The organism is Spirillospora sp. NPDC000708, from assembly GCF_040299565.1.
Classification (GTDB): domain Bacteria; phylum Actinomycetota; class Actinomycetes; order Streptosporangiales; family Streptosporangiaceae; genus Spirillospora.
The window spans coordinates 1-42,289 of sequence record NZ_JBEPCJ010000095.1 but is presented as its reverse complement, the minus strand read 5'-3'; the positions used below and the strand labels follow the sequence as shown (position 1 = coordinate 42,289).

41 protein-coding genes, 3 tRNA genes and 1 riboswitch are annotated in these 42,289 nt (G+C 74.0%); of the genes, 31 read left to right on the top strand and 13 right to left on the bottom strand.

Annotation, left to right across the window (positions count from 1 at the left end; genetic code table 11):
• The 6 genes from ABT299_RS42870 to ABT299_RS42845 form a co-directional block, all read left to right on the top strand.
• On the top strand, positions 1-519 hold a 519-nt coding region (locus ABT299_RS42870), incomplete at its 5' end, for an ABC transporter ATP-binding protein (protein WP_500254272.1).
• Entirely contained in the window at positions 516-3,137 is a 2,622-nt protein-coding gene (locus tag ABT299_RS42865; protein ID WP_500254271.1) for an FtsX-like permease family protein, read from the top strand. The genes ABT299_RS42870 and ABT299_RS42865, both read left to right, overlap by 4 nt.
• Before the next feature lie 85 nt (positions 3,138-3,222).
• The gene (locus ABT299_RS42860; RefSeq protein WP_500254270.1) at positions 3,223-4,743 is read left to right on the top strand and encodes a DUF2079 domain-containing protein; all 1,521 of its coding nucleotides are present in this window, start codon (positions 3,223-3,225) and stop codon (positions 4,741-4,743) included.
• Between the two features lie 383 nt (positions 4,744-5,126).
• The gene (locus ABT299_RS42855; protein ID WP_387027213.1) at positions 5,127-5,765 is read left to right on the top strand and encodes a thymidylate synthase family protein; all 639 of its coding nucleotides are present in this window, start codon (positions 5,127-5,129) and stop codon (positions 5,763-5,765) included.
• 220 nt (positions 5,766-5,985) lie between these two features.
• Entirely contained in the window at positions 5,986-7,572 is a 1,587-nt protein-coding gene (gene serA, locus ABT299_RS42850; RefSeq protein ID WP_190865084.1) for a phosphoglycerate dehydrogenase, read from the top strand.
• Positions 7,573-8,068: 496 nt separating this feature from the next.
• The gene (locus ABT299_RS42845) at positions 8,069-8,800 is read left to right on the top strand and encodes a (2Fe-2S)-binding protein (protein WP_500254269.1); all 732 of its coding nucleotides are present in this window, start codon (positions 8,069-8,071) and stop codon (positions 8,798-8,800) included.
• A gap of 16 nt (positions 8,801-8,816) precedes the next feature.
• On the opposite strand, the gene ABT299_RS42840 is transcribed toward ABT299_RS42845, so the two are convergent.
• Together ABT299_RS42840 and ABT299_RS42835 are read right to left on the bottom strand one after the other, a co-directional pair.
• Positions 8,817-9,545, bottom strand: coding sequence for a CbtA family protein (locus ABT299_RS42840; protein ID WP_500254268.1), 729 nt, complete (start codon positions 9,543-9,545; stop codon positions 8,817-8,819).
• Between the two features lie 9 nt (positions 9,546-9,554).
• Entirely contained in the window at positions 9,555-9,788 is a 234-nt protein-coding gene (locus ABT299_RS42835) for a CbtB domain-containing protein (protein WP_387027219.1), read from the bottom strand.
• A 32-nt stretch (positions 9,789-9,820) separates the two neighbouring features.
• Positions 9,821-10,009: riboswitch (cobalamin riboswitch) on the bottom strand.
• Positions 10,010-10,173: 164 nt separating this feature from the next.
• Between ABT299_RS42835 and ABT299_RS42830 the strand changes: the two genes are divergently transcribed.
• The gene (locus tag ABT299_RS42830; RefSeq protein WP_433238992.1) at positions 10,174-11,229 is read left to right on the top strand and encodes a 3-isopropylmalate dehydrogenase; all 1,056 of its coding nucleotides are present in this window, start codon (positions 10,174-10,176) and stop codon (positions 11,227-11,229) included.
• Positions 11,230-11,405: 176 nt separating this feature from the next.
• Positions 11,406-12,509, top strand: a complete 1,104-nt coding sequence (locus tag ABT299_RS42825; RefSeq protein WP_500254267.1) for a branched-chain amino acid aminotransferase — start codon at positions 11,406-11,408, stop codon at positions 12,507-12,509.
• A gap of 70 nt (positions 12,510-12,579) precedes the next feature.
• Here ABT299_RS42825 and ABT299_RS42820 read toward each other — a convergent pair whose 3' ends face one another.
• Positions 12,580-13,143, bottom strand: a complete 564-nt coding sequence (locus ABT299_RS42820) for a hypothetical protein (RefSeq protein ID WP_500254266.1) — start codon at positions 13,141-13,143, stop codon at positions 12,580-12,582.
• 77 nt (positions 13,144-13,220) lie between these two features.
• Complete coding sequence (locus tag ABT299_RS42815; RefSeq protein WP_190865070.1) at positions 13,221-13,460, bottom strand: cold-shock protein; 240 nt, start codon at positions 13,458-13,460, stop codon at positions 13,221-13,223.
• Between the two features lie 374 nt (positions 13,461-13,834).
• Here ABT299_RS42815 and cimA point away from each other — a divergent pair, with 374 nt between their 5' ends.
• Both cimA and ABT299_RS42805 read left to right on the top strand, forming a co-directional pair.
• A complete protein-coding gene (cimA, locus tag ABT299_RS42810; RefSeq protein ID WP_190865068.1) occupies positions 13,835-15,412 on the top strand; it encodes a citramalate synthase in 1,578 nt (525 codons plus the stop codon).
• A 28-nt stretch (positions 15,413-15,440) separates the two neighbouring features.
• Positions 15,441-15,722 (top strand): GNAT family N-acetyltransferase, encoded by a 282-nt coding sequence (locus ABT299_RS42805; protein ID WP_387027228.1) that lies wholly within the window; start codon positions 15,441-15,443, stop codon positions 15,720-15,722.
• A gap of 54 nt (positions 15,723-15,776) precedes the next feature.
• On the opposite strand, the gene ABT299_RS42800 is transcribed toward ABT299_RS42805, so the two are convergent.
• Both ABT299_RS42800 and ABT299_RS42795 read right to left on the bottom strand, forming a co-directional pair.
• Complete coding sequence (locus ABT299_RS42800; RefSeq protein ID WP_500254265.1) at positions 15,777-16,136, bottom strand: antibiotic biosynthesis monooxygenase family protein; 360 nt, start codon at positions 16,134-16,136, stop codon at positions 15,777-15,779.
• Between the two features lie 37 nt (positions 16,137-16,173).
• Complete coding sequence (locus tag ABT299_RS42795) at positions 16,174-17,469, bottom strand: cyclic nucleotide-binding domain-containing protein (protein ID WP_500254264.1); 1,296 nt, start codon at positions 17,467-17,469, stop codon at positions 16,174-16,176.
• Positions 17,470-17,791: 322 nt separating this feature from the next.
• Between ABT299_RS42795 and ABT299_RS42790 the strand changes: the two genes are divergently transcribed.
• A complete protein-coding gene (locus tag ABT299_RS42790) occupies positions 17,792-18,064 on the top strand; it encodes a hypothetical protein (RefSeq protein WP_194737505.1) in 273 nt (90 codons plus the stop codon).
• A 56-nt stretch (positions 18,065-18,120) separates the two neighbouring features.
• On the opposite strand, the gene ABT299_RS42785 is transcribed toward ABT299_RS42790, so the two are convergent.
• Positions 18,121-18,798 carry a GNAT family N-acetyltransferase gene (locus ABT299_RS42785; protein ID WP_190865059.1) on the bottom strand — a complete coding sequence of 226 codons (678 nt, stop codon included), beginning with the start codon at positions 18,796-18,798 and terminating at the stop codon, positions 18,121-18,123.
• A 128-nt stretch (positions 18,799-18,926) separates the two neighbouring features.
• Positions 18,927-19,814, bottom strand: coding sequence for a GntR family transcriptional regulator (locus ABT299_RS42780; RefSeq protein WP_387027234.1), 888 nt, complete (start codon positions 19,812-19,814; stop codon positions 18,927-18,929).
• A gap of 279 nt (positions 19,815-20,093) precedes the next feature.
• On the opposite strand from ABT299_RS42780, the gene ABT299_RS42775 reads away from it, so the two are divergent.
• From ABT299_RS42775 to ABT299_RS42730, 10 genes are all read left to right on the top strand, one after another.
• Positions 20,094-20,309 (top strand): hypothetical protein, encoded by a 216-nt coding sequence (locus ABT299_RS42775; protein ID WP_190865056.1) that lies wholly within the window; start codon positions 20,094-20,096, stop codon positions 20,307-20,309.
• Between the two features lie 46 nt (positions 20,310-20,355).
• Positions 20,356-20,817 (top strand): hypothetical protein, encoded by a 462-nt coding sequence (locus ABT299_RS42770; RefSeq protein ID WP_500254263.1) that lies wholly within the window; start codon positions 20,356-20,358, stop codon positions 20,815-20,817.
• A 202-nt stretch (positions 20,818-21,019) separates the two neighbouring features.
• The gene (locus tag ABT299_RS42765) at positions 21,020-21,421 is read left to right on the top strand and encodes a DUF6292 family protein (RefSeq protein WP_500254262.1); all 402 of its coding nucleotides are present in this window, start codon (positions 21,020-21,022) and stop codon (positions 21,419-21,421) included.
• Positions 21,422-21,601: 180 nt separating this feature from the next.
• Positions 21,602-21,973, top strand: coding sequence for an SEL1-like repeat protein (locus ABT299_RS42760; RefSeq protein ID WP_190865051.1), 372 nt, complete (start codon positions 21,602-21,604; stop codon positions 21,971-21,973).
• An 86-nt stretch (positions 21,974-22,059) separates the two neighbouring features.
• Positions 22,060-22,818, top strand: coding sequence for a cellulose binding domain-containing protein (locus ABT299_RS42755; RefSeq protein ID WP_500254261.1), 759 nt, complete (start codon positions 22,060-22,062; stop codon positions 22,816-22,818).
• Positions 22,819-22,840: 22 nt separating this feature from the next.
• Positions 22,841-23,605: a fumarylacetoacetate hydrolase family protein gene (locus tag ABT299_RS42750; protein ID WP_190865047.1), complete on the top strand. Its 765-nt coding sequence runs from the start codon at positions 22,841-22,843 to the stop codon at positions 23,603-23,605.
• Between the two features lie 55 nt (positions 23,606-23,660).
• Positions 23,661-24,293 carry a DUF2461 domain-containing protein gene (locus ABT299_RS42745; RefSeq protein WP_500254260.1) on the top strand — a complete coding sequence of 211 codons (633 nt, stop codon included), beginning with the start codon at positions 23,661-23,663 and terminating at the stop codon, positions 24,291-24,293.
• 104 nt (positions 24,294-24,397) lie between these two features.
• Positions 24,398-24,469: transfer RNA gene (locus ABT299_RS42740), tRNA-Gln, on the top strand.
• Between the two features lie 22 nt (positions 24,470-24,491).
• Positions 24,492-24,564: transfer RNA gene (locus ABT299_RS42735), tRNA-Glu, on the top strand.
• 187 nt (positions 24,565-24,751) lie between these two features.
• A tRNA-Glu gene (locus ABT299_RS42730) sits at positions 24,752-24,824 on the top strand.
• Between the two features lie 63 nt (positions 24,825-24,887).
• On the opposite strand, the gene ABT299_RS42725 is transcribed toward ABT299_RS42730, so the two are convergent.
• From ABT299_RS42725 to ABT299_RS42710, 4 genes are read right to left on the bottom strand one after another with little or no spacing between them, the layout of a single operon-like run.
• Positions 24,888-26,981: a hypothetical protein gene (locus ABT299_RS42725; RefSeq protein ID WP_500254259.1), complete on the bottom strand. Its 2,094-nt coding sequence runs from the start codon at positions 26,979-26,981 to the stop codon at positions 24,888-24,890.
• Positions 26,962-27,615 (bottom strand): hypothetical protein, encoded by a 654-nt coding sequence (locus tag ABT299_RS42720; protein WP_500254258.1) that lies wholly within the window; start codon positions 27,613-27,615, stop codon positions 26,962-26,964. Before ABT299_RS42720 ends, ABT299_RS42725 begins: the two co-directional genes overlap by 20 nt.
• On the bottom strand, positions 27,612-29,168 hold the full coding sequence (locus tag ABT299_RS42715) for a PrsW family glutamic-type intramembrane protease (protein WP_500254257.1): 1,557 nt from the start codon (positions 29,166-29,168) through the stop codon (positions 27,612-27,614). The genes ABT299_RS42720 and ABT299_RS42715 overlap by 4 nt, the downstream gene beginning before the upstream one ends.
• The gene (locus tag ABT299_RS42710; RefSeq protein WP_500254256.1) at positions 29,165-29,491 is read right to left on the bottom strand and encodes a hypothetical protein; all 327 of its coding nucleotides are present in this window, start codon (positions 29,489-29,491) and stop codon (positions 29,165-29,167) included. The genes ABT299_RS42715 and ABT299_RS42710 overlap by 4 nt, the downstream gene beginning before the upstream one ends.
• A 418-nt stretch (positions 29,492-29,909) precedes the next feature.
• Between ABT299_RS42710 and ABT299_RS42705 the strand changes: the two genes are divergently transcribed.
• Complete coding sequence (locus ABT299_RS42705) at positions 29,910-30,362, top strand: helix-turn-helix domain-containing protein (protein WP_190865035.1); 453 nt, start codon at positions 29,910-29,912, stop codon at positions 30,360-30,362.
• 43 nt (positions 30,363-30,405) lie between these two features.
• Here ABT299_RS42705 and ABT299_RS42700 read toward each other — a convergent pair whose 3' ends face one another.
• A complete protein-coding gene (locus ABT299_RS42700; RefSeq protein WP_500254255.1) occupies positions 30,406-32,913 on the bottom strand; it encodes a hypothetical protein in 2,508 nt (835 codons plus the stop codon).
• Positions 32,914-33,119: 206 nt separating this feature from the next.
• Here ABT299_RS42700 and ABT299_RS42695 point away from each other — a divergent pair, with 206 nt between their 5' ends.
• The 9 genes from ABT299_RS42695 to ABT299_RS42655 form a co-directional block, all read left to right on the top strand.
• Positions 33,120-34,538, top strand: coding sequence for an MFS transporter (locus tag ABT299_RS42695; protein ID WP_500254254.1), 1,419 nt, complete (start codon positions 33,120-33,122; stop codon positions 34,536-34,538).
• A gap of 153 nt (positions 34,539-34,691) precedes the next feature.
• The gene (locus tag ABT299_RS42690; protein ID WP_190859630.1) at positions 34,692-35,036 is read left to right on the top strand and encodes an NADH-quinone oxidoreductase subunit A; all 345 of its coding nucleotides are present in this window, start codon (positions 34,692-34,694) and stop codon (positions 35,034-35,036) included.
• On the top strand, positions 35,027-35,974 hold the full coding sequence (locus tag ABT299_RS42685; protein WP_500254253.1) for a hypothetical protein: 948 nt from the start codon (positions 35,027-35,029) through the stop codon (positions 35,972-35,974). The genes ABT299_RS42690 and ABT299_RS42685 overlap by 10 nt, the downstream gene beginning before the upstream one ends.
• Positions 35,967-36,830 carry a complex I subunit 1 family protein gene (locus ABT299_RS42680; RefSeq protein WP_500254252.1) on the top strand — a complete coding sequence of 288 codons (864 nt, stop codon included), beginning with the start codon at positions 35,967-35,969 and terminating at the stop codon, positions 36,828-36,830. Before ABT299_RS42685 ends, ABT299_RS42680 begins: the two co-directional genes overlap by 8 nt.
• A 10-nt stretch (positions 36,831-36,840) precedes the next feature.
• Positions 36,841-37,350: an NADH-quinone oxidoreductase subunit J family protein gene (locus tag ABT299_RS42675; RefSeq protein ID WP_500193062.1), complete on the top strand. Its 510-nt coding sequence runs from the start codon at positions 36,841-36,843 to the stop codon at positions 37,348-37,350.
• Positions 37,347-37,652 (top strand): NADH-quinone oxidoreductase subunit NuoK, encoded by a 306-nt coding sequence (nuoK, locus tag ABT299_RS42670; protein WP_387027261.1) that lies wholly within the window; start codon positions 37,347-37,349, stop codon positions 37,650-37,652. Before ABT299_RS42675 ends, nuoK begins: the two co-directional genes overlap by 4 nt.
• A complete protein-coding gene (locus ABT299_RS42665; RefSeq protein WP_500254251.1) occupies positions 37,649-39,436 on the top strand; it encodes a proton-conducting transporter transmembrane domain-containing protein in 1,788 nt (595 codons plus the stop codon). Before nuoK ends, ABT299_RS42665 begins: the two co-directional genes overlap by 4 nt.
• Positions 39,430-40,926, top strand: coding sequence for a complex I subunit 4 family protein (locus tag ABT299_RS42660; RefSeq protein WP_500254250.1), 1,497 nt, complete (start codon positions 39,430-39,432; stop codon positions 40,924-40,926). The genes ABT299_RS42665 and ABT299_RS42660 overlap by 7 nt, the downstream gene beginning before the upstream one ends.
• Positions 40,923-42,289, top strand: a 1,367-nt coding sequence (locus ABT299_RS42655) for an NADH-quinone oxidoreductase subunit N (protein ID WP_500254249.1), incomplete at its 3' end; no start/stop codon positions are given. The genes ABT299_RS42660 and ABT299_RS42655, both read left to right, overlap by 4 nt.

Here is a 42,289-nt window from a genome sequence, read left to right as displayed (position 1 = left end):
GTCGCGGGCGCCGACCTCGGCGCGCTCGGGCCGGCCGCGCGGGCGGCGCTGCGGCGCCGCGCCATCGGCTACGTCTTCCAGGACCTCAACCTGATCCCCGCGCTCACCGCGGTGGAGAACGTGATGCTGCCGCGCGAGCTCGACGGCGCCCGCGCGCGCCGGGCCAGACGCGAGGCGTACCGGGCGCTCGCCGCGGTCGGCGTCGGCGACCTGGCCGAACGGTTCCCCGACGAGCTGTCGGGCGGCCAGCAGCAGCGCGTCGCGATCGCCCGCGCGCTCGTCGGCGACCGCCGGCTCCTGCTCGCCGACGAGCCGACCGGCGCCCTCGACAGCCACGCCGGCGAGGAGATCATGCGCGCGCTGCGGGCCCGCTGCGACGAGGGCGCCGCCTGCCTGATGGTCACGCACGAGTCGCGGCACGCCGCGTGGGCCGACCGGGTCGTGTTCCTGCGGGACGGCCGGATGGTCGACTCCACGCCGGGCCGCACCGGACCCGAGTCCCTCCTGGAGGCCGGGTGAGCGCCTACGGCGCCGCGCTGCGGCTCGCCCGCCGGGACGCGCTGCGCGCCAAGGGCCGCACCGCCCTCGTCATCTGCATGATCGGCCTGCCCGTGACGGCGATCGTCGCGCTGGCCGTGCTCTTCGAGACCAGCGCCTGGTCGGCGCGCGAGTCGCTGCCGTACGAGATCGGCGCCGCCGACGCCCGGCTCACCGGCGCGGCGCACGCGCCGGTCGGGCAGACGGCCGACGGCCAGGACATCATCAAACCGCGGGCGTCCGGGGGCGGCGACGCCGAGCGGCCCTGGACCACCCCGGAGATCACCCGGCGGGTCGCGGCGGCGTTCGGGCCGTCCGCGCGCGTCCGGCCGCTGGAGACCGGCGGCCGGATCGCGCTGCGGACCGCCCGCGGCTACCGCGGCGCCGACCACATCGGCCTCGACCTGCGCGACCCCATGACCCGCGGCATGCTCGAGATCACCGGTGGCCGGGCGCCCGCGCGGCCCGGCGAGGTGGCGCTCGCCCCCTCGCTCGGCTTCCGGCTCGGCTCGGACGTCCAGATCGACCGGTCGGGGACGACCGCGCGGGTGGTGGGGCACGTGCGGGACCCGCGCGAGCCCCGCCGGGCCCTCGCGCTCACCCTGCCCGGCGCGGTGCCGGGCCTGACGGCGCCCCGCCCGCAATGGCTGGTCGCCGGGGCCGGCCCGGTGACCTGGGACGAGGTGACCGCGCTCAACCGGAGCGGGATCACCGTGCTCTCCCGGGCGGTCGTGTCGGACCCGCCCGCGCGGGCTCGCGAGGAGTCCGTTCCGGCCGCCGGCCCGGACGGCACCGGTGTCGCCGTCGTCGCGATGGCCGTCGCCGTGGTCGTGCTGGAGGTCGTGCTGCTCGCCGGCCCCGCCTTCGCGGTGGGCGTGCGGCGGCAGCGGCACCGGCTGGCGCTGGTCGCCGCGTGCGGCGGCGACGCCCGGCACCTGCGCGCCGTCGTGCTGGCCGGCGGCCTGGTCCTCGGGGGCGCCGCCGCGGTGGCCGGAGCACTGCTCGGGCTGCTCGCGGCGGCCCTGGCCAAGCCGCTGTCCAAGGAGTTCCTCGGCGTCGTCCTCGGCCCGTACGAGGTGCCGTGGGCGCTGGTCGCCGTGACGATGCTGCTCGGCGCGGGCAGCGGCGTCCTGGCCGCCCTCGTGCCCGCCCTGCAGGCCGCCCGGATGGACGTCGTCGCCGCGCTCGCCGGGCGCCGGGAGGCCATCCGGGCGCGCCGCGGCTGGCCGGTCGCGGGCGCGGTCCTCGTGCTGCTCGGCGTCGCGGCCTCCCTGTTCGGCACCCGCGCGCTGCACGAGCTCGGGGCCGCGCTGGGCGCCGCCGCGATCGTCATCGGATGCGTCATGGCCACGCCGTGGCTGGTCGGCGCGGCGGGCCGGGGCGCCCGGTGGCTCCCGCTGCCGCTGCGCCTGGCCGTCCGGGACGGGGCGCGCAACCGGGGCCGCGCCGCCCCGGTCGTCGCGGCGATCATGGCGGCGGTCGCCGGGGTCACCGTGTTCGCGATCGGCGTCGCCAGCGACGCCCGGCAGGAGCGCGCCGAGTACGAGCCCCGGCTGCCGATGGGGTCGGCGATGGTCCGGCCGCCCCTGGGGAAGGCGGACGCCGTCACCGCCGCGATCGGGCGGGAACTGCCCCGGCTGCCGCTGGTCCCGCTGCGGACGCTGCCGGGGGAGGGGGCGGAGTGCGGTCAGGCCGACACCGCGAAGTGCCCGTCCGTCGGTTTCGCCTCCGGGCCGTCCCGGACCAGGACGGTCGTGCTCGACAACGTCGTCGGCGGTGCGCGCGAGGCGCGCCTGCTGCTCGGCCGCGACGATCCCGCCGTGACGGCCGCGCTCGCCGCCGGGAAGGTCGTCGTCTTCGGGTCCCCGCCGCTGCCCGGCGGCACCACGACCCTGACGGTCTCGTACTGGAAGGACGACCGACGGCACACGCTGCGGACGGTGCGCGGCGTCCCGGCGGTCGCCGTCCGCGAGGACCCGCACGTCCAGGCCCTCGTGCCGCCGTCGGTCGCGGCGCTCGCCCGGGTGCCCGTGCGGACCGAGGCGCTCGGCGTCGACCGGGCCGACCACCGGGTCACCGAGGCGGAGCAGGCCCGGCTGACCGAGGTCCTCGCCGCCTTCACCGACACCGACGACACCGTCTACGTGGAACGCGGGCACGTCGATTCGCCCTCGCCGATGCTGCTCGCGCTCGCGATCGCCGGGGCCGTCCTGGCCTTCGGCGGCACGATGATCGCGACGGGGCTGGCGGCCGCGGACGCCCGGCCCGACCTGGCGACGCTCGCGGCGATCGGCGCCCGGCCGGGCACCCGCCGGCTGCTGTCGATGGGCCAGGCCGGGTTCGTGGCCGTCCTCGGCTGCTGGCTCGGCATCGCGGCCGGATTCGTGCCCGGCGTCGCGGTCGCCCGCCCGCTCACCGAGGTCGCGGCGGTGCCGGCCGGCCCGGACGGGGCGCCCGCGGTCCCCGGGCACGGCCCGACCCTGGACGTCCCGTGGTCGCTCCTCCTGGCCGTCGGGGTGGCCGTCCCGCTGCTGGCGGTGGTGGCCGCCGCCGTGTTCACGCGCCGCGGCCTGCCCCTGACCCACCGTCCCGCCGACTGACGGGTCTCGCCGCGCCTCAACGGGCCCCGCCGGCGGGGTGAGGGGCATCGGTGGGGGCCGTGGAGGGGCTGGTAGCGTCCGGCGCGTGGCGGAGGTGGAGGCGGTCGCGGCGGAGGGGCCGGTCGGTGCGGGACGCCTCGGCACGCGGGCTCGGCGGCACATCTGGGCGATCGCGGCGCTCGTCACGGCGAGCGCCGCGCTCGACTCCGCGTTCGCGCTGCTGCGGCTGCGCGCGTTCCGGGCCAGCACCTACGACCTCGTGATCTTCGACCAGGCGGTCCGGTCCTACAGCCGGTTCGGCGCGCCGGTCGCGATCGTCAAGGGCGTCCACAACGGGTTCGGGCCCGGCTTCTCCGTGCTCGGCGACCACTTCTCGCCGCTCCTCGCGGTGCTGGCGCCGCTGTACTGGATCCACGACGGCCCGGGGACGCTGCTGGTCGCCCAGGGCGTGCTGTTCGCGCTGGCGATCGTGCCGATCTGGCGGTTCGCCGAGCGCCGGCTCGGCGCGGGCGCCGGGTACTGCGCGGCGGGCGCGTACGCGCTGTCGTGGCCGGTCGCCGAGGCGCTCGCGTTCGACTTCCACGAGGTCGCGTTCGTCCCGCTGCTGTCGGCGGTGATGATCGAGCGGTACAACGCGGGGCGGCGCGGCCGGGCGGCGCTCGCCGCGTTCCTCCTGCTGCTGGTCAAGGAGGACATGGGCCTGCTCCTCGCGGGGTTCGGGCTGTTCCTGCTGACCCGCCGGGGGGAGCGGCGCGCCGGACTGGCCTACCTGGCCGCGGGCGGCGCCGCGACGGCGGTGTGCTCGAAGATCGCCATCGCGGCCTTCGGCGGCGACAACGATTACTACTGGGCCTACACCTCGCTCGGCCGGGACCTCCCGCACGCCGCCGCGCACGTCCTGACGCACCCGTGGGACGCGGTCGCGCTGATCGGCACCCCGCCCGCCAAGCTCGCCATGATGGGGCTGCTCGTCCTGCCTCTGCTGCTGCTCCCGCCGGCGTCCCCGCTGACGCTGGTCGCCCTGCCGCCGCTGCTGGAGCGGATGCTCGCCGACCGCTTCGCCAACTGGTGGGCGCCGCACTACCACTACAACGCGTTCATCGTCGCGGTGCTCGTCCTGGCCGCTGTGGACGGCGCCGCGCGCCTGCGGGAGAACGCCTGGCTACGCTCCCGCGCCCGCCGGCTCGGGCGGTTCGGGAGGCGCCTGAGCCCCGGGTGGGTCCCGGCGGCCGGCCTGCTGGCCGCGGCGATCATCACCGTGCCGTTCTTCGCGTTCGGGGATCTCAGCGATCCCGCGCTCTACCGCCGCAACGAGCGCGCCTCGGCCGCCGCCGCGGCGGTCGCGAAGGTCCCGGACGGGGCGCTGGTGGAGGCCGCCAACGGTGTCGGGCCGGGCCTCAGCGGACGGACCCGCGTGCTCCTGTGGGACTGGCAGCCGCGCAACGCCCCGTGGGTCGTCGCGGACGTGCGGCGGCACACGTTCCCGTTCCCGTCGGTGGCCGAGCAGCAGCGGCGGGTCGCCCTGCTGAGGGCGTCCGGCTACCGGGAGGTGTTCGGCCGGGACGGCTACGTCGTGCTGCACCGGGACGGCCCGGACCCCTGGTGAGCGCGCCGTCCGCCGCCGCCGGGAAAGGCGGCGATCGTTTGGACGGATTGTCCAATGACCTTTGCGCGCCGGGGCGGTCAGAATGCCGGTGGAGATGGCTTCCAGGGTAAAAGAACCTATCCTTTTGGCGCACCTTGCCGGATACTTGAAGAAAGTCGCGACGGCCACGGCCGGCGCGGGAGCACCTGCGCGAACGCTCACGTGACCGCCGCCGGAACGGCGCTGGGGCGTGCACATGGACGGCGAGAGGCCGACAGGGACCGGACCGGGACGGCCGGCCGGGCGCGCGGCGCAATTCCTCACCGGCGCGGCAATGCCGCGGCCGGCGAAACGCCCGTTCCGCATTGGCGGTGATCGGGCCGGCAATGGCGCGGAGAGGTGACGTGCAGGCGCGAGAGGACAACGGCGTCCGGCGCTGGGAGACGTGCGGGAGGGCCTGGATCGGCGTCCTCCGGCACGTGTGGGCGGCCGGTGTCGCCGGCATGGAGGACGCGGGGCCGATCATCGAAGGGCCCCCGCTGCTGTTCGAGATCGACTCGCTGAGCTGGGAGGACCCGATCCTGCGCGAGTACGGCGACCGCGCGCGCCTCGCGCACCGCGACCGGGAGCGCGACCGGGACGCGGCGGCCGGCCGGTACGGGCCCCGGCTGCGCGACATCGACGGCGTCGACCAGCTGCACTGGGTCGTCGGCCTGCTGCGGGCCCGGCCGTGGACGACCAGCGCCTGGATCTCGCTGACGCTGCCGGGCGGCGACGCCGCCGCCGTGCCGTGCCTGACCGCGCTGTCGTTCCGCATCCGCGGCTACCGGCTGATCATGACCGGGATGTTCCGGTCCCAGGACGTCTTCCGCGGCTACCTGGCCTACGTCCCGCTGCGCGAGGTCCAGCTGCACGTGGCCGGGCGGCTGGGGCTGCCGGCCGGGCCGCTGCGGATCTTCGTGGACGTCCCGCACGTCCGGGTCGCCGACGCCGAGCGGGTCGCCGCCGTGCTGGCCGCGGTGCCCGAGCCGAACGCCGCCTGACGGGCGGCGCCCGTCCGGAGCCGGCCCCGGCCGCGCGACCAGGGGTAAGGGCGGCGCGGGCCCGGCGGACACCCCGGAGTTACCGACGGGTCTTTCCCTGTCGCGAACCCCGCCGCCCGCCGGGGGATAGACTCGCCGCTGGGGGCGAGGGCACGACGAGGTGACTCGCGCACTTCACCTGCACATCAGCCGAACATCCGACTTCCGAAGGACTGTTTCCTTGAGCAAGCCCGTCGTCCTCGTCGCAGAAGAGCTCTCCCCGGCCGGCATCGCCGTGCTGGAATCCGACTTCGAGGTCCGTCACGTCGACGGCAGCGACAAGGCCAAGCTGCTGCCGGCCGTCGCCGACGTCGACGCCCTGATCGTCCGCAGCGCCACCAAGGTCACCGCCGAGGTCTTCCAGCACGCCGGGAGGCTGCGCGTGGTCGCGCGGGCCGGCGTCGGCCTTGACAACGTCGACGTGGAGGCCGCCACCAAGGCCGGCGTCATGGTCGTCAACGCGCCGACCTCCAACATCGTCACCGCCGCCGAGCACGCGATCGCCCTCCTGCTGGCCACCGCCCGGAACGTTCCGCAGGGCCACTCCGCGCTCAAGCAGGGCGAGTGGAAGCGGTCCAAGTACACCGGCGTCGAGCTGCAGGGCAAGACCGTCGGCGTGCTCGGCCTCGGCCGCATCGGCGTGCTGGTCTCCCAGCGCCTCGCCGCCTTCGACATGAACGTGATCGCGTTCGACCCGTACGTGCAGGCGGCCCGCGCGGCCCAGCTCGGCGTGAAGCTCGTCACCCTGGACGAGCTGCTCCAGCAGAGCGACTTCATCACCGTCCACCTGCCGAAGACCCCCGAGACCCTCGGCCTCATCGGCGACCGCGAGCTGCACCAGGTCAAGCCGAGCGTGCGGATCGTCAACGCCGCGCGCGGCGGGATCGTTGACGAGGAGGCGCTCGACCTCGCGCTGAAGGACGGCCGGGTCGCCGGCGCCGGCATCGACGTGTTCAGCAGCGAGCCCTGCACCGACAGCCCGCTGTTCGTGCACGACAACGTGGTCGTCACCCCGCACCTCGGCGCCAGCACGCACGAGGCGCAGGAGAAGGCGGGCACGCAGGTCGCCCGCTCGGTGAAGCTGGCGCTGTCCGGCGAGTTCGTGCCGGACGCGGTGAACGTCCAGGGCGGCGCGGTCGCCGAGGACGTCAAGCCCGGCCTGCCGCTGGCCGAGAAGCTCGGCCGGATCTTCACCGCCCTCGCCGGCGGCGTGCCCGTCCGGCTGGACGTGGTGGTGCGCGGCGAGATCGCCGAGCACGACGTCAAGGTGCTGGAGCTGGCCGCGCTCAAGGGCGTGTTCTCGGACGTCGTCGAGGAGTCGGTGACCTTCGTCAACGCCCCGCTGCTGGCCCGCGACCGGGGCGTCGAGGTCACCCTCACCACCAGCGAGGACAGCCCCGACTGGCGGAACGTGGTGCAGGTGCGCGGCACGATGGGCGACGGCGGCGTGGTGTCGGTGTCCGGCACGCTGACCGGCCCGAAGCACGCCGAGCGGATCATCGAGATCAACGGCTACAACATGGAGCTGGTGCCGACCGCGCACATGGCGTTCTTCTCCTACGTCGACCGCCCGGGCATCGTCGGCGCCGTCGGCAAGCTGCTCGGCGACGCCGAGGTCAACATCGCCGGCATGCAGGTCGGCCGGGACGCCAAGGGCGGCAAGGCGCTGATCGCGCTGACCGTCGACTCCGGCATCCCGTCGCAGCTCGTCGACGCGATCTCCGCCGAGGTGGGCGCCGACATGGGCCGCCGCGTCGACCTGGACTGACCCGGGAGAGCGAGAGGTGACCGCCGCGGGCGGGCGTCCGGCACGGGCCGGGTGCCCGCCCGTCGTGGTCGTGAGCACCGTCACGTCTCATATGTTGAGATTTTACGCCACGGGTCGGGACAGTCGCCTGGACGGCGGGTACCGTCGAAGGCAGTCATGCGGCGTTTCGTGGTAATCCTTCGCTGCCGCAGCGGGGCCTGACATCGGCGGGCCGGCGCCGCTGCGGAGGTTCGACCCGGCCATGAGCCCGATTCCGCGCCCGGACCCGTGCGAACCACGCGTCCCGGGCGGCCCGGCATCCAGAGTCTCGGCGATTCGGAGCGAATCATGAACGACACCACCCGTACCGGCACGCCCGCGGACGACGCCGCGGAGGAGGCCGCCCGCGCCCTGCAGACGGCCCTGGACCGCCGCGACAACGGCGGCCACCCCTCGCGGTAGCGCGGCCCCGGGCCTCCCGGCAGACGCGCCGGCGCGGCATGACAGGGTGAACGCCATGCCGTCGCCGATGCCCGCCGGGGCCGGGGAGGTCGCGGAGGCGCTGCGCGCCGCCGGGCGCCTCGGGCCCTACTTCGAGATCACCACGGACCCGGCCGAGGAGGCCGACCCGACCTGGCGCCCGCTGCCCGAGCGCGACCCCGCGCGGCTCGCCGGCCTCACCGGCCTGTACGCCGAGCGGCTCGGCACCCGCGAGCGGCGCGTCGCCGCGTCCATCCTGTTCCAGGGCCTCGCGTCGCGCCTGTGGTCGCCGGTCGTCGCGGCGGCGGCCCGGGGCGTCGTCCCCGACCTGTCCGGCCTGCACTGGCGGTGGGCGCCCGGCGCCCCCATCGCGCTCTGGCTGGCCGAACCGCGCGGGCACCGGGCCGACGGCACCGCCGAAGCGGCCGGCCTGGTCCACGACGCGGTCGTGACCGGCCAGCTGGAGCCGCTGCGCGCGACGATGCTCACCTTCACCCGCCTCGCGGACGGCCTGCTGTGGGGGAACGCGGCGTCGGCCCTCGCCGGCGGCCTGAACGTCGGCCCGCCCGACGGCGCCCGCGCCGCGCTCGTCCGCGAACTCCTGGCCCGGCCCCCGCTGGCGGGCGCCGGGGTGTTCGGCCCGCGCGGCTTCGTCCGGCGCAACTGCTGCCTGTACTACCGCGTCCCGCCCGGCGGCGAGATGTGCGGCGACTGCGGCCTGCGCCGCCCGCCGCGCCGCGACGGGCCGCCGCCACGGGTGCGCCCGTGACGGCGGCCGGCGGCGGTCAGGCCGGGACGGCGGCCCGGTGGCGGGCCACCGAACGCTCGGTCAGGTAACCGAACAGCAGCCCGATCGTGCTCCACAGGACGAGCTGGACGCCCAGGGACGCGAGCCGGAAGTCCCACAGGACCGTGGCCGGGAAGTGCTCCGGAACCGCCTCGGGCTCCGGCGTGAGCCGGTACACGACCGCCAGCAGGACGGCGTAGCCGGCCGCGGTCGCCGTGATCGCGTTCCAGGCGCCGAGCCGGGGGACGAGGCGGCGGCACACGATCACCGCCGCGGTCGTCGCCAGGATCCCCAGCGCCATCATGCAGAAGTACAGCGCCGTCCTGCCGCCGATCGTGGTCGGGTTGCCGACCGCCGGGGGCGTCGCCGGGTACTTCAGGAACGGCACCAGCTCGATCGCCACGAACCCGGCGAGGGCTACCAGGGCGGCGGTGGCGCGCGCGCCGAGCCGTCCTAGCCGTCCGGACGCGAAGGCGAACGCGATCGAGAACAGCCCGCCGAGCGCCGTCCCGTACACCGCCATGGCGGTGGTCAGGCCGGCGGTCCTCTGCACGGTGCGGCCGACGACCTCCGGCTCGTGCCCGGCGTGCTCGGCGTGCGCCCTGGCCTCCTCGAACGCGATGGCGTGCCCGACCTGCGGCTCCCCGTACAGCCACGCGACGACCAGGGCGAGGGCGGCAGCGGCCAGGCCCGCGAGCATCCCGCGGACCAGCAGTGCTCTCATCATCGGCGCGGCCTAGTGGCAGGGGAAGCCGAGCAGGTGCCGGCCGTCGTGGGTGAACTCGTGCACCCAGGTGCCGCCGAAGACCGACGTCGCGCCCTGCTCGGCGCCGACGAAGTAGATCAGGATCGCGGCCAGCACGACGGCGAGCACCGCCCATGGCACGATGTCGCGGATCGGCAGGCGCAGGGGCGCCGCGGACGGCTCGGCCTGCGGGGACGTGGCGGACGGTACGGCGGACTCGGCCATGTCGGGTCTCCTCACGGGGTGCACTCGCCCCGGTTGCGGGAGGACGACGGGTCAGTGTCCTGACTCCCAGATCGCCGTCTCCCTCCGACCTTCCCGCCGGTGCGGCCGGCCGTGGTCGTGCTGGGGGAGACTCCCTGGTCACAGTGGCGGGACCGTCCTGGATTCGCACCAGGTTCCTGCGCACCGTCGCCTCGATGTGAACTTGTCGAGGAGAGCGTCTCCTCTCCCCACCGGCGCGTCAAGCCCGCGAAGGGTGACAAAGGTGACGTTCGCGCCGCCGTCCGCGGCGATCGTCCGCGGCCGCCGGGACCGCCCCGCCGAGACACCGATACCGGGATATGAGACGCAAGCCCAAGCAGTGAGACGTTTGCAGTACAGTACGCCCATGGCTTCCCGCAGCATTCGTCTGGCCGTCATTCCCGGTGACGGGATCGGCCCCGAGGTGGTCGCCGAGGGACTGAAGGTCCTCGAGGCCGTCGCCCCGTCCAGCGGCCTCGCGTTCGAGCAGACCTCCTACGACCTGGGCGCCGCCCGCTGGCACCGGACCGGGGAGACGCTGCCCGACTCGGTGCTGGAGGAGCTGCGCGGCCAGGACGTCATCCTGCTCGGCGCCGTCGGCGACCCGAGCGTCCCGAGCGGGACGCTGGAGCGCGGGCTGCTGCTGCGGACCCGGTTCGAGCTCGACCACTACGTCAACCTCCGCCCGGTGAAGCTGTTCCCGGGCGTGAAGACCCCCCTCGCCGACGTCACGCCCGACGACATCGACATGGTCGTCGTCCGCGAGGGCACCGAGGGCCCCTACACGGGCGTCGGCGGCGTCCTGCGCAAGGGCACCGAGCACGAGGTCGCCACGCAGGAGAGCGTGAACACCGCCTTCGGCGTCGAGCGGGTCGTCCGTTACGCGTTCGAGGTCGCGGCGTCGCGCCCGCGCAAGAAGCTGACGCTCGTCCACAAGGACAACGTCCTGACCTTCGCCGGTGATCTCTACCAGCGCGTCATGAAGCGGGTCGGTGCGGAGTACCCGCAGGTCACGACCGACTACTGCCATGTCGACGCGGCCACCATGTTCTTCGTCGGCCAGCCGCAGCGGTTCGACGTCGTCGTCACCGACAACCTGTTCGGCGACATCATCACCGACATCGGCGCCGCGATCGCCGGCGGCATCGGGCTCGCCGCGTCCGGGAACGTCAACCCCGACCGGACGGCGCCGTCGATGTTCGAGCCGGTGCACGGCAGCGCGCCCGACATCGCGGGGCAGGGCAAGGCCGACCCGACCGCCACGATCCTGTCGGTCGCGATGCTGCTCGACCACATCGGCGCGGGCGAGGCCGCCCGCCGCGTCGAGCAGGCCGTCTCCGACGACCTGGCCGAGCGCGGCGCGCTCGGGACGCGGTCGACCGCCCAGATCGGCGACGCGATCGCCAAGCGAGTATCGGGCTGAGGGCGCGCCTCTCTGGCCACGAGCAGGGACACTCCGGGCGCGCCTCGCGGCGCGCCCGGTTTTCCGTATGCGCCGCGTGCGAGGAGTGGGGTCGAGGAACAAAGTACGACAATAGGGACTAAGGACGCCGCAGCGGCAATGGGGCCGCGCCGGCGATCGGGAGAGGACGAACGGCGATGAGCGACACCCTGGACTTCGAGATCACGCTGACCGAGCGGCCCGCGACGGCCGCCGAGCGCGAGCGCGTCCTGGCCGATCCGGGCTTCGGCCGGTACTTCACCGACCACATGATCACCATCCGGTACTCGGCGGACCGGGGGTGGTACGACGCGAAGCTCGAACCGTACGGGCCGATCCCGATGGACCCGGCCAGCCAGGTGTTCCACTACGCCCAGGAGCTGTTCGAGGGCCTCAAGGCCTACAAGCAGCCGGACGGCTCGATCGTCACCTTCCGGCCGTACATGAACGCGGCCCGGATGAACCGATCCGCCAAGCGGATGGCCATGCCGCAGATCCCCGAGCAGCTGTTCGTCGACGCCGTCGAGCTGCTGGTCGCCACCGACAAGGCGTGGGTGCCCGACACCGAGGGGCACAGCCTCTACCTGCGGCCGTTCATGTTCGCCACGACCCGCGCCCTCGGCGTGAACAGCCCGGCGCACGAGTTCCTCTTCATGATCATCGCGTCCCCGTCCGGGCTGTACTACCCGCGCGGGATCAAGCCCGTCTCGGTGTGGCTGTCGCAGGACTACACCCGCGCGGCGCCCGGCGGCACCGGCGAGGCCAAGTTCGGCGGCAACTACGCCGCGTCGTTCGCGGGCCAGGCCGAGGCCGTCGCGCAGGGCTGCGACCAGGTCGTCTGGCTCGACGCGGTGGAGCACCGCTGGGTCGAGGAGGTCGGCTCGATGAACCTGATGTTCGTCTACGGCTCCGGTTCCGACGCCCGGCTGCTCACCCCGGCGCTCACCGGCACGCTCCTCGCGGGCGTCACCCGCGACTCGATGCTCACGCTCGCCCCGGACCTCGGCATCCCCGCCGAGGAGGGCAAGATCAGCATCGACGAGTGGCAGGCCGGCTGCGCGTCCGGCGAGATCACCGAGGTGTTCGGCTGCGGCACCGCCGCGATCATCAGCCCGGTCGGCCGGGTCAGGGGCCGCGACCGCGAGTGGACGATCGGCGACGGCGAGCCCGGCGAGATCTCCATGAAGCTGCGGCAGGAGCTGGTCGGCATCCAGTACGGCACCCGCCCCGACCCCTACGGCTGGGTCCACAAGATCGCCTGATCCGTGGTGGCGCCCGATGGCGCGCCCGTCCCCGGGTGCGCGCCATCGGGCGCGGTCATGGCCGGCCGCGTCAGCGGCCGTAGCGGACCGAGGTGGTGAGCGCCGAGCCCGCGGTCTTCGGGCTCACCCCCCGCGCGTCCGGGTTGATCGCGTAGTGGAAGGCGAACCCGACGAAGGCCCGTCCGGGCCTGCCGCCGACCTGCACCGGGAAGGTGCAGGTGCCCGAGAGGACGTAGACCTTGCGGACGCGGTGCGGCCGGACCGTGGAGTGCCAGACGTAGCCGACCGGGACGACGTGCCGGTCGTGGTAGCGGCCGTTCAGCCCGGTCGCCGTGCAGACCGCGTTGCCCCGCGCGATCGCCTTCAGCCTGCCGTTGGTGATCTGGAACGACCACGCCATCGGGTACTGCCGCGAGTACCGCCCGGTGAGCTTCACCTGCGCGTGGAACGCGCCGATCCGGTCCCGGTGCGCGAAGCTCTGATGCCGTTTGGTGAACACGAAGTATTGGGCCGCCGCGTCCGGGGCACGGTGCCTCGGACGGTTCTGCGCGGACGCGGCCGAGGCGGCGCCGAGCGCCATTGCCAGAGCCGTTCCGGAGATCACGGCCGTCCGGCCGAATGTGTGCATGCGCATGACAGGCATTCCCTTCGGAAATGGTCGCCGCCCGCCGGGTCCGGCGGGCGGCCGTGCCGGGTCCGCCGCGGGGCTCCTCAGCTCCGGCCCGCCCGCCGCACGTCCAGCGCGCGGTAGGCGTAGCCGTCCTGCTCGGCTTCCTCCCAGGTGAACAGCACGCTCTCACCGGGATCCAGGGAGGCGAAGCCGCCGGGTGCGGTGCGGACGGCGGAGAAGTGCGCCCAGACCTCGCCCGGGACGTCCGGCGAGACGAGCACGCCCCAGCCGTTCTCGTCGTCCCAGGACGCGACCGTTCCGCGAACCGGATCCCCGCTCATCGCAAATCCCTCCTCCGGCGGACAGCGCGATCCTCGGTCATTCACCCGGCCATGCGCAAGCGTGTTTACGCGATGAAAACCTTACTTAACCATGGGAGATCATTTCCCGCACTTCTATAAAGCGTTATCGGCTGAAATGGCGGAGGAGTTCGCGATGTGCGCCGCTTGTCTCGTCGTCTCAGCATCCGAGACAGGTGTCCCATGCACGGCGGGCGGTGTGGCAGACTGGGCCGCATCATGCGCCTCAGCCTCGTCATTATCGGCTGGCGCGCCGGCAACTAACGGGACACCGCCGGCGCGCAGACCTCTCACGTCCGTGAGGGGTCTTTTTTGTGCCCTGGCGCTGATCACCCATTCCTGGGGGGACCCACACCATGCACGGCGACGACTTCCACGTCTACGACACCACGCTCCGCGACGGCTCGCAGCAGGAGGGGCTGAACCTCTCCGTCGGCGACAAGCTCGTCGTCGCACGCCACCTGGACGACCTGGGCGTCGGCTTCATCGAGGGCGGCTGGCCCGGAGCCAATCCCAAGGACACCGAGTTCTTCAGGCGGGCTCGAACAGAGCTCGACCTGAGGCACGCGCGGCTCACCGCGTTCGGCGCGACCCGCCGGGCCGGGGTGAAGGCGGCCGACGACCCCCAGGTCGCCGCCCTGCGCGAATCCGGCGCGTCCGTCGTGACCCTGGTCGCCAAGAGTCACGACAGGCACGTCGAGCTGGCCCTCCGCACGACCCTGGAGGAGAACCTCGCGATGATCCGCGACACGGTCTCCCACCTGCGTGCGGAGGGCCAACGAGTCTTCCTGGACGCCGAGCACTTCTTCGACGGCTACAAGGCCAACCGCGCCTACGCGCTGGAGGCCGTGCGCACCGCCGCCGAGGCGGGCGCGGACGTCGTCGCGCTCTGCGACACCAACGGCGGCATGCTGCCCGACGAGCTGGCCGACGTCGTCCACGAGGTCGTCGGCCTCGGCGTCCGCGTCGGCATCCACTGCCACGACGACTCCGGCTGCGCGGTCGCGAACTCGCTCGCCGCCGTGAAGGCCGGCGCGACCCACGTCCAGGGCTGCGCGAACGGCTACGGCGAGCGCAGCGGCAACGCCAACCTGTTCACCGTCATCGGGAACCTCCAGCTCAAGCGGGGCATGGACCTGGTATCGGACGCCCAGCTGGCCGAGATGACCCGGATCGCGCACGCGGTCTCCGAGGTCACCAACGTCGCGCCCAGCTCCCAGCAGCCCTACGTCGGCCTGTCGGCGTTCGCGCACAAGGCCGGGCTGCACGCCTCCGCCGTCAAGGTCGACCCGGACCTCTACCAGCACATCGACCCGGCGGCCGTCGGCAACGACATGCGGATGCTGGTCTCCAGCATGGCGGGCCGGGCGTCCGTGGAGCTGAAGGGCCGCGAGCTCGGCTACGACCTGTCCGGCGACAAGGCCAAGGCCGTCGTGGACAAGGTCAAGGAGCTGGAGTCCACCGGCTACACCTTCGAGGCCGCGGACGCCTCGTTCGAGCTGCTGCTGCGCGAGGAGCTGACCGGCGTCCGGCAGCGGCACTTCGAGGTCGAGTCGTGGCGGTCCATCGTGGAGCGCCGCCCGGACGGCTCCATGGTCAGCGAGGCGACCGTCAAGCTGCACGCCAAGGGCGAGCGGATCATCGCGACCGGCGAGGGCAACGGGCCCGTCAACGCCCTGGACAACGCGCTGCGCATCGCGCTCGGCCGGCTCTACCCGGAGCTGGCGCGGCTGGAGCTCGTCGACTACAAGGTCCGCATCCTGGAGGGCGCGCACGGCACCGACGCCCGCACCCGGGTGCTGATCGAGTCCGCCGACGGGGAGCGCGAGTGGGGGACGGTCGGCGTCGAGGACAACGTCATCGCCGCGTCCTGGCAGGCCCTGGAGGAGGCCGTCACCTACTGCCTGCTGCACGCGGGGTACGAGGCGGGCTAACCCGCGCGGCGTGGGGCATGATCGGGGGATGAGCACCGAGATCACCGACAATGCCGGAGAAGGCCGCTACGAGATCCGGGTGGACGGCGGCCTCGCCGGGTTCGCCGAGTACGAGCGGCGCGACGGCGCGGTCGTGTTCACCCATACCGAGGTCGACCCCGCCTACGAGGGCAAGGGCATCGGCAGCGCCCTCGCCCGCGGCGCGCTGGACGACGTCCGCGCCAAGGGCGAGCCGGTCGTGCCGCTCTGCCCGTTCATCAAGAAGTGGATCGAGAAGCACCCCGACTACCAGGACCTGGTGAAGGGGTGACCGCGGCGGCGGGCGCGGATCCCACGGGGCTCGCGCCCGCCGCGTCGCGGCCGGTCAGCCCTGCTTGGGGCCGGCGCTCTCGACGACCTCGAAGCCCCACAGCTCCGAGCCGGACGCGGCGGGCCCGCCGTGCCCGTGCCCATGGCCGTGCCCGTGGCCTGCCGGGCGGTCGGCGGCGGCCTGCGCGTGCCCGTGCTGGAACGCCTGGCTCTGCGTCCAGCGCTCGAAGTCCTCCTCGCTGCGCCACCGGGTGTAGACGAGGTACCGGTCCTGGCCCTCCACCGGCCGCAGCAGCTCGAAGCCCTCGAAGCCCTCCGCGGACTCCACCAGCCCCGCCCGCCCGGCGAAGCGCTTCTCGATCTCCTCGCGCATCTCCGGGTTCACGGTGAGGACGTTGATCTTCACGACGGACACGCTCGACCCCCTTCACGTCTTGTCGTGCCCACCGTACTCACATCGCCTGCGGCCAGGACGCGCCCCCCTCCAGTGTCAGCCAGGCGGACAGCGACGCCTCCTTCACCCGCACGCGCACCCGCGCGTAACGGGCCGGGTCCACGAAGCCGGGCGCGGGCGCGAGCACGGTGTCGAAGACGAACTCCGACGCGACGAACGCCAGGTCGGCGCCGGTGTCGGCGACCCGCCGCTTCACCGCCGGCGCGTCCACCAGCCGCCGGGTCGTGATGATCGAGATGCCGGACACCCCGCGCGGGCCCTTCTGGACGGGCCCGACGTGCGCCGCCGCGCGGAGCTGGAGCCGCGCGGGCTCGGCGGCGCGCCGGTTGTACCGGCGCAGCTCCACGGCGAGCCGCGCCAGCATCGGGTCGAGGACCTGCTCGGTCGGCGTGCCCGGCGGGACGACGATGAGCGCGCCGTCGCCGCGGTCCTCGGTGTAGAGGTCGCCGAAGTCGATGCCGGACGCCGCGAACGCCTCCTCCAGCGACGCGTACATGGCGTCCAGGACGTGCCGCCGGTCGGCGTCGGTGCGGCGCGGCGAGCTGAACCCCTGGATGTCGGTGATCAGGATCGTGCAGTTGCCGCTCGGCCCGGCCGGCAGCGCGGGCCGCCGGTCCGGCTCGTCGCGCCGGCGCTCGGTCTGCCGCCGGTACACCTGGTCCTCCAGGACGGCCCGGACGCGCGGGTTGCCGTCCAGGAAGCCGGCGAACGCGCGGGCGTCCACCCGCAGCGCCCGCACGTCGCCCTCTGCGGTGACGGTGGCGGACCTGTCCCGGACCATCAGCGCCGCGCGCTCGCCGACCAGCTCCCCGGCGCCGCGGAACGCGAGGGTCCGCCGCTCGCCGCCCTCCCGGACCCACACGCGCGCCCAGCCGGCGAGGATGACGATCACCTCCTGCGCGAGGCCGCCCTCCCGGCAGAGCACGTCGCCCGCGCGGTAGCCGTGGTCCTGTCCCCGTTCCAGCAGCTCGCGCCGCTCGGCGGCGGTGAGCGCGCCCCAGAACGCCGCGGCCGGCGCCGCCGGAAGCAGCTCGGGCGCGGTGTCCGGGGGAGCGGGGCCGGTGTCGGCGGGCACGACCGCGCGCGGCGGCGCGGCGCCGGGCGCCCCCTGCGACGCGCCCGCCCTCAGGTACTGGACGAGCGCGCTGGTCATGGCCGCGATGCAGCAGCACACGAAGCCCAGCATCCAGCCCACGGCGGCGCCGGCCGAGCCGTCCAGTCCGTACCCGGCCAGCGCGCCCCCGCCGGCCGCGGCGACGAGCCATCCCGATTGCCATCGTGCCGGTGTTCCCACGGCGCTCTCCATCCCCGTCCGGCCGCGGCGCGTCGCGCGGGCCGGGCGTCCGGTGCGGAGCCCCACTTCCCTCACCAAGCACGGTACAGCGACGTACATACAATCGCCATACGATTGATGAGTGATCCATGGTGATACGTCGGTTGCCTGATGGCGAGAGTCATGCGAACCTGAGATCGGCAGGGTTTCCCCGGACGATGACCGGGAAAACATGCACCTACACCCTGTATCCGGGGCAGGGAAACGACGGCGGAACGCCGCACCGGCACCCGTGCCCCGCACGCCGTCCGGCACGGCCGGCCCGGATAGGAGAGAACCGCTCATGCCGAACCCCCGAGCAGCCTCCGACACGCCGGGCGACGCGGCGCCCCGAGCCGAGGGCGTCCCGCAGAACGAGCGGGTGACGCTGAACCTCACCGGCAAGGCCGTCCAGGCGCTCCAGCGCCTCCAGGACATGACCGGCTACAACAAGACCGACTGCATCAACCGGGCGCTGATCATCGCCGCCGAGGTCGAGCGCATGTCCCGCGAGCCCGGTGCCGTCTACTGGCGCGAGACCCCCGCCAGCGACCTCATGCTCGTCCGCTTCGTCTGACCCCGCCCGACCGGCCGCCCGCGCGTCGGAACGCGCCTGGTGTCACCCCGGCTTGTTCAACGGTGATGGTGAGGCGGGGCTGCGGGCGGGTCAGGCCACCGGGACGGCCCGATGGGCTTCGGCGAGGTCCACACCTCGATGATGCGGTGCACCGGCCGGCCGGGGGCATCGATCGGCCTCTCGAAGAGGGCTCCGGACGGTGTCGCGTCCTCGGTCTCGCGAGTCGCGACGTAGCTGAAGCCTTGGCGGCGGTAGTAGGCGTGCAGCTCGGTGTTGTCCGTCCAGACGTCGATCCTGAGCACGGTGGCGCCCTGCTGCAGTTCCTTGCCCTTGCCCGCCGCCCAGGTGATCAGCTCCGCGCCGAGACCGGTCCCCGCGTAGTCGCGGTCGATCACCAGCTGGTGCAGGTAGACCGCCTCGACACCGCGTTCCTCCTCGGTCCACAGCTCCGGATGGCCGAACGGCTGGAGGGTGACGGTGGCGATCGGGCGCAGGCCGTCGAACATCAGCCAGGTCAGGCCGTTCACGACGCGTTCGTAGACCCGCTTGTAGCGGCTTTCCGGATCGGGCCAGGGCCGGTTCCACTGGGTCGTGGACTTCTCGGTCCGCAGCCAGGCGGCCCTTCCGTCGATGAGGCCGAGGACGACCGGGACCTCCTCCGGGCGGGCCCGGCGGATGTGGTAGTCGGGTTGGGGGACCTGGCTGCGTCGGCAGGTCCTGCTGTCTGTGTCCACGGGCTCCTGACTCCGAGAGAAAGACCGAGCCCCCGCCTCCGGGCCCGACGCCGGGAGCCGTGGCTTCCGCGGGGACCGGAACGGGGGCGGTGGATGTGTGCGAACGCCGCGGCCGGGCGGCCGGGGGGTCACCCGCCGCGGGACCCGCCGTCCGGCGCCTTCTCCGGGGAAGGGCCGTCCGCGGGCGGCTGACCTGGTGCGCGCATGACCTGTTCGGGGACCTTCCCGTCGTTGTAGTGCAGCCTCGTCCGGTCGGCCGGCCAGACCGTCACGGTGAGGCGGAACGCGTCGCCCTCGGCGGAGTAGGCGGTGCGGATGGTCTCGAAGACGACGTCGGCCGCCGAGTCGCCCAGGCTGAAGAAGCGCTTCTCGTTGCCGTCGGGGACCCGGGCGCGGATCTCGTCGTGGAAGCCGACCTCCTTGTAGCCGAGGGTCTCGCCGAGGTAGCCGACCGCGCCCTGCGGGATGTCGGTCGGTTCGAGCAGCCGGGGCGCCCCGCCGGTGGCGAACCGCAGCGGGTAGAACGAGGTCTGCAGCGCCCACGGCCGCTCGTCGACGAAGATCTCCTGGTGCCGGGAGACGAACGTCTCGCCGTGCTCGGCCTGGAGGTACCAGGCGACCAACTGGGTGCCCTGCTGGATCTCCACCTTCACCGGTGAGACCGTCACGTCCTGGCCGGCGGGGATGAACGCGTCGCGGTTGTACCACTCGCCCTCGCCGCTGCCGGGCGCGAGGCCCAGCGGCATCGCGGACAGGGTGACGTGGACGGTGCTCGGCCGGTAGACGACGAAGGTGCCCTTGCCCTGCTCGGAGACGACCCTTCCCTGGTTCGCCAGCCAGGCCAGCGCGTCGCGGATGGTGTTGCGCGACGCGCCGTAGTGCTGCTCCAGGTCCTTCTCCGCCGGGAGCCGGCGCCGGGCGGCGGTGCCGGAGGGCTCGGCCAGGTCCCCGGTCTCGATCCGCCGGAGCAGGTCGTCGGCGATGTCCCGCCAGCGCAGCGGTGTCGCGCGAGCCATGGTGGCGATCCCCTTCCCGGCCGGCGCCCGGGCCGCGCACCTCGTCGTGCGCGCCGTGCGGGAGCGGCCCCGAATCGGACGTCAAGAGCTGAACAAGTAGTTCCCACTCAACATGTTTGCAATCTCCTAAGAGGGTAACACTCATACTGAGCAACTTGTTGGTACAAGTGGAGTTCCAAGGAAAGCTCGACAACAGTAGCAGTGTGATGGGTGGCATGTAAGAAATATGTAGAACTAGCAGACGGGTCGGCCGGACCGAACCTGTCGGAAGGAGCCGACATGGCTGCGTCAGTGACCGTCTACCTGTGGATCCTCGTTCCGCTGACGGTGTTCGGGGCCCTCGTGATCTCGATCGTTCTGGCCGGGCGGAGGTTCAACTCCACGGTCTTCCGTGGGCAGGGGCCGCAGTGGTCGAACCGTCAGGGCCTGTTCGTGAACGTGGTCGACCCGGCGCTGCCGGTCGGCCGCCGCCAGAAGAGCCGTACCAGCACGTGATCTCCGTCGCCACGTGGGCGGGACGCCGAGCCGAGGAGAGGTCGAGGTGGAAGAGAGCGGGACACAGGCACCGCCGGTCGGTGCGGCGCCAGGGGAGTGGCGGGCGGTGCGGTTCGGCGAGCGGCCGACGGCGGGGGCGTACCCGCGGCTGGTGCTCACCCCGGTGCCGGCGGACGGCGCCGGGGTCCGCCCCGGCGGCGCCCGTACCTGGAACGCCGCGCACGGGCGGGGCGCGGCATGGAGGGCGTCGGCCGCCGCCTGGGGACCGGGCGTCCCGGGGACGCCCGGCGCCGTGTGGGCGGTCGCGGCCGGGCTCGCGGTCCTCGTGATCATCGAGGCGCTGGGCCGGCGGGCGAGCGCGCCGCGCGGGCTCACCGCGGTGTGCTCGGCCGCCGCCTTCGCGGTCGCCGTCGCTCCCGGCCTCACCGCCGCGGCGTGCGCGCGCCGGCGGTCCGAGACCGCCCGGACCGGGGCCCGCGAACCCGAGGCCGCCGCGCCGGCGGGCTGAGCGCGCCGGTCCCGGTGCCGGCCGTGGGCGGGGGCCTGCGGCCCGCTCGTGACCGCGTTGTCAGTGACGGGGGAGACGGAAGGGAGGCAATGGGCCAACGGGTGAGTTCATGCTGTCTTCATGTGAAGAAAATTGCGCTGAAATGGGACATAAGTGACTTGATCCCTCATACTGCAATCAAGCGGAAGAGAGGGATGTGCTAGTGACCGGCCACGTTCAGCCCCAGGCTCACCCGGACCCCCACGTCGACGCCACCCGCGGATACATCACCATGGTCAGCGACGCGCTCCAGGCATCGGGGACGCTCCTGGCGGACGTGTGGCTCGATCCGTCCCACCCCCGCGACGCCACCTTCCTGCTCGGCGCCCGGGCGGTCGTCTGGACCGAGACGGACGGCTTCGTCGTCGGCGAGTTCGTCTCCGGCGCCCCCGGCGTCCGGACCGTCCTGCGCGACCCCGTCGCTCTCGGCGGCGGCGCGCTGCCCGACCCGCTCGTCCTCCCGTCCCTGCTCGCCGGTGCCGGCGCGGGCCCACTCGTCCGGCCGCGCTCGTACGACGACGGACACGACGGCTTCGACGACGCGCTGGCGCGGTTCGGGGTGTGAGGGCGGTCGTTCGAACGGACGAGGGTCTTTTCGCTCCTGACAACCGGTCAGGTGGATATTTCAACAAAACCGGCTAAAGCGGTGGCGGATTTCGGGCGCCGCCGCCACCATGGTTCGCGCACGGCACGCGTGAGGTTCCCGCGCGCCGTGGACCCGCAGCCGAACGACCGGAGTGATCGCATGCCTGTCCGACCCTGGAGTCCCGAGGACCTCGGGCGTCCCACGGACGGATCCTGGGCCGACGTCGCGTTCGGGCTGGGCGAGATCTACGAGGACGAGGGCGATCTCGGGCAGGCCGCCGACTGGTTCCGGCGGGCCGCCGAGTCCGGGCACGACGCGGCGGCGCTGCGGCTCGGCGCGGTGCTCGGCCGGATGGCCGACGACGGCGCCGACGGGTCCGCCGAGGACCTGCTCGCCGAGGCCACCCGCTGGATCAGCGGCGCCCAGGACATCGCCACCCCGGACGCGATCGAGCTGATCACCGACATGCTCAACCGGCACCAGCGGCAGGCCGCCCGCCGGGGGCTGGAGCCCGCCGGCCAGCAGTGCTGAGTGGACATTTCCGGCGCCCCCGTCGAACCTGATCGTCGCGCCCGCCGTCGGACTCCATGGGACCCGGCCACAGGGAGGGCGAGGAGTTGAGCGGCGACGAGCCCGGCTACGTGCCTCCTGACCACAAGACCACCGTCGAGTTCGCGCGTCCCGCCGGGCCGGCCGAGGCCGCCGCGACGCCGGCGGAGACCGGCGAGCCGGAGCCCGAGAGCGCGGACGATCCGGACGCCACGGCACCTGACCAGCCCGGACCGGACGATCGGCTGATCGTTGGGCCGCCGCCTGCCGAGAGCTCTGTGGCGAAGCCGGTGCTCGGCGGGTCAGGTGCGCGGTCGACGTCAGAGAAGGTCGTCGCGTGGCTGCGGCGCTTCCCGGTTCCCCTGACGCTGGTCGCCGCGGTGTTGGTCATGGCCGTGGCGCTGGGCGCGGTGTCGCTGTTCAGCGGAGGCGGATCGGACGGCGAGGAGGACGTGCCCCGGACGCCGGGCAAGACCCGCGTCCCGGCCTCGGGCCGTCCCACGCCGGGGTCGGTGGCGACCGGCAGCGGCATCACCTACCGGCTCGTCCAGCAGGACGACGGCTACTACGAAGGCCGGTTCGTCATCACCAACCGCACCGGACGCCCCATGCGGACGTGGCGGGTGAGCTTCGACGCGCCCGGCGCCGACGTCCGCAGCGTCTGGGACGCCCGGCTCGTCCAGGGCGGGGCCCACCCGGTGATCGAGAACGCCGACGGCGCCGACCCGATCCCGCCCGGCGGCACCCTGGACGTCCAGTTCGGCGCGTCCGGCGTCCCGGCGGCGCCGCGCGCGTGCCTGTTCAACGGCACCGCATGCGGCTTCTGAGCCGCGTACTAGGCTCTCGACCATGCGTATCGCCAGGTTCTCCACCGACGAGGGCATGTCCTTCGGCGTGGTGGAGGAGAACACCATCGCCGCCGTCGCGGCCCACCCGTTCGGTGACCTGACCTTCACCGGGCAGCGCTTCCCGCTCGCCGACGTGCGGCTGCTGGCCCCGATCCTGCCCAGCAAGGTCATCGCGATCGGCAAGAACTACGCCGACCACGCCCGCGAGATGGGCGGCGAACCGCCCGCCGAACCGGTGATCTTCGCCAAGCCGTCCACGGCGGTGATCGGGCCCGGCGAGGCGATCGCCTACCCGGAGAAGCTCTCCGAGCGCGTCGACCACGAGGGCGAGCTCGCCGTGGTGATCGGCCGCATGTGCCGCGAGGTCCCCGCCGCCCGCGCCGCCGACGTCATCCTCGGCTACACCTGCGCCAACGACGTCACCGCCCGCGACCTGCAGAAGAAGGACGGGCAGTGGACGCGGGCCAAGGGCTTCGACACCTTCTGCCCGCTCGGCCCGTGGATCGAGACCGAGGTCGACCCGTCCGACCTCGCGATCTCCACCACCGTCAACGGGGAGGTCCGCCAGGAGGCGCGCACGTCGCTGCTGCTGCACGACGTCCCCAGCCTGGTCGAGTACGTCAGCCAGGTCATGACCCTGCTGCCCGGCGACGTCATCCTCACCGGCACCCCCGCCGGCGTCGGACCCCTGGAGATCGGCGACGAGGTGACGGTCACCATCGAGAACGTCGGCGACCTCACCAACCGCGTCGTCGCCCGCGACTGACCCCGCTGTCGTACGGCGTCCCTAAGCTGGGGGGCGCCGTACGAAGGGGGAGGTCATGGCGTTCACCGGCTTCAGCGGCGAGGCGTTCGAGTTCTACGAGGGCCTCCTCGCCGACAACAGCAAGTCCTACTGGACGGCCAACCGCCGGGTCTACGACGAGCACGTCCGCGGCCCGATGGCCGACCTGTGCGCCGAACTCGAGGAGGAGTTCGGCGCGGTCAAGCTGTTCCGCCCTTACCGCGACGTCCGCTTCAGCAAGGACAAGACGCCCTACAAGACCCACCAGGGCGGCCACAGCGGCGGCTTCTACGTCCAGATCGACGCCGACGGCCTGATGGTCGCCGGCGGCATGTACGCGCCCACGCCGGAGCAGCTCCGCGGCTACCGGGCCGCCGTCGACGCCGACTCGTCCGGCAAGCGGCTCCAGGCCATCGTGGACGACCTGCGCGCCGCGGGCCTCGAGATCGCCGGGGACCGGCTCAAGACCCGTCCGCGCGGCACTCCCGAGGACCACCCCCGCCTGGAGCTGCTCCGCCACCGCTCCCTCTACGCCCACGAGGGCTGGCCCGTGGAGCCCTGGATGTCGTCGCCCGAGGTCGTCACCCGCGTCCGCGACGCCTGGCGCCGCCTGCGGCCACTCGTCGAGTGGGGCGACGAGCACGTGGGCCCGCCCGAATTCAGCCGCTGATCCCGCCCGCCGCGGCAATCGTTTTGGTCGCTGACCCCGGCGTCCTGTATTCTCTTCGAGGCGCGAGCGACCAGCCGGAAACGGCCGGGAAGCCCGTACCGCACTGGGGTATGGTGTAATCGGCAGCACGAGTGATTCTGGTTCACTTAGTCTAGGTTCGAGTCCTGGTACCCCAGCTCCGTCCACTGTCGTGGACAGGCCCCCGTCGTCTAGTGGCCTAGGACGCCGCCCTCTCAAGGCGGTAACGGCGGTTCGAATCCGCTCGGGGGTACGTTTCCGAGGCCGTGTGCTCGGCGAGGTCGACTCGCTCCCGCACACGGCCTCGTCGCGTTCACCCCGGGGCTGGACCCGCCGGGTACCTCCGGGTACGCGATGGTGGAATTCGGTTCGAGGTGGGGGTCCGGGTCCGGTAAGCTGGGCGAGGCCCGAGCGGGAGACCGCCAAGGCCGACAGTCCTTGCCCCCGTCGTCTAGTGGCCTAGGACGCCGCCCTCTCAAGGCGGTAACGGCGGTTCGAATCCGCTCGGGGGTACATCAGGGAGAACGCGACCGCGGGTCCGATCGGACCCGCGGTCTTCCGCTTTCCGGGGCCGGGTCACGAGGCCCGCCGCCTGCGGCCGGAGCCGCCGCGGACGCCGAAGGCCACCACGGCGAGCGCGACCACGATGATCACCGCGATGCCCTCGCGGCCGGACGCGAACGCGCGGACGGTGCCGGACGTCCTCGACCACAGCCCGTCGTCCGGTGTTCCGGCGCTCGCGCCCATCCAGATCGAGCCGTCGGCGGCGGACGCGGGGCCCGCCGCCGACGCCCGCACCGTCCGCGGCAGGTCCGGATGCTCGCGCTTCATCCGCTCCGCGCCGACGGCGCTCATCGGGATCCTGCTGAAGTCGACGCCCCCGGTCACCAGCTGCCGCACCACCCGCATGTCGCCCCTGTCGACGGTCTGGGTGTAGCTGAAGTCGCCGTTCTGGATGGAGCGGACGTAGGAGTCGTACACCTTCCGGGGCGTCCAGCCGTCCTGGAGCTCCGCCGGGCCGATGTTCCCCGAGCCGATCAGCTTGTCGAACGACGTGCGGTGGCCGTCCTGGTGCCGTTTGCGGATCCATTGCGCGACGATGCGGGCCAGGAACGCGCGGCGGATGGGAGCGTATTCGGGGGCTGTGTTGACGGCCTTGACGATCGCCGGCACGACCATCCGCTGTTCCAGCTGCTCGTTGCGCGCGTCGCTCGCCGGATCGGAGACGCAGGACAGCTTGCCCGCGTTGGCGATGTGCTGCGCCTTGGCCTTCACCGCCAGATCGGCCTTGAGGATGTAGAGGGACGAGCCGTCCTCGCGCACTTCGACGTCGCCGGGGACGATCCACATGCGAGACGAGTAGCACGCCTTGTCCGAGCCGGCGAGCAGCGCGTCCCAGTACCTCGCGCCGAGGTCGGTCTTCGGGTCCAGCAGCTTTCCCTCGGTCCGTTTCATGAGGTAGTCGGCTTCGAGAAGCGCCTTTCCGGCGTTGGTCCGGCCGAGCGCCGGGTCGATGACGCGGCTCGGCTCGTCGGGGTTGAGGTTCACCCAGAACCTGCTCGGATCGAGCACCAGCCACGTCCGCAGATCGGCCGTGCTGCTCGTGACCGCGTCCAGGCCGGACGCGAGGTCGCCGCCCGTCCCGGGTGCCGTCGGCCGGCCGGAGAAGGCGTACTTCACGCCGCCCGAACCCGCGTCGTCCGACAGGTAGCGCATCTGCAGGGTGGTGAAGTCGACGCCGCCGAGCCCGCCGCCGGTGAGGCCCTTGACGACCCCGTCGTTCTCCTCCTCGCCGCCGCACGGCCCGGCCATCGGGTACGCCGCCGGTACTGCGGTCCGCCCGCCGCCGAGGGGAATGCCGATCGACCCGGTCTTGCAGCCGACTCCGAGGTTCTTCTTCGCCTTCGCCTCTTCCTCCTTCGGCTTCTTTATCTCGTAGCCGCCGTTCCTGAACGACTGCCGTTCCTTCTGGAGGGCGGAGTCGCGGTTCTTCTCGTCGTCGCCGTGGTTGTACCTGGGGCCGCCGTTCTTGCGCAGCGTCGAGTACTCGCCGTGCTTGGACTTGGGATCGGAGCCGAGGAAGATCGAGCAGCGCTTCTCGCAGTCCTGCCGTTCCGTCTCCAGCGCGTAGACGCGGCTGGTCGGGATCCCCTTCTCCGCGAGCCAGTCGTCCACGATCTCCTCGGAGTGCACGTCCTCCAGCGTTCCGATCTCGACGCGCTCGACGAGGTCGTAGTCCTCGTCGAAGACCAGGAGCGTGATCTTCTCGGGGCGGCCGTTCACCGCCAGGCGCGGGGCGTTCGGCGCGACGGCGTACCGGATCGGGCCGCCGTCGGTCTCGGTGTAGGCGAACGCGGCGATGTTGCGCCCCGGCGACAGCGGGGTGTGGATGGCGAGGTCGCCGGGATCGACGACCTTCGTCGGCGCGTTGTTCTGGGGTGGCGCGATCTTGTCCACGAGGTGGGCGTCGTATTCCTTGATGTACGCCTTGATCGCCATGCCTTCGGCCGTCGTTCCCCAGGGCACCTTGTTGGCCGAGGGGACGGCCTGCGCCGGGCCGTCCTGAGGCGGGGCCGCGAGTGCGCCGGGCGCGGCGAAGGCGAGCGCGGCGGCGAGCGCGGCGGTGACGGCGGCGCCGCGGCGGGAGCGCTCAGGAAGCCGGTGGCGCATCGTCGCCTCCTGGTCCCTGCTCCTGCGGGGGTGCCGGGCGGGGCGCCGGTGGACGGGGTGGTGGCGGGGCGTTCCACGGGCCGGGCGCGCCATAGGGCGGCCGGGCCTGCGGCGGACCGGCGTAAGACGGCGGGCCGGGGTGAGGCGGCGGACTGGCGTGAGGCGGCGGGCCGTATCCGGGCGGGGGCTGCTGGAAGCCGGGGCCGGGCGGGTACTGCGGGGGCGGGTAAGCCCGTGGCGGTTGGACGGGGTATCCGGCAGGCGGCACGCCGGGTGGACGCCCCGTCGCCTTCGGGGCGAGATCGAGGCCGGTGGCCTGCAGATAGGCGGTCAGGGTCGGGGACGGGCCGGGACCGCTGGACGGGCCGCCCGCCGTCGCGGCACCGCGCCTGTAGGCGGTGGCCGCGGCGGCGGAGAGGGCACCGAGCGCCAGAAGCGCGACGATCGTGACGCCGCCGAGCGAGGTGCCGGTCGAGCAGGTGTGGCCGTGCCCGAAATCGTGCTTCCGCAGGTCGAGGGACGGCTTGTAGTCGTAGCTGACGTCGCAGGCGGACGCGCTCTGCGGCGCGAGCGGCAGCAGGAGCCCGGCGGCGAGGACCGTGCCGGCGGCGAAGCGCAGGGCGCGGCGGGTCATGGCGCCGCCTGCCCGGGGTGCGGGGTCGCCGGGGCCGCCGGAGCCGCCGGGGCCGCCGGAGCGGCGGCGGCGCGTGCCTTCAGCCGCATCACTTTCGCGCGCAACGCGTCTCCCTCCTCGCGGGCCGGGCCGTCGGCGTCGTCCATGTGCCGCCAGCGCCAGGCGGCGAGGTCGAGTTGGGCCGCCTGCAGGCGGCTGAGGGCGCGCAGCCCGTTCCATCCGTGCAGGCGCCAGGTGCCGGCGAGGGTCCAGAACCGCAGGGCCGGGTCGATGAGGAACGGCGCCTCCTGCCGGGTGACGGCCGGGCCGGCCGCCGTCTCGGCGGTCACGCCGGCCCGCGCGGCGGCGGCCCTGGCGCGCGTCCCGAGGACCAGCAGCACGGCGGTGACCAGGATGAACGGCGCCTGGGGGAGCAGCCACAGGAACGGCGAGACGATCAGGGTGTCGAACGGGCTCCCGATGTCGACGTGGTCGTGGACGACGTGGGAGAGCCACGCCGACAGGACCTCGGTGGCGATCGCGCCGGTGGACGCGGCGGCGAGGGCGGTCAGGGCGGCGCGCCGCCGCTCGCCGCGCCGCCGCGCCTGGGCGGCGACGCCGATCCCGGCGCCGAGGAGGGCGCCGAACGCCACCTGCCCGCCGAGCAGCCCGACGGACTGCCGGATCCAGTACTCGAAGCCGCCGGTCGCGCCGTTGAACGCGCTGAGCGACCCGTACAGGCGGATGAACAGCACGCTTTCGACGAGGTTGTAGCCGAGGCCGATGGCGGCGCCGACGACGAGGCCCGTCACGGCGTCGGTGAGGCGGTGCCGGAACAGCACCAGCAGCAGGACGACGCCCGCCGCGACCAGCAGCGCGTTCACGACGCCGAGGTGCACGACGACGACGTCCATGACGCGGTACTGGTTCTTGAGCTGAGCGGTCAGCGACGCCTTGCCGCCCTTGCCGACGAACCCGCCGACCGTGCCGAACGCGAGGTTGCTCGCGGCGCGTCCGAGGCCGAACACGATCAGCGCGCCCCAGCCGAACGCGACCAGCAGCATCGCGAGCGGGACCCGGGAGAACCGCTGCCCGTGGTGCAGCAGCCAGAGCACGAACGCGGTGCCGGGGACGCAGGCGAGCGCCTGCGCCGGGTACTCCAGGACGACGACGAGCGGGATGAGGCCGAACGGCCCGAGCATCACCGCGATCGTCGCCCAGGTCAGCGCCCGGGCGCGGCGCTCGTCCGGCCGGGTGACCAGCACGAACCCCTGAATGAGCGCCCCGATCGCGATGCCGGCGAGGACCGTCCAGAACACGGCCCGGGGCGTGCCGAGGAGCCGGCCGACCGATCCTCCGCCGGGCGTCTTCTGGAAGATCGACAGGGTCGGCTCGTCCGGCAGCACGTGCGGGCGGACGAGGTTGAGCAGCAGTTCGAGCAGGTACAGCGCGATGGCCAGCCGGACGACCAGGAGCGCCCGCCCGCGGGCCGCCGCGTCGTCGCGGACGGCCGCCCGGAACGCCGCGAGCGGCGCCGGCGCCGGCGCCGGGGTCGCCGGGGGGACGGCGGTCATGGCGCGCCTCCCGGGATCTGCGGAATGCTCGGCAGGGTCGTCGGGAACGACGGCATCTGCGTCGGGAAGTCCGTGGGGAGCTGCGTCGGCAGGCCGGTCCCGCCGGGCGGGACGCTGGGGAGCGTCGTCGGCAGGTCCGGCATGCTGGGCTGCACCGGGGTCGGCATCGCCGGCATCGTGGGCGTCTGTGGACCGTTGGCGCCGGTCAGGTCGATGACCAGGGCGGCGGCGAACAGTACGGCGCCGGCGAGCGCGCCCGCCGTCAGGAGCAGCAGCTGCGGGCGCGGTGCGCCGGACGCGCCGGCTTCGCGATTGACGTTCATCGTCCCTGTCGCTTTGTGCGATGTGATGGGGGCTCGTCGCGCGCCGCGTGCGGGGAGCGTGATCGGCGTCGCGTTCCGTTGCGTAGGGATCGGGATCCGGGCGGGGGACTGACGGATCGAAGGGTAAGCACGGCCGGTATACGTCGGGAATACGGCCCGCAGCCGGACGGAACGGCCGGACGGAACGGCCTCGGCCGCCGAGACGGCCGAGGCTGCTCTCTTTCTTACGAGTTGGGGACCGGTTCCCGGTCAGGTGCGGGGCGCGCCTGGGCGCGGGGGAGGCGGCGGGTCGCCCGCAGGTCCCGGTCGGGTTGCGTGATCGATCCGACACGGAGTGGAACAATGCCTGTGTCCTTGGCTGACGACCTCGCGTACGGTCAACTAAAGTCGTTGGGTCGGCGAGTTCGGGAGGGGCCGGATGGGCAACAAGACGGAAGAGATCGCGCCGGGCGCGACGCTGGCGGACAAGGTCGAGTGGCTGATCCGCAACCTGTGGCCGGCGGACGCCCATCCGCCCCGCAACAACGTCGAGACCGCCGCCGCCATCGCGCGCGCCACCGGGGAGGACATCTCGTCCACCACCGTGTGGAAGCTGCGCACCGGACGCCAGGAGAACCCGCAGCTCAAGACCCTCCGGGCGCTCGCCACTTTCTTCGGCGTGCCGATCGGCTACTTCGGGCGGCCCAGCGAGACCGCTCCCATCGACGAGGACATCACGCTCAAGGCCCTGCGCCGCGACGTCGAGCACGGCATCATCCGCCCCGAGGTCCTGCGCGCCCTCGTCGACCTGTCCCCGGAGGCCCGCTGGGTCGTCGACGAGATGATCCTCAGCGCCGCGGCGGCCGACCGGCGCCGCCAGGCCGCTCCCTGACCTGCGTTTCCGCACTTCCGAGCGGCGCCGGCGGTCGCACGGCTCAGGGAAGGGCCGTGTGCCAGAGGGTCGGCGTGTCGCCGTCCATGCCGGTCGCCACCAGGCCCTGTCCTCGTGCGGCCAGGCCGGTGAGGCGCTGGCTTCCCTCTCCAGCGAGGCGGGCCCCGCGCGGACGGGTGATCCGCCACGACGCGCCGTCCGCCGAACTCCACAGGGCGACGTCGTCCGTCCCGGCGGGCGTGCCCGCGAGGACGAACCCGCGCGGCGTCGCCAGGCTCGCCGCCAGCGCGGACGCCGGGACGGTCTGCGCGCGCCACGTCCGTCCCGCGTCGGACGAGACCGCGACGGCGTTGCCCGCGCCCGTCGCGACCAGCGTGTCCCCGCGCGCGACGACGCGGGTGAGCGGCCCCTGCACCTGCGGCGGCCGCACCGTCGTCCACTTCGCGCCGTCGTCGGACGTCCAGACGGCCGGGGCCCCGTCGCGCTCACCGACCGCGACGTAGCCCTTCGTCACGGCCGCGACGTCGTGCATCCTCCCGTCCCGCAGATCGCCGGAACCGGCCGTCCACCGGGCGAGGTCGTCCGAACGCCACGCGATGGGGGCCTTGTCCGTCGAGCCGACGACGACGTAGCCCGCCTGCCCGTAGGCGGCGCCGGCCAGCGCGCCGTCATCGTCCGCCGGGCCCGCGACGGAGTTCCACGCGCTCGCGTCACCCGACGTGAGCAGCAGCGGCTTCGCCGCGCTCCGTCCCGCCGCGACCCATCCCTTCGGCCCGTACGCGGCGGCCGCGAGACGCTGCACGCCCGGCCCCGTCAGGCCGGTCCCGCCCGCGCGCGTCCACGCCCGGCCGTCGCGCGTCGTCCAGACGGCCGCCTCGCCCGCGCCGCTGCCGATGGCCAGCGTCACGCCGTTGCCCGCCACAAGCCGCGTGATGGTCCGGTCCGGCGTCACCGCGCCCGGGACGGACAGCAGATCGATGTCCCCGTGGCGCGCGCCCGGCGCCGCCAGGTACGCGCCGGAGTCCTGGTGGCCCGCCACCAGCACGCCCTGCGGCAGTGCCGCCGCCGAACCCGCCTGACGGCCCTGGTCCGTGCCGAGCCTCTCCACGGACTCCCAGTTCACGCCGTCCTTGCTGCGCTGCGCGGCCACGCGCCCGTCGGTGAGCGGGGTGAGCGCGGCCAGGCCCGCGTCGGATCCGCCCAGCGCGGTGAGGCTGGAGTAGGTGCGGCGGTCGATGGTGCTCGACCGCGTCCAGCCGACGCCGTCCGACGACCGGAAGAACACCGCGAGCGCCCGCTTCTTCGGGTGCTTCGACGACCCGCCCGTCCGGCGTCCCTCGCGCGCCGCGAAGAACCCGCCGGGGCCCGACGTCAGCGCGACGACGGGCCCGTACGACCCGTCGCTCTGCGGGACCTCCGCGCGCGCCCACGTCCGTCCGCCGTCGGCCGACCGCCACAGATCGCCGTTGTCGTTCCGCACGACCAGCGTGGCGCCGCTCGCCGCGATGCTCACGGGCTTCCCTTGCAGCGGCGCTTGCTGCCGCTGCCATGCGGCGCCGTCCGAGGACGTCCACAGGACCGCCGCGCCCTGGTTGGTGCCGATCGCCGCGAAACCCGTGGAGGTGGCCGCGACACCGGTGACCTGGTCGCCCGCCGTGAACGCGCCCGCGGCGCCGGCACGATGCGTCCACGTGCGGCCGTCCGCGCTCGTCCACACGGCCACGCCGCCTGGACCGCGTCCCAGTGCCGCCCAGGCGCGGTCGCCCGCCACGACGACCTCCGGCAGGTCCTGGCCGGTGCCGCCTTCGTCCTTCACCTTCGCGGTGCTCCACGCCTTGCCGCCGTCGGACGACACGAGGATCTGCCCGCGCGGCGCGTCCACCGTCTCGCTGCCGACCGTCACCGCGGTGCCGCCGTGCACCGCGACCGCCGTGACCGTCTGCTCGTGGCCGTCGTACAGCGCGGCCGGGACCGCGAACACCTTGTCGGCGGCCTCGGCGCCCGGAGCGTCCTCGTGCCCGCCGCCGTTCCCGCCGTCGCGGACCAGGTAGGTCACGCCACCGGCCACCAGCACCGCGATCGCCGCGACCGCGATCCCCGACCGCAGCCCCGGCCGGAACACGCGCGTGCCGCCGCCTTCCGGTGGTGTGGGCGCGCCCTGCGGCCGGTCGAACACCAGCGGGTCTCCGCCGCGCGCCCGCCCTGCGCCGCCGACCGGCGGCTCCGGCTTTCGGACGCGCGCCTGGCCCGCTGCGGCCGGCGGGCGTGCCGCGTTGTTCTCCTGGCCGCCCGCGCTCGTTCCGGGACGTCCCATGACGGGCTCGCTCGCGGGGCGCGGCGGCCCCGGGGGTGGCGGCGCGGGCACCGGCTTCGCGGCGGGCGGGGGTGGGGCTGCTGCGGCCGGGGGGTCGGTGGGGGCGCTGCGCCAGCTCGCCACCAGCTTGTCGCCCTCGGCGGGCGGCGGTCCGGGACCGTCGCCGCGGCCCCAGGCCGGCGGCGGGGAGGGGGCGCCGGTCGGATCCCGATCGTCATGCCGGTCGGCCGTGCTCATGTTCGCCCCCCTCGCGACAGCACAGATTGCGAAGTGTACGGAATCGCGGGGGATCGGAGGAAGGCCGCGAGGAGATCGGGCCGGGGCTCTCCAGGCGGCGCGCACGACATTTTCCGGGTCCGCGGGATTAATACCCCCAGGGGGCATGTTAGGGTCCATCGCACATACCCCCTGGGGGTACAGCTCGAGTGGAGGAGTGGACCGTCATGTCCGCAGACCCGAGGCGCTGGTGGGCACTGGCCGTGCTCGCGACCGCCCAGTTCATGGTGATCATGGACACGTCGATCATCGGGGTGGCGCTCCCCGACATGCAGGGCGCCCTCGGTTTCAGCCAGAGCGGGCTGCAGTGGGTGTTCAACGCCTACGTCGTCGCCTTCGGCGGGCTGCTGCTGCTCGGCGGCAGGCTGTCGGACCTGCTCGGCGCGCGGCGCGTCTTCGCGGCCGGCTGGCTCGTGCTGATCGCCGGATCGGTCGTCGCGGCCGCCGCCGACGGCGCCGCCACCGAGATCGCCGGCCGGGCCGTGCAGGGGATCGGCTCGGCGCTGATCGCGCCGTCCGCGCTGACCCTGCTGATGGTGCTGTTCTCGGCCCGGCCGAAGGAACTGGGCAAGGCGATGGCGTTCTACGGCGCCGCGGCCCCGGCCGGCGGCACCGCCGGGGTGTTCCTCGGCGGCGTCATCACCGAGTGGCTAAGCTGGCCGTGGGTGTTCATCATCTACATCCCGATCGGGCTGGCGACGCTGGCGACGGTCCCGGCCGTCCTGCCCGCGGTGCCCGGCCGCCGCGCCGGGCTCGACGTCGCCGGGGCCGCGGCGGTCACGGCCGGGCTCGGCCTCGCCGTGTACGCGATCGTCCAGGCGCCGGGGCGCGGCTGGGACGCGCCGGCCACCGTCCTCCAGCTCGGCGGCGCCGTCCTGCTGCTGGCGCTGTTCGTGGCGTGGCAGCGGATCGTGCGCGGCCCGCTGATGCCGCTGTCGGTGTGGCGCACCCCCGGCCTCGCCGGGGCGAACGCGGCGATGGCGCTGCTGGGAGCCGCGTGGATCCCGATGTGGTACTTCCTGAACCTCTACCTGCAGCAGGTGCTCGGGTACGGGGCGTTCCCCAGCGGTGCGGCGCTGCTGCCGATGACCGCGCTGATGATGGTGCTGATGGTCGGCGTCACCGGGCGGCTCATCGCGCGGTTCGGCACGCGCCCGCTCATCGTCACCGGGCTGGTCGTCCTCGCCGCCGGGCTGCTCGTGCTGTCGACGATCGACGCGGACGGCGGCTTCCTCACCGACGTGCTGCCGGGCTCGCTGGTCTCCGCCGTCGGGATGTCGCTGGTGTTCATCCCCGCCACGATGGCCGCGATCGGCGGCGTCGCGCCGGAGCAGGGCGGGCTGGCGTCCGGGATCGTCAACACCACCTACCAGGTGGGGTCGGCGATCGGCCTCGCGGTGATGACCGCCATCGCCACCTCGCAGGGCGCCGGGAGGCCGGGCGACCTGCCCGCGCTCACCGACGGGTTCCAGGCCGCGTTCGTCGGCGCCGCGGTCGTGGCGCTGGCCGGTGCCGGTCTCGCGCTGGTGACGCTGCGCGCGCGCTCGGCGCGGCCGGCGGACGAGAAGGAGAGCGTCGGCGCGTGAGCCGGGCTCAGAGGGGAGCCGTCCCGGTCCGGGCGGCTCCCTTCCGCGCGTCCGGGCCCGTCCCGCTTTCCGGCGATTTACCCCCGGGAGGTTTCCTGCGGGCGGTGATCAGGTACACCTCCCGGGAGTGGACGCCGGGAGCGGGGAGGAGCGATGCCGCCGTACGCCGTGGTCCTCTCCGTCCTCGGGCTGGTGGGCGCGGTGATCGCGGCCGTCTACGCGATCTCGTACGCGATGGCGCCGGGGCCGCTGGAGGCCGGGCCCTTCCTGTCGGGCGGGCGGCCCCGCGAGCACGCCTTCTCGCGGTACCACGTCCGCTGGTACGCGGTGACGATGGTGTTCCTCGCCTTCGACATGGAGATGGTCTTCATGTACCCGTGGGCGCTCGTGGTGGCGTCGGTGGGCGCGAAGGCGGTCGTGGAGATGTTCGCCTTCCTGGGGCTGCTGCTGGTCGGGGTGCTGTACGCGTGGCGCGAGGGGGCGCTGCGGTGGGTCTGAGGGAGCGGCTGCGGGGGTTCGCGGAGCGGAGTCCGCGCCCGTTCGTCGTGTCGGCGGCGGACGGGACCGGCGACCGGCTCGCGGTCGAGGCGGGGCTGCGGGAGCGCCGGTGGCGTCCTGCGGTGTCGCCCGCGGAGACGGGCGTGCTGGTGGTCTGCGGCCGGCCCGGCGAGGCGCTCGCCGAGGCGATCGACCTCGTGTGGTCGGCGATGCCGGGCCCCCGGGCGAGGATCAGGCCGGACGCGCTCGACGACATCGAACCGGACCGGACGCGGCGGCGCGGCGCGGAACCGCCCGAGGACGCCGGCATGGCCGACCGGGCGGACGACCGGGACGGCCTGCGCCTCGACGTCCTGCACGTCCCGCTCGGCCCCGTGCTGGCGGACTGGCCCGCCGGGCTGCGCCTCGACCTCGCCTTGCAGGGGGACGTCGTGCAGTCGGCCGAGGCCGTCATGGTCGACACGGGCGGCGGACCGTTCTGGGCGGGGCGGGAGGCGGCGCGCCGTCTCGACGGCGCCGCCCGGCTCCTGCGGGTCGCCGGCTGGGACGACGCGGCGCGGCGCGCGGCCGTCCTGCGCGACGACCTTCTCGACGGCCGAGAGATCGGGCGCGGGTTCGAGGCGTTCGAGCGGACGGTCCGGCGGTCCAGGCTCCTGCGCTGGATGACCCGAGGGATCGGGCACCTCGCGCCGGACGCGGCGGACCGGCACGGCGTGCCCGCGCGGTACGTCGGCGACGTCGCCGACCGCCTGGACGGGTGGCTCCGCGACATCCGGCTCGCCCTCGACGGCGGCGGTACGCCGGTCGACGGCGACGACCGGGACGAGGCGCTCGTGTCCGTGCTGCCCGAGCTGGTGACGGGCGCCGACCTCGCGCAGGCCCGGTTGATCGCGGCGAGCCTGGATCCGGACCTCGGCGCGGTGACCGCCGATGCTTGAGGTGCTGGTGCTCGGTGCGCTCGCGGTCGCGGCGGCGTCGCTGGACGCGGCGCTGGCGGGCGGTCCGGGCCCGTTCCGCGAGGCGGCGCGGCTGCTGGCGATGGAGCGGCGCGTCACACCGCGCGCCGACCGGGCGCTGGCCCGGATCGGCGCGATCGCGCTGCCGGTGGCGGCGGCGCTCGCCGCGCTCGTCGTGCCGTTCGGCGGCCACGCCGCGCTGGGCAGCCGGGTCGGCGTCGTGTGGTTCAACGCGATGGAGGTCGTCGCGTGGGGGGCGGTGTGGCTGGCGGGATGGGGCGTCAACTCGGCGTACGCGCTGGTCGGCGGGTACCGGTTCGTCGCGCAGGGGCTGGCCTACGAACTGCCGCACATGTTCGCGCTGATGACGGCGGCGGTGGCGGCGCACTCGCTGGACCTGCGGGTGATCGGCGCGGCGCAGGGCGGGCTGTGGTTCGGGGTGTGGATGCCGGTCGCGTTCGCGGTGTACCTGCTGTCCGCGCTCGCGATGGCGTTCTGGGGGCCGTTCGGCGCGCCGCTCGGCGCCGACATCGCCGGGGGAGCGGCGCTCGACCTGCCCGGCCCGGACCGCCTGGTGTTCCTCGCCGGGCGGTACGGGCTGCTCGCCGTCGCGTCGGCCGTCGCGGTCCCGCTTTTCCTCGGCGGCGGGGACGGTCCGCTGCTGCCGCCGTGGCTGTGGTCGGCGGTGAAGGCGTGCGCGGTGCTCGCGCTGCTGGTGTGGGCGGGGCGGCGGCTGCCCGTCCTGCGGATGGACCGGTTCGTGCAGGCGGCGTGGATCGTGCTGATCCCGGCCGTGCTGCTGCAGATGCTCGTCGTCGCGATCGTCGTCGTGGACTGAGGAGGTTCCCGTGACCGTCCTGTTCTGGGTGCTCGCCGTCGCGGCGGTGGGCTCCGGCGCGGCGGTGTTCGCCGTCGGGTCGATGGCGCGGGCGACGTTCGCGCTGCTCGCGTCGTTCCTGTGCGTGGGCGGCGAGCTGCTGCTCGCGGGGCTGCACTACCTCGGCGTGCTGGTCGTGCTGATGATGATCATGGAGATGCTGGTGATGGCGGTCTTCATGGTCATGTACATGATGGACCCGGCCGGGCTGATGCCGATGTCGATGGTGCACAACCGGCGCGGCGCCCTCGCGGTCTCCGGCGCGGTGTTCGCGGCGCTGGCGGCCGGGATCGTCGCGATCCCGTGGCCGGAGCGGCGGGGCGGCCCGCCGCACGACCCGGCGTTCGCCCTGGGGCAGGCGATCATGGGGCCGAAGATGCTGGTCATGATGGTGATCGGGGTGGCGATCCTGGCCACCATGATCGCCACGGTCGTGCTCGCCACCCGCACCGGACGCTACGGCGAGGACGGCGCGCGATGACCCTCCAGGCGTTCCTGCTGCTCGCCGCCGCCCTGTTCTGCGTCGGTCTCTACGGCGCCCTGTCGCAGCGGTCGATCGTGATGCTGATGATGGGCCTGGAACTGATGATCAACGGGATCCTCGTCGGGGCGGCCGGGTTCTGGCACGCGGTCTCGCCCGGCGCGCCGGACGGCCAGGTCCTCGTCCTCGTCGCCCTCACGGTCATGGCGCTGGAGATGGCGATGGGGTTCGCCGTGGTCACCGCCCTGTTCCGGGCGCGCGACGTGGACATGGCCGACGACGCCCGCGACCTCAAGGGATGATCGTCGCGCTCGCCGTGACGCCGCCGGCCGCCGGGGCGCTGCTCCTGCTCGCCGGGCGCCGGGCCGACCGCGCGGCCCCGGCCCTGGGCGTCCTGGTGGCGGCGGCCGTGCTGGCGCTGGCGGTCGCGGCGGCGGTCACCCGTCCCGCGGCGCGGTTCGCGCTGCTGCCCGGGTGGCCCGGCGGGCTGGCCGTGGACGGTCTGTCGGGTGTGCTCGTGGTGACCGTCGCGTCCGTCCTGCTATTGATCCTGGTGTTCGCCGCCGCGGACGGCTACGGCGCCCGGTTCTTCGGCCTGATGCTGCTGTTCGCGGGCGCGATGCTGGTGACGGTCACCGCGTCCGACCTCGTCCTGCTGCTGATGGGCTGGGAGGTCATGGGCGCGATGTCGTACGCGCTCATCGGCTACGAGTGGCGCGAGGCGGAGCCGGTGCGCTCGGCGGACGTCGCGTTCCTCACCACCCGCGCCGCCGACCTCGGCCTGTACGCGGCGGCGGGCTTCGCGGTCGCCGGGACGCACTCGCTCGCGCTCTCGTCGCTCGCCGGCGCGGCGGAACCCTGGCGCGGCCTCGCGGCGGCCGGTGCCGTGCTGGCCGCGCTGGGGAAGTCGGCGCAGCTCCCGTTCTCGTTCTGGCTGTCGCGGGCGATGGCCGGGCCGAGCCCGGTGTCGGCGCTGCTGCACTCGGCCACCATGGTCGCCGCCGGCGCCTACCTGCTGCTGCGGCTGGACCCGCTGCTCGCGGCGACCGGCTGGGCCGGCACGTTCGTCGTCTGGGCCGGCGCCGTCACCGCGCTGGTGCTCGGCGCCGTGGCGCTGGCGCAGCGCGACCTGAAGCAGCTGCTCGCCGCGTCGACCTGCGCGCAGATCGGGTTCATGGTGCTGGGCGCGGGCGCCGGCTCCGTGTCCGGCGGTACCGCGCAGCTCGTGGCGCACGCGGCGGTGAAGAGCCTGCTGTTCCTGTGCGCGGGCGCATGGCTGACCGCCCTCGGCACCAGGCGGCTGGACGGGTTGCACGGTGCGGCGCGCCGGTACCGGCTGGTCGGCGCCGCGTTCGGGGCGGGCGCGCTCGCCTTGGCCGGGCTGCCGCCCTTCGCGCTGTGGGTGACGAAGGACGAGGTGCTGACCGCCGCCGGTGCGCGCTCGCCCGCGCTCCTCGCGGTCGGGCTCGCCGCGTCCGTCCTGTCCGCCGCCTACGCCGCCAAGGCGCTGTTCGCCGTGTGGCGCGGCACCCGCACGGACGGGGCGCGCGTGCCCTTGCTCGCCCGCCTACCGCTGGTCGTCCTGGCGGGGGCGGCCTGCTCGCTCGGCGTGCTCGGGCTGCGCGGCGTCGCCGCCGCTCTGGGCATTCCGGGCGAGACGCGGGTGAACGGCCTGGAACTGGCGGTCTCCGGCGTCCTGGCGGCGTTGACGATCGTCGCCGTCCGGTTCGCGCGGGCGGTCCCGGCACCCGTGTGGGCGGCGGACTGGCTGTTCCTCGAACGGGCCGCGCGGGCCGGGATCGTCCGCCCGGCGTTCGCGGTGGCGCGCGCGCTCGCCGCGTTCGACGACCGGTACGTGGACGGCGCCGTCCGGGCCGTCGCGCGGTCCGGACAGCGGGCCGCCGGGCTCGCCGGACGCGGCGCCGAACCGCGGCTCGACGGCCTGGTCGCCGGGGTCGGGCGGGGCGCGCGGCGGTTCGCCGCGCTGGCACGGCGCCCGCAGACCGGGCTCGTCCACACCTACTACGCGCAGGCGGCGGTGCTGCTCGCGGTCCTCGTCGCCGTCGCCGTGCTGGCGGGGTGGTGACCGTGCTGTCGCTGGCCGTCTTCCTGCCGCTCGCCGCCGCGCTCGTCCTGCCGGCCGTACCGCGCCGCGCCGCGCCGTGGTTCTGGATCGCCGTCACCCTCGCCGACCTCGCCCTCGTCGCGGGCATGTGGGCGGCGCACGGCACCGGACCCGGCATCGCCTACGAGACGGACGTGCGGTGGATACCGTCCGTCCGGGCGGGCTACCACGTGGGCCTGGACGGGCTGTCCTTCCCGCTCGTCACGCTGACCGCCGTACTGTTCGCCGCCTGCGCGGTGTACTCGGTCCGGCAGACGCATCGGGTGCGGGCGTTCGCGATCCTCTTCCTGTTCCTGGAGACGGTGTGCCTCGGGCTGTTCGCGGCCCTGGACCTGCTGCTGTTCTTCGTCTTCTTCGACCTGTCGATCGTCGGCATGTACTTCGTGATCCTGCTGTGGGGGCACGGCGACCGGACCGCGTCGGCGCTGAAGTTCTTCCTCTACACGTTCCTCGGCTCGCTGGTCCTGCTGCTCGGCTTCATCGGCCTCTACCTCGGCGCGGACCCGCACACCTTCGACATGGTCGAGCTCGCCCGGCACCCGCCGCTCGCCGGCTCGCCCGGACTCGCCGGGCTGACGCTGCTGGCCGTCGGCCTCGGCCTCGGCATCAAGACGCCCGTCGTGCCGTTCCACACATGGCTGCCGCCCGCGCACACCGACGCGCCCGCCGCCGGGTCCGCGATCCTCGCCGGGGTCATGCTGAAGATGGGCGCGTACGGGTTCGTCCGCATCGCCATGCCGATGCTGCCGGACGCCTGGAGCCGGTACGCGCTCGTCTTCCTCATCGTGGGCCTGGTGGGCGTCCTGTACGGGGCGCTGGTGGCGCTCGCACAGGACAACGTGAAGCGGCTCGTCGCCTACACGTCCGTCAACCACATGGGCTACATCGTCCTGGCTCTCGGCGCCGCCGGGTACGCGTCCGGGCACGCGGACGCGCGCAGGCTCGCCGTCACCGGGGCGGTCACGCAGATGGTCTCCCACGGCCTCGTCACCGGCGCTCTGTTCCTGCTCTGCGGCGTCCTGCACGACCGGGCGGGAAGCTACGACCTCGGACGGTTCGGCGGCATCGCGCGCACCGCGCCCGTCTACGCCGGGATGCTGGCGCTCGCCGCGTTCGCCGCCCTCGGGCTGCCCGGCCTGTCCGGGTTCATCGCCGAGTTCCAGATCTTCGCCGGGACGATCGGGAGCGGCACGACGGCGGCGGCCGTGACCGGGGCGATCGCCGTCCTCGGCATCCTCGTCACCGCGGCGCTGTTCCTGCGCGTCCTGCACCGGGCCGTGCTGGGCGCGCCCGGCGAGCTGTCCGAGCGGGTCGGGGACGCGCGGCGGCCCGAGCGCGCGGCGATCGTCCCGCTGCTGGCGCTGTCGCTGCTGATCGGGGTCGCGCCGCGCGCCCTGCTCGACACGATCGAGCCGGTGTCGGCGGCCGTGACCGCGGTGACCGGCCGATGAACGAGAACCCCGCCGACCTCGCCCCCGAGCTGTGCGTGCTGATCGCCGCCGTCCTCGGGCTGGTCAACGGGCTGTTCCTGCCCCGGACCCGGCAGTGGCGGGTCGCGGTGGTCTGCGCGGCCGGGCTCGCCGCGGGCCTGGCCGTCGCCGCCGTCGACGCGACCCGCCCCGACCTGGTCGTGTTCGACGCGTTCTTCGTCGATCCGATCACGCACGTCACCCGCATCACCGTGCTCGGCGCGACGCTGCTGGTCCTCGCCCTGGCCGCCGGACCCGTCCGCGACCATCCCCGGGAGAGCGAGCACTACGTCCTGATCCTGCTGTCGGCGCTCGGCACGATGGTGCTCGGAGCCTCCTCGGACCTGCTCGTCGTCGTCGCGGCGTACCTGCTGGCGAGCCTCCCCGCGTACGCGCTCGCCGGGTTCGGCAAGGACGCGCACGGCACCGAAGCGGCGCTGAAGTACTACCTGATGGGCGCGTTCCTCGGCGTCGTGATGCTGGCGGGCGTCACGCTGCTCTACGGCGTCGGGCGCGGCACCGCGTACGGGACGCTCCGCGCGGGCCTGGCCGCCGCGCCGTCCGCCGCCGTCTCCACCGGCGTCGTCGCGCTGCTCGCGGGGCTGCTGTTCAAGGCGGGCGCCGTCCCCGGTCAGTTCTGGGTCCCCGACGTCACGGAAGGGGCGCCGCCGGCCGTCGCCGCGTTCGTCACGACCGTCCCGAAGATCGGGGCGTTCGCCGCGCTGCTGCGGTTCGGCTCGGAGGCGCTGCCGCCCGGCGCCGGGGGATGGCCCGCCCTCGTCGCCGTCATCGCAGCGGCCACGATGACGCTCGGCAACCTCGCCGCGTTCGGGCAGGACAACGTCCGCCGCCTGCTCGCCTACTCCACCGTCAGCCAGGCCGGATACCTGCTCGTCCCGGTCGCGATGGCGGGCCGCACCGACCTCGCGCGGACCGCGCTGCTGTTCTACGTCGCCGCCTACGCGGTGACGAACCTCGGCGCGTTCGCCGCCGTCGTCGCGGCCGGACGCGACGACCTCGCCGCCTACACCGGCCTGCTGCGCGCCTCGCCGCTCCTCGGGCTGTCGCTGGTCGTCTGCCTGCTCGGCTTCGTCGGGACACCGCCGACCGCCGTGTTCGTCGGGAAGGTCCTGATGTTCGGCGCCGCGCTCGACGGCCGGTACGCCTGGCTCGCCGCCGTCGCCGCGATCAACACGGTCGCGAGCGTCTTCTACTACCTGCGCTGGATCGTCCCGCTGTTCCGGCGGCCCGGCGGCGGCGGGCGCGCCGCCCCCCGGGCCCAGGGCGGCGCCCGGGGGGGCGCGGCGAGGAGCGGGGGGGGGGGGAAGCGTTTGGTGGGGCAAGT

What these genes read in the sequence shown, in the direction of transcription:
- ABT299_RS42845 (WP_500254269.1), top strand. Translation starts at nt 8,069, where the DNA reads ATGCCGTCGCCGATGCCCGCCGGGGCCGGGGAGGTCGCGGAGGCGCTG.
- ABT299_RS42840 (WP_500254268.1), bottom strand. Translation starts at nt 9,545, where the DNA reads ATGATGAGAGCACTGCTGGTCCGCGGGATGCTCGCGGGCCTGGCCGCT.
- ABT299_RS42835 (WP_387027219.1), bottom strand. Translation starts at nt 9,788, where the DNA reads ATGGCCGAGTCCGCCGTACCGTCCGCCACGTCCCCGCAGGCCGAGCCG.
- ABT299_RS42830 (WP_433238992.1), top strand. Translation starts at nt 10,174, where the DNA reads ATGGCTTCCCGCAGCATTCGTCTGGCCGTCATTCCCGGTGACGGGATC.
- ABT299_RS42825 (WP_500254267.1), top strand. Translation starts at nt 11,406, where the DNA reads ATGAGCGACACCCTGGACTTCGAGATCACGCTGACCGAGCGGCCCGCG.
- ABT299_RS42820 (WP_500254266.1), bottom strand. Translation starts at nt 13,143, where the DNA reads ATGCGCATGCACACATTCGGCCGGACGGCCGTGATCTCCGGAACGGCT.
- ABT299_RS42815 (WP_190865070.1), bottom strand. Translation starts at nt 13,460, where the DNA reads ATGAGCGGGGATCCGGTTCGCGGAACGGTCGCGTCCTGGGACGACGAG.
- cimA (WP_190865068.1), top strand. Translation starts at nt 13,835, where the DNA reads ATGCACGGCGACGACTTCCACGTCTACGACACCACGCTCCGCGACGGC.
- ABT299_RS42805 (WP_387027228.1), top strand. Translation starts at nt 15,441, where the DNA reads ATGAGCACCGAGATCACCGACAATGCCGGAGAAGGCCGCTACGAGATC.
- ABT299_RS42790 (WP_194737505.1), top strand. Translation starts at nt 17,792, where the DNA reads ATGCCGAACCCCCGAGCAGCCTCCGACACGCCGGGCGACGCGGCGCCC.
- ABT299_RS42780 (WP_387027234.1), bottom strand. Translation starts at nt 19,814, where the DNA reads ATGGCTCGCGCGACACCGCTGCGCTGGCGGGACATCGCCGACGACCTG.
- ABT299_RS42775 (WP_190865056.1), top strand. Translation starts at nt 20,094, where the DNA reads ATGGCTGCGTCAGTGACCGTCTACCTGTGGATCCTCGTTCCGCTGACG.
- ABT299_RS42760 (WP_190865051.1), top strand. Translation starts at nt 21,602, where the DNA reads ATGCCTGTCCGACCCTGGAGTCCCGAGGACCTCGGGCGTCCCACGGAC.
- ABT299_RS42750 (WP_190865047.1), top strand. Translation starts at nt 22,841, where the DNA reads ATGCGTATCGCCAGGTTCTCCACCGACGAGGGCATGTCCTTCGGCGTG.
- ABT299_RS42745 (WP_500254260.1), top strand. Translation starts at nt 23,661, where the DNA reads ATGGCGTTCACCGGCTTCAGCGGCGAGGCGTTCGAGTTCTACGAGGGC.
- ABT299_RS42725 (WP_500254259.1), bottom strand. Translation starts at nt 26,981, where the DNA reads ATGCGCCACCGGCTTCCTGAGCGCTCCCGCCGCGGCGCCGCCGTCACC.
- ABT299_RS42720 (WP_500254258.1), bottom strand. Translation starts at nt 27,615, where the DNA reads ATGACCCGCCGCGCCCTGCGCTTCGCCGCCGGCACGGTCCTCGCCGCC.
- ABT299_RS42715 (WP_500254257.1), bottom strand. Translation starts at nt 29,168, where the DNA reads ATGACCGCCGTCCCCCCGGCGACCCCGGCGCCGGCGCCGGCGCCGCTC.
- ABT299_RS42710 (WP_500254256.1), bottom strand. Translation starts at nt 29,491, where the DNA reads ATGAACGTCAATCGCGAAGCCGGCGCGTCCGGCGCACCGCGCCCGCAG.
- ABT299_RS42705 (WP_190865035.1), top strand. Translation starts at nt 29,910, where the DNA reads ATGGGCAACAAGACGGAAGAGATCGCGCCGGGCGCGACGCTGGCGGAC.
- ABT299_RS42700 (WP_500254255.1), bottom strand. Translation starts at nt 32,913, where the DNA reads ATGAGCACGGCCGACCGGCATGACGATCGGGATCCGACCGGCGCCCCC.
- ABT299_RS42695 (WP_500254254.1), top strand. Translation starts at nt 33,120, where the DNA reads ATGTCCGCAGACCCGAGGCGCTGGTGGGCACTGGCCGTGCTCGCGACC.
- ABT299_RS42690 (WP_190859630.1), top strand. Translation starts at nt 34,692, where the DNA reads ATGCCGCCGTACGCCGTGGTCCTCTCCGTCCTCGGGCTGGTGGGCGCG.
- ABT299_RS42680 (WP_500254252.1), top strand. Translation starts at nt 35,967, where the DNA reads ATGCTTGAGGTGCTGGTGCTCGGTGCGCTCGCGGTCGCGGCGGCGTCG.
- nuoK (WP_387027261.1), top strand. Translation starts at nt 37,347, where the DNA reads ATGACCCTCCAGGCGTTCCTGCTGCTCGCCGCCGCCCTGTTCTGCGTC.
- ABT299_RS42665 (WP_500254251.1), top strand. Translation starts at nt 37,649, where the DNA reads ATGATCGTCGCGCTCGCCGTGACGCCGCCGGCCGCCGGGGCGCTGCTC.